Annotated in this window: 53 protein-coding genes and 2 pseudogenes (2 of these 55 cut by a window edge); 30 read left to right on the top strand and 25 right to left on the bottom strand. The window is 56.9% G+C overall.

Translation table 11 applies throughout. The annotated features are described in order from the left end of the window. Positions 1-442 carry the 5' portion of a tyrosine-type recombinase/integrase gene (locus tag QPJ95_RS04125; RefSeq protein WP_270920870.1) on the bottom strand. Its footprint begins 755 nt before the window's first position, so only the first 442 of its 1,197 coding nucleotides appear in the window; its start codon is at positions 440-442; the stop codon falls past the left edge of the window. 809 nt (positions 443-1,251) lie between these two features. Here QPJ95_RS04125 and QPJ95_RS04120 point away from each other — a divergent pair. From QPJ95_RS04120 to QPJ95_RS04105, 4 genes are all read left to right on the top strand, one after another. Then, the gene (locus QPJ95_RS04120) at positions 1,252-1,536 is read left to right on the top strand and encodes a hypothetical protein (RefSeq protein ID WP_270920871.1); all 285 of its coding nucleotides are present in this window, start codon (positions 1,252-1,254) and stop codon (positions 1,534-1,536) included. Positions 1,537-1,574: 38 nt separating this feature from the next. Continuing rightward, the gene (locus QPJ95_RS04115; protein WP_286018274.1) at positions 1,575-3,902 is read left to right on the top strand and encodes a caspase family protein; all 2,328 of its coding nucleotides are present in this window, start codon (positions 1,575-1,577) and stop codon (positions 3,900-3,902) included. Positions 3,903-3,951: 49 nt separating this feature from the next. Further along, positions 3,952-4,698, top strand: a complete 747-nt coding sequence (locus tag QPJ95_RS04110) for a hypothetical protein (protein WP_270920872.1) — start codon at positions 3,952-3,954, stop codon at positions 4,696-4,698. A 381-nt stretch (positions 4,699-5,079) separates the two neighbouring features. After that, a complete protein-coding gene (locus QPJ95_RS04105) occupies positions 5,080-5,220 on the top strand; it encodes a hypothetical protein (RefSeq protein WP_270920873.1) in 141 nt (46 codons plus the stop codon). A gap of 350 nt (positions 5,221-5,570) precedes the next feature. Here the strand turns inward: QPJ95_RS04105 and QPJ95_RS04100 are convergent. The 5 genes and pseudogenes from QPJ95_RS04100 to QPJ95_RS04085 all read right to left on the bottom strand — a co-directional run bounded on the left by QPJ95_RS04100 (position 5,571) and on the right by QPJ95_RS04085 (position 8,285). Then, positions 5,571-6,366 (bottom strand): annotated as a pseudogene (locus QPJ95_RS04100) (IS5 family transposase). A 136-nt stretch (positions 6,367-6,502) separates the two neighbouring features. Then, on the bottom strand, positions 6,503-6,754 hold the full coding sequence (locus tag QPJ95_RS04095; RefSeq protein WP_270921315.1) for a hypothetical protein: 252 nt from the start codon (positions 6,752-6,754) through the stop codon (positions 6,503-6,505). Positions 6,755-7,141: 387 nt separating this feature from the next. Continuing rightward, positions 7,142-7,279 (bottom strand): integrase core domain-containing protein, encoded by a 138-nt coding sequence (locus QPJ95_RS24150; protein ID WP_270921314.1) that lies wholly within the window; start codon positions 7,277-7,279, stop codon positions 7,142-7,144. 37 nt (positions 7,280-7,316) lie between these two features. Further along, positions 7,317-7,632, bottom strand: a pseudogene (locus QPJ95_RS04090) (IS3 family transposase); the annotation flags it as partial. 149 nt (positions 7,633-7,781) lie between these two features. After that, positions 7,782-8,285, bottom strand: coding sequence for a hypothetical protein (locus tag QPJ95_RS04085; RefSeq protein ID WP_270919034.1), 504 nt, complete (start codon positions 8,283-8,285; stop codon positions 7,782-7,784). A 170-nt stretch (positions 8,286-8,455) separates the two neighbouring features. On the opposite strand from QPJ95_RS04085, the gene QPJ95_RS04080 reads away from it, so the two are divergent. From QPJ95_RS04080 to QPJ95_RS04060, 5 genes are all read left to right on the top strand, one after another. Continuing rightward, on the top strand, positions 8,456-9,295 hold the full coding sequence (locus QPJ95_RS04080) for a cytochrome c oxidase subunit II (RefSeq protein WP_270919035.1): 840 nt from the start codon (positions 8,456-8,458) through the stop codon (positions 9,293-9,295). A gap of 74 nt (positions 9,296-9,369) precedes the next feature. Beyond that, positions 9,370-11,145, top strand: a complete 1,776-nt coding sequence (locus QPJ95_RS04075; protein WP_270919036.1) for a cbb3-type cytochrome c oxidase subunit I — start codon at positions 9,370-9,372, stop codon at positions 11,143-11,145. Continuing rightward, entirely contained in the window at positions 11,142-11,828 is a 687-nt protein-coding gene (locus tag QPJ95_RS04070; protein ID WP_270919037.1) for a cytochrome c oxidase subunit 3, read from the top strand. Before QPJ95_RS04075 ends, QPJ95_RS04070 begins: the two co-directional genes overlap by 4 nt. Positions 11,829-11,838: 10 nt before the next feature. Continuing rightward, entirely contained in the window at positions 11,839-12,555 is a 717-nt protein-coding gene (locus QPJ95_RS04065) for a heme-copper oxidase subunit III family protein (protein ID WP_270919038.1), read from the top strand. A gap of 9 nt (positions 12,556-12,564) precedes the next feature. Then, positions 12,565-12,894 carry a cytochrome C oxidase subunit IV family protein gene (locus QPJ95_RS04060; protein ID WP_270919039.1) on the top strand — a complete coding sequence of 110 codons (330 nt, stop codon included), beginning with the start codon at positions 12,565-12,567 and terminating at the stop codon, positions 12,892-12,894. 211 nt (positions 12,895-13,105) lie between these two features. Here the strand turns inward: QPJ95_RS04060 and QPJ95_RS04055 are convergent, their stop codons facing one another. Then, positions 13,106-15,151, bottom strand: coding sequence for an NADH:flavin oxidoreductase (locus QPJ95_RS04055; RefSeq protein WP_270919040.1), 2,046 nt, complete (start codon positions 15,149-15,151; stop codon positions 13,106-13,108). A 102-nt stretch (positions 15,152-15,253) separates the two neighbouring features. On the opposite strand from QPJ95_RS04055, the gene QPJ95_RS04050 reads away from it, so the two are divergent. Both QPJ95_RS04050 and QPJ95_RS04045 read left to right on the top strand, forming a co-directional pair. Further along, positions 15,254-15,883 carry a TetR/AcrR family transcriptional regulator gene (locus QPJ95_RS04050; protein WP_270919041.1) on the top strand — a complete coding sequence of 210 codons (630 nt, stop codon included), beginning with the start codon at positions 15,254-15,256 and terminating at the stop codon, positions 15,881-15,883. A 285-nt stretch (positions 15,884-16,168) separates the two neighbouring features. Continuing rightward, positions 16,169-17,188: an adenylate/guanylate cyclase domain-containing protein gene (locus QPJ95_RS04045; protein WP_270919042.1), complete on the top strand. Its 1,020-nt coding sequence runs from the start codon at positions 16,169-16,171 to the stop codon at positions 17,186-17,188. A gap of 216 nt (positions 17,189-17,404) precedes the next feature. Here the strand turns inward: QPJ95_RS04045 and QPJ95_RS04040 are convergent, their stop codons facing one another. The 4 genes from QPJ95_RS04040 to QPJ95_RS04025 all read right to left on the bottom strand — a co-directional run bounded on the left by QPJ95_RS04040 (position 17,405) and on the right by QPJ95_RS04025 (position 20,336). Beyond that, positions 17,405-18,358, bottom strand: a complete 954-nt coding sequence (locus QPJ95_RS04040) for an alpha/beta fold hydrolase (protein ID WP_270919043.1) — start codon at positions 18,356-18,358, stop codon at positions 17,405-17,407. Positions 18,359-18,397: 39 nt separating this feature from the next. Then, entirely contained in the window at positions 18,398-19,009 is a 612-nt protein-coding gene (locus QPJ95_RS04035; RefSeq protein ID WP_270919044.1) for a pyridoxamine 5'-phosphate oxidase family protein, read from the bottom strand. Between the two features lie 20 nt (positions 19,010-19,029). Next, complete coding sequence (locus tag QPJ95_RS04030; protein WP_270919045.1) at positions 19,030-19,494, bottom strand: nuclear transport factor 2 family protein; 465 nt, start codon at positions 19,492-19,494, stop codon at positions 19,030-19,032. 74 nt (positions 19,495-19,568) lie between these two features. Then, positions 19,569-20,336, bottom strand: a complete 768-nt coding sequence (locus QPJ95_RS04025; protein ID WP_270919046.1) for a cysteine hydrolase — start codon at positions 20,334-20,336, stop codon at positions 19,569-19,571. Positions 20,337-20,562: 226 nt separating this feature from the next. Between QPJ95_RS04025 and QPJ95_RS04020 the strand changes: the two genes are divergently transcribed. Further along, positions 20,563-21,126, top strand: a complete 564-nt coding sequence (locus tag QPJ95_RS04020) for a TetR/AcrR family transcriptional regulator (RefSeq protein WP_270919047.1) — start codon at positions 20,563-20,565, stop codon at positions 21,124-21,126. Positions 21,127-21,192: 66 nt separating this feature from the next. Here QPJ95_RS04020 and QPJ95_RS04015 read toward each other — a convergent pair whose 3' ends face one another. Both QPJ95_RS04015 and QPJ95_RS04010 read right to left on the bottom strand, forming a co-directional pair. Continuing rightward, on the bottom strand, positions 21,193-22,119 hold the full coding sequence (locus QPJ95_RS04015; RefSeq protein ID WP_270919048.1) for a PhzF family phenazine biosynthesis protein: 927 nt from the start codon (positions 22,117-22,119) through the stop codon (positions 21,193-21,195). Positions 22,120-22,143: 24 nt separating this feature from the next. Beyond that, the gene (locus QPJ95_RS04010) at positions 22,144-22,344 is read right to left on the bottom strand and encodes a carboxymuconolactone decarboxylase family protein (protein ID WP_286018241.1); all 201 of its coding nucleotides are present in this window, start codon (positions 22,342-22,344) and stop codon (positions 22,144-22,146) included. 141 nt (positions 22,345-22,485) lie between these two features. Between QPJ95_RS04010 and QPJ95_RS04005 the strand changes: the two genes are divergently transcribed. The 11 genes from QPJ95_RS04005 to QPJ95_RS03955 all read left to right on the top strand — a co-directional run bounded on the left by QPJ95_RS04005 (position 22,486) and on the right by QPJ95_RS03955 (position 36,543). Further along, on the top strand, positions 22,486-23,700 hold the full coding sequence (locus QPJ95_RS04005; protein WP_270919050.1) for an MFS transporter: 1,215 nt from the start codon (positions 22,486-22,488) through the stop codon (positions 23,698-23,700). Between the two features lie 422 nt (positions 23,701-24,122). Beyond that, positions 24,123-25,682 carry an arylsulfatase gene (locus QPJ95_RS04000; RefSeq protein WP_270919141.1) on the top strand — a complete coding sequence of 520 codons (1,560 nt, stop codon included), beginning with the start codon at positions 24,123-24,125 and terminating at the stop codon, positions 25,680-25,682. A 182-nt stretch (positions 25,683-25,864) separates the two neighbouring features. Then, positions 25,865-27,574 (top strand): alkaline phosphatase family protein, encoded by a 1,710-nt coding sequence (locus QPJ95_RS03995; protein WP_270919051.1) that lies wholly within the window; start codon positions 25,865-25,867, stop codon positions 27,572-27,574. Between the two features lie 5 nt (positions 27,575-27,579). After that, a complete protein-coding gene (locus QPJ95_RS03990; protein WP_270919052.1) occupies positions 27,580-28,575 on the top strand; it encodes an AAA family ATPase in 996 nt (331 codons plus the stop codon). 10 nt (positions 28,576-28,585) lie between these two features. Then, entirely contained in the window at positions 28,586-29,569 is a 984-nt protein-coding gene (locus tag QPJ95_RS03985; RefSeq protein ID WP_270919053.1) for a DUF58 domain-containing protein, read from the top strand. After that, entirely contained in the window at positions 29,566-30,048 is a 483-nt protein-coding gene (locus QPJ95_RS03980) for a DUF4381 domain-containing protein (protein WP_270919054.1), read from the top strand. The genes QPJ95_RS03985 and QPJ95_RS03980 overlap by 4 nt, the downstream gene beginning before the upstream one ends. Beyond that, the gene (locus tag QPJ95_RS03975) at positions 30,045-31,028 is read left to right on the top strand and encodes a vWA domain-containing protein (RefSeq protein WP_270919055.1); all 984 of its coding nucleotides are present in this window, start codon (positions 30,045-30,047) and stop codon (positions 31,026-31,028) included. The genes QPJ95_RS03980 and QPJ95_RS03975 overlap by 4 nt, the downstream gene beginning before the upstream one ends. Next, complete coding sequence (locus QPJ95_RS03970) at positions 31,025-32,569, top strand: VWA domain-containing protein (protein WP_270919056.1); 1,545 nt, start codon at positions 31,025-31,027, stop codon at positions 32,567-32,569. Before QPJ95_RS03975 ends, QPJ95_RS03970 begins: the two co-directional genes overlap by 4 nt. Next, complete coding sequence (locus tag QPJ95_RS03965) at positions 32,566-33,840, top strand: hypothetical protein (protein WP_270919057.1); 1,275 nt, start codon at positions 32,566-32,568, stop codon at positions 33,838-33,840. The genes QPJ95_RS03970 and QPJ95_RS03965 overlap by 4 nt, the downstream gene beginning before the upstream one ends. 31 nt (positions 33,841-33,871) lie before the next feature. Continuing rightward, a complete protein-coding gene (locus QPJ95_RS03960) occupies positions 33,872-35,815 on the top strand; it encodes a multiheme c-type cytochrome (protein ID WP_270919058.1) in 1,944 nt (647 codons plus the stop codon). A 308-nt stretch (positions 35,816-36,123) separates the two neighbouring features. After that, positions 36,124-36,543, top strand: a complete 420-nt coding sequence (locus QPJ95_RS03955) for a DUF3010 family protein (protein ID WP_270919142.1) — start codon at positions 36,124-36,126, stop codon at positions 36,541-36,543. A 359-nt stretch (positions 36,544-36,902) separates the two neighbouring features. On the opposite strand, the gene QPJ95_RS03950 is transcribed toward QPJ95_RS03955, so the two are convergent. Continuing rightward, on the bottom strand, positions 36,903-38,816 hold the full coding sequence (locus tag QPJ95_RS03950) for a hybrid sensor histidine kinase/response regulator (protein WP_270919059.1): 1,914 nt from the start codon (positions 38,814-38,816) through the stop codon (positions 36,903-36,905). Positions 38,817-39,417: 601 nt separating this feature from the next. Beyond that, positions 39,418-40,590 carry a 4-hydroxybenzoate 3-monooxygenase gene (pobA, locus tag QPJ95_RS03945; protein ID WP_270919143.1) on the bottom strand — a complete coding sequence of 391 codons (1,173 nt, stop codon included), beginning with the start codon at positions 40,588-40,590 and terminating at the stop codon, positions 39,418-39,420. Between the two features lie 96 nt (positions 40,591-40,686). Between pobA and QPJ95_RS03940 the strand changes: the two genes are divergently transcribed. Next, positions 40,687-41,529 (top strand): helix-turn-helix domain-containing protein, encoded by an 843-nt coding sequence (locus QPJ95_RS03940; RefSeq protein ID WP_270919060.1) that lies wholly within the window; start codon positions 40,687-40,689, stop codon positions 41,527-41,529. A 45-nt stretch (positions 41,530-41,574) separates the two neighbouring features. Here QPJ95_RS03940 and QPJ95_RS03935 read toward each other — a convergent pair whose 3' ends face one another. Together QPJ95_RS03935 and QPJ95_RS03930 are read right to left on the bottom strand one after the other, a co-directional pair. Next, positions 41,575-42,519 (bottom strand): Gfo/Idh/MocA family oxidoreductase, encoded by a 945-nt coding sequence (locus tag QPJ95_RS03935; protein WP_270919061.1) that lies wholly within the window; start codon positions 42,517-42,519, stop codon positions 41,575-41,577. Between the two features lie 156 nt (positions 42,520-42,675). Continuing rightward, positions 42,676-43,962, bottom strand: a complete 1,287-nt coding sequence (locus tag QPJ95_RS03930; protein WP_270919062.1) for a LysR family transcriptional regulator — start codon at positions 43,960-43,962, stop codon at positions 42,676-42,678. 58 nt (positions 43,963-44,020) lie between these two features. On the opposite strand from QPJ95_RS03930, the gene QPJ95_RS03925 reads away from it, so the two are divergent. From QPJ95_RS03925 to QPJ95_RS03900, 6 genes are read left to right on the top strand one after another with little or no spacing between them, the layout of a single operon-like run. Then, complete coding sequence (locus QPJ95_RS03925; RefSeq protein WP_270919063.1) at positions 44,021-44,758, top strand: PIG-L deacetylase family protein; 738 nt, start codon at positions 44,021-44,023, stop codon at positions 44,756-44,758. Next, complete coding sequence (gene ligK, locus QPJ95_RS03920) at positions 44,755-45,447, top strand: 4-carboxy-4-hydroxy-2-oxoadipate aldolase/oxaloacetate decarboxylase (RefSeq protein ID WP_270919064.1); 693 nt, start codon at positions 44,755-44,757, stop codon at positions 45,445-45,447. Before QPJ95_RS03925 ends, ligK begins: the two co-directional genes overlap by 4 nt. After that, positions 45,440-46,495 carry a 4-oxalomesaconate tautomerase gene (locus QPJ95_RS03915; RefSeq protein ID WP_270919065.1) on the top strand — a complete coding sequence of 352 codons (1,056 nt, stop codon included), beginning with the start codon at positions 45,440-45,442 and terminating at the stop codon, positions 46,493-46,495. Before ligK ends, QPJ95_RS03915 begins: the two co-directional genes overlap by 8 nt. Continuing rightward, positions 46,492-47,379, top strand: coding sequence for an amidohydrolase family protein (locus QPJ95_RS03910; RefSeq protein WP_270919066.1), 888 nt, complete (start codon positions 46,492-46,494; stop codon positions 47,377-47,379). The genes QPJ95_RS03915 and QPJ95_RS03910 overlap by 4 nt, the downstream gene beginning before the upstream one ends. Positions 47,380-47,430: 51 nt before the next feature. Beyond that, complete coding sequence (locus QPJ95_RS03905) at positions 47,431-47,787, top strand: protocatechuate 4,5-dioxygenase subunit alpha (RefSeq protein WP_270919067.1); 357 nt, start codon at positions 47,431-47,433, stop codon at positions 47,785-47,787. Between the two features lie 10 nt (positions 47,788-47,797). Beyond that, the gene (locus QPJ95_RS03900; RefSeq protein ID WP_270919068.1) at positions 47,798-48,643 is read left to right on the top strand and encodes a class III extradiol dioxygenase family protein; all 846 of its coding nucleotides are present in this window, start codon (positions 47,798-47,800) and stop codon (positions 48,641-48,643) included. Positions 48,644-48,686: 43 nt separating this feature from the next. Here QPJ95_RS03900 and QPJ95_RS03895 read toward each other — a convergent pair whose 3' ends face one another. The 8 genes in view from QPJ95_RS03895 to QPJ95_RS03860 are tightly spaced (at most 12 nt apart) and all read right to left on the bottom strand, a layout consistent with a single transcriptional unit that may run on beyond the window. After that, positions 48,687-49,592 carry an FAD:protein FMN transferase gene (locus QPJ95_RS03895; protein WP_270919069.1) on the bottom strand — a complete coding sequence of 302 codons (906 nt, stop codon included), beginning with the start codon at positions 49,590-49,592 and terminating at the stop codon, positions 48,687-48,689. Beyond that, positions 49,589-50,110: a nitrous oxide reductase accessory protein NosL gene (locus QPJ95_RS03890; protein ID WP_270919070.1), complete on the bottom strand. Its 522-nt coding sequence runs from the start codon at positions 50,108-50,110 to the stop codon at positions 49,589-49,591. Before QPJ95_RS03890 ends, QPJ95_RS03895 begins: the two co-directional genes overlap by 4 nt. Next, on the bottom strand, positions 50,107-50,928 hold the full coding sequence (locus QPJ95_RS03885; protein WP_270919144.1) for an ABC transporter permease: 822 nt from the start codon (positions 50,926-50,928) through the stop codon (positions 50,107-50,109). Before QPJ95_RS03885 ends, QPJ95_RS03890 begins: the two co-directional genes overlap by 4 nt. A gap of 2 nt (positions 50,929-50,930) precedes the next feature. Next, positions 50,931-51,824: an ABC transporter ATP-binding protein gene (locus QPJ95_RS03880; RefSeq protein ID WP_270919071.1), complete on the bottom strand. Its 894-nt coding sequence runs from the start codon at positions 51,822-51,824 to the stop codon at positions 50,931-50,933. Beyond that, positions 51,817-53,073: a nitrous oxide reductase family maturation protein NosD gene (locus QPJ95_RS03875; protein WP_270919072.1), complete on the bottom strand. Its 1,257-nt coding sequence runs from the start codon at positions 53,071-53,073 to the stop codon at positions 51,817-51,819. The genes QPJ95_RS03880 and QPJ95_RS03875 overlap by 8 nt, the downstream gene beginning before the upstream one ends. A 4-nt stretch (positions 53,074-53,077) precedes the next feature. Then, entirely contained in the window at positions 53,078-54,982 is a 1,905-nt protein-coding gene (gene nosZ, locus QPJ95_RS03870) for a TAT-dependent nitrous-oxide reductase (RefSeq protein WP_270919073.1), read from the bottom strand. A 12-nt stretch (positions 54,983-54,994) separates the two neighbouring features. Then, positions 54,995-57,190 (bottom strand): NosR/NirI family protein, encoded by a 2,196-nt coding sequence (locus tag QPJ95_RS03865; protein WP_270919074.1) that lies wholly within the window; start codon positions 57,188-57,190, stop codon positions 54,995-54,997. Beyond that, positions 57,181-57,483: the 3' portion of a DUF2946 family protein gene (locus tag QPJ95_RS03860; RefSeq protein ID WP_270919075.1), read on the bottom strand. Its footprint extends 168 nt past the window's final position; 303 of the gene's 471 nt are visible here — the last part of the coding sequence; its start codon lies beyond the right edge, outside the window; it ends in the stop codon at positions 57,181-57,183. Before QPJ95_RS03860 ends, QPJ95_RS03865 begins: the two co-directional genes overlap by 10 nt.

The raw sequence follows: 57,483 nt of genomic DNA, 5'->3' as shown, positions 1-57,483 counted from the left end.
GGATTTCGGCGCTCGTCACCTCTCCGACATCCATGAGACCGAAGTGTGGGAACACATGGGTCTTCAGGGAAGACATAAATGCCTTTGGTTCCTTCTGGCTTTTCCACCCGCTTGCTAACTCGTCACAAGCCAATTGGGCGGCTTCGGCGAAAGACTTCCGCTTGGCGACTTCGACCTTGGCGCGTCGCTTGTCCGACAACGGGTCTTCTCCGCGCAGGGCGGCGCGCTTGTTTTCTAATGCCCGGTTCCGTGCTTCGGCCAAGCTAACCACCGGAAATGACCCTAGCCCGATATCACGGCGACGCCCGCGAATTGTTAGGCGCTGGACCCAGAAGCGGCTCCCGGTGTCTTTCACTAGCAACATCAGACCGTGTCCGCCTCCGTCGCTGTAGCGCCCTGGCTCTGACGCCTCCACTGTCTTCACCGTCAATCTCTTTGCCATAGCAACCTCGTCAGTCGTTCCCACTATCGTTCCCACAGTTAACGTGGGAACTGGTTGGAACGCTTTGGACTTTGTTGAACGTAACTTGGTGATATTTTATATTTAAGGCAGGATCTTACCAAATGGCAATGGATATTCGAGAACTTTAAGATGGCTGCTACCACCCCAGCCAGTACTTCCTTACATAGAACAGCGACCGAGGTTCTGGCCCTGACTGGCTCAGAATGCCCCCAGTAATGCCCCAGTTGGGTCTCCCACATTACACTACTGCCTGAGCGCGCTGACGGGTCTCTAGCAGCTCCTATTGGATGATGTACCTGTACTGTCTCCCTCGGGGTTCTCTAACTCCCTTGCTTCTTGGGAGGGACAGGCAAAGGTGCTGGGAATAGGTATAAGTAATGAATAGAAGGCGGAGGGGAGAGACCCCTGGTTCTTCCTTCCCCCCCCAGAAAGGTGACCTATGGGAGACATTGAGAACCCCTGGCACTCCCGCCCCATCGACGTTCACCGCTGGTCGGACCATCCTCAGGAGGCTCAGCTATGTGATCGGATCTGGGACGGGTACCTGCCGAGTGACCAGATGTCGGGGGCCGAAGCCGAAGGCTGCCCCAATACAACCTCAACATGCGGGAGAAGGCATTCTACTTGTGGAATGGCGGCTTAGTTCACGACTGAACAGCCCTGACATTGTTCCCCGGTAATAGACTGGTTCACAAAATAAAGCTGAGATTTGCCAAAATCCCCCCAATCGTCTAAACTTTTAGTCCTAGTTTACATGGTAGTTGGTTTTAACCCGGAGGGAATCGCTCATGCGTGTTTCAAAGGTAATTTTTCTAATCTCTACAACAGCTTTACTTGGTGGATGCCCGCCGATTGAAAACTATGGGGTGAATTCAGACCCGTCACCGGCCCCTCCAGAAGTATCCAACAGCATTTCAAACAGTGGATCCACCGGCTCTGGCGAGGCTAGTGGCTATTCCTATGGTGACGGCGGTGGAGGCGACGGCGGTGGTGGAGGCGACGGCGGTGGTGGCGGCGGCGGTGGCGGTGGCGGCGGTGGTGACGGAGGCGGTGGTGGAGGCAGTTGGGGATGACTCGTCGGCCCAACCAATCCACATTCTTAGCACTCAAGCTGGCAGCAATAGTATTAGCAATATCGTTTCACGGTCTTGCAGCAACGGCCGACACCACAGCACCCGCTCTATCAACGACAGCATTTGAAAAGCCAAAATCAACTGGTGCAACGGGAATTGCCGTTGTTGTTGGAATCCAGAACTATAGCCATATATCCGACCTGACCAACACGCTAAAGGACGCGCAGGCAATTTCTGCCATGCTCAAATCCTTCGGCTACACAGTTTACGAAGGCTATGACTTGGACAAACGCGGTTTTGAAACACTGCTGCGTCAGGCCGCGCTAAACATCCGGGTTGGTGGACAGGTGTTCTTCTATTACGCTGGCCACGGCATTCAGCTGGGGCGGCGTAACTATCTGCTGACCAGCGATGCTGCGCTGACGGACCTTCACGACCTGCCGTTCCAGTCGGTCACTCTGGACCGAGTGTCAGCCATTCTGGGTGGCAAAGCCAACAGTCAGATCTTGATGCTAGATTCCTGCCGCGACAACCCGGTACCGGATATCAAGGTCACCGCGGAAATAGGGGCTGAGCTGTTTGAGGCCCGTGAAGGATTTGATGTCTTTCGCCCGCCGCTGAACACTTTAGTGGCCTTCTCAACCTCTCCCGGTGCCACCGCTCTGGACGGTGAACCGGGTTTCAACAGCCCCTACACGGCCTCAGTCATCCGGCAGTTTCCCGCGCGTCCTCAAGACGATGCAATCACAATCTTGTCGGCTGTACGCGGAGAGGTATACAGGCTAACCGACAACGAACAGGTCACTTGGGAAAGCTCAACCTTGACCGAGAAGCTGTTTGTGCGCCCCAGCACTCAAGCCGTTGAGGTTCAGCCAAATGAAGGCGGTCACCGTGGCCTGTCTTTGGCTAAAACTCCAGAATTTTTGAAAATTTCCGCACCTCTGGGACGGTCCTTGGAGCTGGCCCCGGAAATTCTGCCCTTCCTGTCGCCCGGAACGGAAGTTTCGATCACGACGCGCCCGCAATCCGGGGTCTCCTCAATAGAGCAATCCACCGGTGAGGCGCTCAGCCTAAGCTACACTCCGAAACTGGCCGAAATCTCATCACGGAACACCCAAGATGTGAACCGTGTGGACAGTATGGTCTTGCGATTGACGCAGGGCGAAATCGAAAGAAATATCACCCTAAATTTGGAAATGGTTGCGTCAGCTTGCGATCTGGAGGCCGGAGATCTGTTGGATTTGCAAGGCGTCGGGCTGTATCGGTTCCCAAATGAAGTCGATGTAGCGGCAGCAGAAACGGCCTGTCGCGAGGCCACTGTGCAAGCCCCCCAAATAGGCAGGTTTCATTATCAACTGGGCCGGGCTTTTCAGGGTCAGGGGCGGTTGGTCGCGGCCTTTGCCGCTTTTCAAACGGCCGCCGATCTGGGCCATGTACGTGCCTATAACGCCTTGGCCTACCTCATGATTGCACCCAACCTTGACCGCGACGTCATTGCTATTCCGTTTGACCAGAAATTGGCCAACGACTTGTGGGACAAGGGTATCACCGCGGGCGACCCCTTTTCGATGCACGCACGCGGAAAGCGGCTGCTAAACAGCTCCACCAGCCTCGATGACCGCAGACGCGGGTTCGAATTGCTCAGCCGCGCGGTTGAATTGGGTCATACCTATTCTCTGAACGAATTGGGTGTTTTCTATTTGTGGGGGCCGAAAGAACTGACCCAGCCAAAACGCGGATTATCCTACCTCAACGCCTCGGCCGAACGCGGCGACATCTACGGCATGGCAAATCTGGGCTATGTGCATCGTGATGGTATCGCCGGTCTGAGCAAAGATCCCGCTGCGGCCAAAAATCTCTTTGCTCAGGCCGCCGAACTGGGCCACCCTACTGCGCCTGCCGAGATTGCCAGAATGATCATGCAGGGCGATCTGCCCGACAGCGATGCGGTTGAGGCGCTGACCTGGAATGATATGGGATTGCAGCGGGGTGATGCTTGGGCCGGAGCCAATGGAGCATGGATTGCCCTCAATCAACTATCCTCACGTATTCCAACCAGCTCCGCGGTTGCCCGCGCAGGCAAGGTTCTTGCGCTCAACAATCCTGAGGCGGTCGCTGCGGCCCAACAATTGCTGGGCGAACTGACTGAAAGTGACATCAATGCCGGAACCCAGGCGATATTGCAGAGCCTAGGGATCAATGTCACCCGAGACGGGCAATTTGGACCCGCCTCACGCCGGGGTCTAAACAACGCGGCGATCAAAGCAGGATTGCCACCCAAGACACCGGAGAATGCCATTGACCGGCTTAGATTTGCGGCCCAGATTCATTGGGCACTGAACCCCATACGTCAGGATCTGTTCTGAACGCCCGTTGGCCGGATAACTCTATTGCATTCCAGTTTAGGAGCATTAGTTGACCCTGAGACCATACTGCTCAGCGTTGGCTTTCAGGATGGCATCTTCGGCGTATGAGGCTGTGACCGGCTCCCGGTCAGTAGCAACTCGGTATGCAGATGAAATAGTCAATCTCAGTATTGAACTGGCTGATGAACGCAGGCTGAAACGCGAGCGAACTGGAGAAGTATCTGATCTTTCAACTGGATTAGTGGGTGAGCGGCGTCTTAATCGCGAACTGCGTAGCGAAATTGTAGAGCTTGGAGCCCACGTTGCAGTGCAGAAGGCCGCTGTTAGAGCAACCGCCGCAGTAATATCGGATCGAGCCAAGACGATGGCAACTCGAGGAACCAGGGCCATGGTAGCTAAAGCCGTTCCCTATTTTGGGACTGCGGTCATCGTCGGTGTCACTGCCATGGAATTAAGTGATCTTTGTCAAACAATTAGGGACATGAATGCCTTGAAGCGAGTGTTTGAACCGGGTGCTGAGCCCGATGAACGTGAAGCAAGAGTCTGTGCAATGCGCGTACCGACGAGGCAGGAATTATGGGAGGCCGCCAAGATCTCACCAGCACAAGCTTGGGAGGCGGCAGCTGAGTTGACACCAACGCTGGAAGAGCTGCAATCTATAGAAATTCCGGACATTGATTGGGATGAATACTGGGCGTCGACAGCTAAAAGTGCTGAGGATTGGTGGGCATATTCAGCAAACGGAGCTACGCAATCGTGGGATGGGATGAATAGGTGGTGGAACTCCGAATATTAGGGTCACTGTTGTTTTCCGCTTCCCAGACACCCGCCCACTCGCAGCGAAGGTGAACTTTCTCTGAGATAAAAAAGTGGTCCCCCCGGCCAGCGAGAGCCAGCCGAGGTTCGGTTCATGGGACTTTCCGGGTCAACACATTTTCAGCCGGCCACCGCCAGTATTCTTCAGAGTTGGCAAACCCTTGCGCTCTTGCAGCCAGATCTTCAGCGGCCCTCTCTTCGAACGCGTCTATGTCCGGGACAGTCACGTCGGCAACCGGATCTGATCGACGATGCCGCGTTTCTGTACGTCATATATGCCGACCGGTTAAACCGGGTAGGCTAACCGGTTGCGAATTCCGGCAGGAGCATCCAAGTTGACGAAAACCGTATTGGAGAAACGATGAACTCGTGTGAACTGTTTGAATTGGCAGCCCAAATGGACGCCGAAGCATCTGGCTTCACTGGGTCCGGCGAAGACGCCAAGCTCAAGGCGCTGGGAAAGAATGCCTCTGAGGTAGGTAAGGCTTGGTCCGGCTCATAGTTGGGATACCAGGCCAATGTCTATTATTCCAACCATGAAGTACCTCCACCCGGCGCGCATTTTAGCGTGGAATTGGGGCCGGATGATATTTTTGGTGGCCAAGATAGTTGCGGCACGTGGAAAGAGGTCAATGCCGAAGATCTAGAATCCGTTATTTTGACACAGGCAGGTCAACCAGATCTTGAGGCGATAAGGGCTAGGGTCGACCAAATTTCAGAGCAATTCGACTACGCTAAGGCAAGCGCGAAATCTCTGCTCCAAACGAATGCTTCATCTTCTGAGGATGGGTTTCTTGAGGGATTAACACAGGAACTTAAAGAGCTGGAGGTCCTCAGTCCTAGGCTCAGGACTCATAACCAGAAGATCACGGTTGCTGCGAGAGCGATGGCGGACAGGAAGACCTTCGGGCATCGGTCATAACGGGTAGCCACGCGCCGCCAGTCTTTCAGGCGACCAAACATGATCTCAATCCGGTTACGTCTTTTGTAACGACGCTTGTCGTACTTGATGGTTTTGTCTCGCGACTTTCGTCCAGGGATGCAGGGCGATATTCCCATATCTACAAGGGCCTCTCGGAACCAATCCGCGTCATATCCGCGATCTCCCAATAGCCAGTCGGCCGCTGGCAGACTATTCACCAGAGCTCTTGCCCCAGTGTAATCGCTAACCTGACCGGCGGTCAGGAAGAACTGGATCGGCCGCCCAATCGCGTCCACTGCCCGGCAGTGGTTTGCCTGCAAACCATGAGAGGGGTCACGGCATGCAACTTCGTGTTCATACCGCCCTTGGTACGTCCGATCAGACGTCCACGCCCCCTTTTTTTACCCGCAGGCTGGAGGCCGTGCGATGTGCCTTGAGGTAAGTTGCGTCAATTGAGATCGTCTTGTTGTCAGGAACCTCGGCTGCCAGCCCCATCATAATCCGCGCGAACACCCCCATGTCGCTCCACCGTTTCCAGCGGTTGTAGAGCGTCTTGTGTGGACCATACTCCTTGGGCGCATCACACCAACGCAACCCATTGCGATTGATGAAAATAATACCACTTAACACTCGACAATCATCGACCCGTGGCACGCCATGACTCTTCGGAAAATAGGGCCGAAGCCGAGCCATCTGATCTTCGCTCAGCCAGAAAAGATTACTCATAAAACCCCCGTAATTTGGGGACTTGAATCATGCAGAACAGACAGCCTCAAGCAGATTAATGGGTCCTGAGCCTAGGCACTCTCACAGGGGCTTATGTGGGATGACATGAGAATTCAAATTTGTTACTCAATACCTATCAGCAATAAAGTGAATTGGCATCGATCATGGATTGCGTACAACCGCTTGACGCTTCACGGTTGTAATGCTCATGATTACATGCAAAATATTTCTCTGCCGTCATGTTGGTGCCATTGTAACCGCAATTGTTGAAGCAGGTGCTGGAGTAATCAATTGGCGGTACATGATCAATATCACTAGACGAATAGTCAATACCATCACAAGCCGTGAGGCTAAGTGCAGTTATTGAAATAATAATAAAAGGTTTCACAGTCAATCTTTGCATTTAATAGGAGAATTTCTTTGATGAATACCTCTTCGTGGCTTCTGGTTTAGTGGTTTCCAGTAACGAGCGCTGGATAAGCATTGTCATATCATAAACCAAAGGCATTTATGCCCCCGGTTCACATTCAACGTTTGCCATGCCAAAACATATACGACCCTCAAGGTTGTAGAAGTAATCAACACCCCATCTGTTACCCAATAGACACACCTGATGATATCGAACCTTGCGCAAGCGTAGGTGGTATTTTGGTCGCTCAGCAAAAACTTCAGACGTTATGTTTTCTCTGTCGGCCAACGGTTGTGACCAAGACTTGAAGTGGTCCTGCTTTTTAGGACAGTATCGCGGCTTAGCTAAGATGCATCGGGTTTGTGGTCATGCTGCTTTTCGTATCTCCGCTTGGTCGAAGTATGCGATGTTGGGCGTGCGCTTATCAAGGGCAGTGTGAGGGCGCTCGGAGTTGTAGAACCCGATCCAGTTATCAATGATCCGTTTTGCTTGGAAACCGTCCATTGCCCGGCAGGCGATTGCAACGCAATCTGCCGAGAGGGGGTAGATAGGTGATGTCGGCACACCAAACTTGATTGGGCCGACCCACCCGCAGGCCACGCAGCAAGTAGGGATAAATCTTATGGCTCTTTGCGGGTTTGCCCCCTCTCGCACATGCAAGCATGTGTTGCCGGGCAACGGCTGTTCGGCTTTTGGTAGATCGGCATGAGGCCCATCAGCCGCATCAAACGTCTGATCCGTTTCTCATTGACCAGGTTTTCTTCATTCCGCAGGTGCCCTGTCATCCACCGGCCGACAGGGCACCTGCGCAGCAATGTCCCGACAGGCTGGCGAACGCCATAAAACGGGGTCTCCAACAACGGCTTGTCGATCACCCGCATCAGATCGAGGTTCATCTCAGTCTCACCTTTTGGCTCAGAGCAGAACGACGAACGGGAGATCGACAGCAGGGCGCATTGTTTTTTCACCGACAGAGCTGGCAGGCGCGGCTCAATCATCTAGCGCCTCACTTGCCTGTCCAGGATTTGAGCTTTCTGGCCAAAAAATCGTTGGCGACAGCCATCACCCGCTTCAGCTCACTCACCCTAGTGCAATCGATCAAGTAGCTATCATGTACCGACAAGGCAGGAACACCCTGATCCGAGAAAAGGCGGTGAACCCACTCTGATATCCGACCGTCCAGGTTCATCAGCTTGGTGCCATGGTCCTTGAACAACAGTTCTCGCAGATGTGGGGACCGTTCAAGAAACGCCTCCAGAAGGCTCTCAAGCTGCACATTGATCAGGGTCCGCTGTAGCCGAGCTGAGGCACCGCCGCCCAGCAGGCGTTCAGAAACATCATAGGGATCATCGGTCAGTTGGACATCGATGGCGCGGGAGTACCAGGGCGCGACGGAGGCGGGCTGGATCCAAATTTCGGCATGGAAGAGTTGCAGGCCACCCAGCACTACCAATATGACGCCGACCGAGCGCATCTGTGCACTGGCTTGCAAAAAAAGCGGGTTGGCCACAGTGATCCATGGACCAAAACTGAGGGTGCTGCTCGATCAGATTTTATACGGTAATTTAACGGTCGGAAACTGGATTTCACCCCTCCGCCCCCTACCATTGTCCCCAATTGTCGATTGCTTAGGCGAACCAATCGCTATGGATCGGCGCGGACAGGCGGGATATTTAAGATATGATCATTGCGATTGTTCTGGTTCTTATAGTTGTGGGTTCGGTTGCGTTTCACATGCTCAGCCCGTGGTGGTGGACCCCGATTGCCTCAAACTGGGGTTATATCGACACCACATTGATCATCACCTTCTGGATCACCGGCATCGTCTTTGTGATGGTGATACTGTTCCTCGCCTATTGCGTCTTTGCCTTTCGCCATCGGGAAGGCCACAAGGCGATATTCGATCCCGAAAACAAGCGGCTTGAGATCATACTGACGGTGCTCACTACCATTGGCGTCGCAGCGCTGCTGGTGCCGGGGCTGTTTGTGTGGAAGCAATTTGTTACGGTGCCTGACGACGCCATCGAAGTAGAGGTCTTTGCCCAGCAATGGAGGTGGAGCTATCGGCTTCCCGGTGAAGACGGGCGGCTTGGCACCTCGGCGGCGGAGCTGATCAATGATGACAACCCGCTGGGCATCAACCCCTATGACCGTTTTGGCAAAGATGATGTCATCGTCGATGGCGGTGATCTGTACCTGGAGATGGGGCAGCCGGTAAAGATGGTGCTGCGCTCCATCGACGTGCTGCATAACTATTACGTGCCCGAGTTCCGCGCCAAGATGGATATGGTGCCGGGCATGGTCACCTACTACTGGTTCACCCCCACCCGGGTCGGCGATTTCGAGGTGCTCTGCGCCGAATATTGCGGCACCGCCCACGGCTATATGCGCGGCGATGTCTATGTGGTGAGCCCCGAGGACTATCAGGTCTGGTTGCAGGAGCAGGAGACCTTTGCCGATTACGCCGCGGCTGCCGAGGCAAAACACGACACGCAAATCGCACAGAACCGCCAGCCCTGAGGGGGGGTGGAATTGAGGACACAGGACCATCACCACCATCACTGCACCGGGTGAGGTGACACAGGAGGAACAGAATGGCCGAACTGCCCCATGACACGGACCCCAAACTGCCGCCCGCCGAGGTCGCGGATGTTATGCCGCCCCACGCCCACGGCTGGTGGTCACACTATGTGTTTTCGCAGGACGCCAAATATATCGCCATCCAATATGCCGGCACCGCCACCGCAATCGGGCTGGTGGCGCTGGTGCTGTCTTGGATGATGCGGCTGCAGCTGGGATTTCCTGGCCTTTTCGACTTCATCACCCCGGATGCCTATTACCAGTTCGTCACCATGCATGGCATGATCATGGTGGTCTATCTGCTGACGGCGCTATTCCTGGGCGGCTTCGGCAACTACCTGATCCCGCTGATGGTCGGGGCCCGCGACATGGTGTTCCCCTTCGTCAATATGCTCAGTTTCTGGATCTACCTGGCCGCAGTGCTGGTTCTGGTGATCAGCTTCTTTGTCCCCGGCGGCCCCACGGGAGCCGGCTGGACACTGTACCCGCCCCAAGCCATCCTGTCTGGCACGCCGGGGGGGCAGTCGGCTGGCATCGTGCTGATGTTGCTGTCGCTGATCCTGTTTATCATCGGCTTTACCATGGGGGGGCTGAACTATGTGGTCACCGTGCTACAGGCCCGCACCCGAGGCATGACAATGATGCGGTTGCCGCTGACGGTCTGGGGCATTTTCACTGCCACGGTGATGGCGCTGCTGGCCTTTCCGGCGCTGCTGGTTGCCTGCATCATGATGTTGTTTGACCGCCTGCTGGGCACCTCATTCTTTATGCCAACCCTGGTCGAGCTGGGTGAGCATCTCAGTTACGGTGGCGGCAGCCCAATTGCCTTTCAGCACCTGTTCTGGTTCTTTGGCCACCCCGAGGTCTATATCGTTGCCCTACCTGCCTTTGGCATCGTCTCCGATCTGCTGGCGGTGCACGCGCGCAAGAACGTCTTTGGCTACCGGATGATGGTCTGGGCCATTGTCGGCATCGGCGCTCTCAGCTTTATCGTCTGGGCCCACCATATGTATGTCAGCGGCATGCATCCCTATTTCGGCTTCTTCTTTGCCACCACCACGCTGATCATCGCGGTGCCAACCGCAATCAAGGTCTATAATTGGGTGCTCACCCTGTGGCGCGCCAACATCCACCTGACCCTGCCGATGCTGTTTGCGCTGGGGTTCATTGTCACCTTTGTTAACGGCGGCTTGACCGGGCTGTTCCTCGGCAATGTGGTTGTCGATGTGCCGCTGTCGGACACCATGTTTGTGGTGGCGCATTTCCATATGGTAATGGGGGTGGCGCCGATCATGGTGATCCTCGGCGCCATCTATCACTGGTACCCGCTGGCGACAGGGCGGATGCTGAACCAAACCATGGGGCATATCCATTTCTGGATCACCTTTCTGGGCGCCTATGCGATCTTTTTCCCGATGCATTATGTCGGCTTGGTTGGCGTCCCCCGGCGCTACTACGAGATTGGAGAGCCCGCCTTTATGACCGCACCGGTCGCGGGCTTGAACGCCTTTATCACAGTGGCCGCCCTGACCGTCGGAGCGGCGCAGATTGTGTTCCTGTTCAACCTATACTGGAGCAGGCGTCACGGTCACCTGGCAGGGTCCAACCCCTGGCGGGCCACCACGCTGGAATGGCTCACCCCGGTGGTGCCGCCTGAGCATGGCAACTGGGGCGAGGAGTTGCCGCTGGTTTACCGCTGGGCCTATGATTACAGCCTGCCCGGCGCACCCGAGGATTTTGTTGCCCAGACCGACCCCGGGCCAAAGACACCAGAAGTGGGGCCGTTATGAGCGTCATCCTCACCTTTCTGGCCGCTGTTGCGCTGACCGCGGGGTGGTGGTTGTCACGGCAAGGGTTGATGTCAAAACCCTGGCTTGAGAGTGGCGATGCGCTGTCTCTGGCCGAATTCCCCCAGCCACCGCCGTACCGGTTGGGCACGGCGGTGTTCCTGGTGGTGATCGGCGGGCTGTTTGCCATGCTTGGCAGCGCCTTTGTGATGCAGATCGAGGAGACACCCTGGCAGTTGGTGCCGCTGCCCGCACTGGTCTGGTTCAACACTGCTCTGCTGATGCTCAGCAGCCTAGCCTTGCACTTTGCATCCCGCGACGCGGCGCATCGCACCCATGTCTGGCTGGCTTTGGGCAGCGTGACAGCCGTGGGCTTCATGGCTGGGCAATTGCAGATCTGGACCACGCTTACTCACAATGGCTACGGATTGTCCGGTGCCCCTGCCGCCAGTTTCTTTTACCTGATCACCGGCCTGCATGGGCTGCATATCCTGGGCGGATTGGTGGCGCTGGGGCTGGTCTGGTTCAAGCTGGCACAAACCGGCATCCCCAAAACCAATCAGGCCCCCATCGCGCTGTGTGCGCTGTACTGGCACGGGTTGCTGGTGATCTGGCTGCTGCTACTGGCCCTGCTGTCGGGGCTGGGAAATGAATTTCTGGCGTTGTGCCGCAGCGCGCTGACATAAGGAGAACCCTATGCAGGACTCACCCCTGAAAATGCCGCAGAGCCCCCCCACGCCGGGCTTGCAAGGGTTTGTCGAGGACTGGAGCTCGGATCAGCGGGCGTTCAAGAAAGTGTCCTGGGGCAAGGCAATGATGTGGATCTTCCTGCTCAGCGATACTTTTGTATTTGGCTGTTTTCTGATCGCCTATATGATCGCCCGCAGCTCCACCGTATCCGAGTGGCCCAACACCAGCGAGGTGTTTGCCCTGCACATAGGCGGCACAGAATTTCCGCTGATCCTGATTGCCATCATGACCTTTGTGCTGATTTCATCCTCTGGCACCATGGCGATGGCAGTGAACTGCGCCTATAGCCGCGCCCGCAAGCCAACCGCGTTGCTGATGGTGGCCACTGCGGCGCTGGGGGCTGCCTTTGTCGGCATGCAGATCTTTGAATGGTCCAAGCTGATCCACGAAGGGGTGCGGCCCTGGGCCAATCCGTTTGGCGCTGAACAGTTTGGCGCCAGCTTTTTCATGATCACCGGCTTTCACGGCACCCATGTGTCGATTGGGGTGATTTTCCTGTTGATCGTGGCGCGCAAAGTCTGGAAAGGCGAATTTGATCGCGACGAACGCAGCTGGATGTGCAGCGGCAAAGGCGATTACGAGGCCGTCGAGATCATGGGCCTGTACTGGCACTTTGTTGATCTGGTCTGGGTGTTCATCTTTGCATTTTTCTATCTGTGGTAGGAGGCCGATATGACACAATCTGAAGTTCATGAAGACCACCAACAGCATCCCTTGCGGATCTATTTTGTGTGTTGGGGATTTTTGTTCGTGCTTAGCGCCGGGTCTTACATGATCGACTATATGCAGTTGCAGGGCCTGCTTCGCTGGAGCCTGATCCTGATTTTCATGGTGCTAAAGGCCGGGCTTATTGTCGCTGTGTTCATGCATATGGCCTGGGAACGTCTGGCGCTCAGCTATGCCATTCTGCTACCACCCCTGGCCATTTTGATGTTCATGGCGATCATGATGTTTGAATCCGATTACACAGTGCTGACCCGGATCGAGGAATTTGGCCCCTAAGGTTAAGCGCCTCGGTTCCTGTCGGTCTCGACCGTCATCCGATCTTCCCCTGTCATCGTTCGCAAGCAAACGACTTCCGGGCAGCGGGACGAATGGATCTTTCGTTTCATCATTTCGGATCACCTCTCTCACAAGGTGATCCACCTTAACCACGGGTCCGAATTCCGGCGACCACCTCTAAATCACATGGCTGGTTGTTGTGCTTCAAATGTCAGATATCCTTCATCAGACGCAACGCGTCATAAATCGCGGCATGTGTGTTGCGGGCCGAAACCGCATCGCCAATGCGGAACAGCTGGAACTGCCCGTTTGTGTTGCGCGTGAGCGTTTGCGGATTGCCAGCGATGAGAGCTTCGTGATCCACCGCGCCTTCGTTTGAAGACAGTGGCTTGAGATCAAAATAGAGATCGTCCAGTGGCAAGGTGCCGTAGTTGACCACAATCTGTTCAAACTCCGCCTCATATGTGTGGTCACTATAGTCTGTGCCCACCGTCGCAATCAGCCTGTTGCCATCGCGTTTCACGTCAAGCAGGCGACGGGCGAGGGTGAAGGTCACGTCCTTGTCTTGCAGAGACCGCATGTAGGGCACCAGGTTCATGGCCATCACATCGGGTGCAAAGGTGCGATCAGGTGTCATAATTTCGACCACAGCCTCGGCATTGGCTGCAACCTCTGCCGCTTGCAACGCCGGGTGATCGCCGCTTTCGTCATAAATCAGGACAGTCCCCGCAGGCTTCACATCGCCCGAAATGATATCCCAGGTTGTCACCACATTGGGCTGCTCGCCGGCCTGTTCAAACAGCGCGGTGTTGGGCATGCCTCCGGTCGCAACGATCACCACATCGGGGTCAAGCGCAGTGACGTCTTCAACCTCGGCCCAGGTGTTGAACTGAAACGCAACATCGCGGGCCGCGCATTGGGCCATGCGCCAGTCGATGATCGAGATCATCTCGCGTCGTCGCGGGTTCTGCGCAGTCAGACGAATTTGTCCTCCGGGCTCGGCTGCGGCCTCAAAAACCGTGACCTCATGGCCGCGCTCTGCCGCGACGCGCGCCGCCTCCAATCCGGCCGGGCCGGCGCCGATAATCACGATTTTCTTGCTGGCATCGGCCGGGGCAATCTCATGCGGCATGGATAGCTCGCGACCGGTGGCGGCGTTGTGAATGCAAAGCGCATCGCCAGCCTGATAGATGCGGTCGAGACAGTAAGTGGCCCCAACACAGGGGCGGATGTCCTCCTCACGCCCCTCTATTATTTTGCGCACGATATGAGGATCCGCCATATGCGCCCGGGTCATCCCGACCATATCCAGCAACCCGGCCTGCACCGCATGACGGGCGGTGGCAACATCGGGGATCTTGGCCGCATGAAACGTCGGCATGCCGGTTGCTTTTTTCACTTCGCCTGCAAAATCAAGATGCGGTGCGCCTTTCATGCCCTGAACCGGGATCACATCGGTCATGGCGGGATCGGTATGGATGCGGCCCCGGATCACGTTGAGAAAGTCGATTTTACCGGTTGCTGCGAGCCGTTTGGAAATCTCCAACCCTTCTTCAGGGGAGATGCCGCCCTTTTGCGCTTCATCAGCCGTGTAACGCAGGCCGACGATGAAATCGACCCCGACGCGCTTGCGAATAGCCTCCATGACATCCATCGGGAAGCGCATGCGGTTTTCCAGCGTGTCGGCCCCATACGGGCCGGTTAGATCATTGGTCAGCGGAGACCAGAACTGATCCAGCAGGTGGCCATAGACCTGCAATTCAATGCCGTCCATGCCGCCTGCCTGCATACGCTCTGCCGCGTCTGCGAAATCACTAATGATCCGCTCGATATCCCAGTCTTCGATCAATTTCGGAAAAGCGCGGTGTGCGGGTTCGCGATGTCTGGATGAGGACACTGATGGCAGCCAATGGCCTTTGTTCCAGGTGGTGCGCCGTCCGAGGTGGGTCAACTGTATCATCGCAGCACAGCCGTGCTCATGCACCGCATCTGTCAGGTTCTGAATCCAAGGCACCACGTCGTCACGATAGGCGAGGATATTGTTGAAGACCGGCGGGCTGTCTTTGCTGACCGCTGCTGACCCTGCCGTCATAACCAGGGCCACACCGGCTTTGGCGCGTTCCGCATGGTAGGCCGCGTAGCGCTCCTTTGGCATCCCGTCTTCAGGATAGGCGGGTTCATGGCTGGTTGTCATGATCCGGTTGCGCAGGGTTAGGTGCTTTAGTTGAAATGGCTGAAGCAAAGGGTCGTTTGACATAGGGCATCCTCGGGGGCGGTAACGGAAACACAGAACATGACACATGTGTCAGTTCATGTTTTCTGCAATTGACACATCTGTCAAGTTAAATAGAATCACGCCATGGAAACCACCCCACAACCCCGTGCACGTGCAACCCGAGACGTTTGGCTTGGCGCTGCCTATGATCTGTTGGTGCAGGAGGGCATCGAAGCCGTCAAAATCATGCCGCTTGCGAAGAAACTGAACCTAACCAGAACCGGGTTTTACTGGCACTTCAAAGATTTGGCAGAGTTGCACAACGCGCTTGTCGATATCTGGCAAGACCGCAATACCGGCATCATACTTGAACGCTGCGCTGGTCCTGCGGATAGTCTGTGTTCCGCGTTATTCCAGCTGACTGATTGTTGGATTGATCCTGAGCTTTTTGATGCGCCGCTTGACCTGGCAATCCACAACTGGGCCCGAAACGATGTAAAGCTGCAAAAATTGGTGGAGACCTCGGACGAGGCCCGATTGGACGCAGTTCGGGCAATATTTCTTCGTTTTGGTATGCCATCTGAAGCCGCGAACTATAGGGCACTGACGACTATCTTGACGCAAAGCGGGTACTACTCGAAACAAGTCGTCGAGACCCGGATGGATCGCGCACAAGCAGGGTGCCATTATGTTGAGGTTTTTGCAGGCGAACGTCCGACCCAACAGGAGATTGACGACTTTCTAAGTCGTCATCGTGAGGGCAAACCCCAATGATCTAAAAATTCACTGTTGCCGCAGCTGATAGCCTGCCCTTGCCGGATGCAGGCAATCAATCTGCCCGAACCAGCGGAAACTCTTCGCTCCATATCACCTTCTTCTTGGAGCTATGGGCAAGAGAGACAAACGTCATCCGCGGGCTCCTTGATCGCTGGATCAAGGCTTGCAAGTCACACCGACATGCCGAGGATTTTCTGGTGCTCCATAAGATGGTTGGGCTAAATTCGTTGCGATTTCGTCGTCGTGAAGTGGTCCTGCTTTTGCGCGTATTTCGACACCCAAATGCAAATTTCTGCTGATTTCCTTGCCCCTCGGTTGCTGGCCTTGCAAGCATGCCTTCTGGGGTCCATGTTGCACCTGAACCAAGAGAAGAGGCGCGTAATGTCTGTTAATGTCACGCGAAAACTCACCACAATTCTTGCGGCCGATGCTGCAGGTTTCAGCAGCTCGATGCAAGTTGATGAGGTGGGTACCTATGCCGACCTGCATGCTGCCCGCGATATTTTTGGCAAGCTGATCACACGTCACGGTGGTCGCATCGTCAATACCGCCGGCGACGGTTTCATTGCCGATTTTCCGTCTACAGTTGAAGCGACACAATGCGCTATCGAAGCACAACTTGAACTTGGCGCCAGTGATGGAAGCCTGAAGTTTAGGATCGGTGTCCATCTCGGGGATGTGATCGTCGACGGAGATGACCTGATTGGCGAAGGCGTGAACCTGGCCGCCCGCCTGCAAAGCATGGCTGAACCCGGCGGTGTGCTGATCTCGCAGCAGGTCTATGACCAGGTTCACAGCAAGCTTACCATCGGGTTTGAATACCTGGGGGAAAAGCGCCCACGCAACCTGTCGGCTGATATTCCGATTTATCGTATCGCGATGTCCAAGCCGGGCTTGATCAGCCGTTGGAAACAGAAACCAACAGTCGCCGCCCATAGGCCTGACACCGACAAAACCAAAGCCAAAACCTCCGCCCCTCGTCAGCAGCTTCCACTGTCACGCACTGCCATGCTCGCAGCCTTTCTTTGCGGCGCGTTTTTATTGATTAACTTGGTCACGGGCGGGTCAATCTGGGCACATTGGCCCATCTTGGCCGTCGCAACGATCGGCGGGTTAAAGCGGGCCCAGACGCTGATCCCAGCACGTTTCAGCGCAATCGTTCCAGCACAATTGCTGGTGATCATCACCGCTCTCACCCTGGTGAATTTATTCAGCTGGAACGGCTACCCTTGGGTGCTCTGGCCTGCCGGGGCCTTGCTCATTTACAGCCTGGGCCGCAAATTTCTGTCATCGTCAGAGTAGCCAGGTCACAAAAACAAAGATGTTCGTTCCATCATCCTGAAATGTCGCACCTATTATGGCCCAAGCCAGGCCGAAATAGACTATTTTGCTGCGGGCGGGCGGTTGGAAGGTTCTCTCATTTAGGCAAGCTGACGAATTTTGACCCAAGAGAGAACACTCCACTATACCCCAACCGGGGTCCCACCGCATTCTGAAGACGCGTGTGTCCTCAGTTGATTACTCGGCGACGCGGCCAAGGAACTCTTTCATTTCGGCTGCGATCTCATCGCCGTATTCTTCCAGCGCAAAGTGCCCAGTGTTGAGGATGTGGAATTCAAGATCGTTGAGGTCCTGTTTGTAGGGGTGGGCACCTTCCTCGGGGAAGATCACGTCATTGCCGCCCCACATCAGCAGAGCTGGGGGTTGGTGCTCGCGAAACAGCGCCTGCCATTTGGGGTATTCACCGACGTTGGTACCGTAGTCCAGGAACATCTCCAGCTGCACCTCTTGGTTGCCCGGGCGATCCAGCAGGTATTGCACATGCCAGAAATTGTCGGGGCTGATCGAGGTCGGATCTTGTACCCCGTGGGTGAACTGCCATTTGGTGGCGTCCAGCTTTAGAAAGCCCCGCAATGCATCGCCGTTTGCCACCGACGGGTCGGCCCAGTAAGCTTTGATCGGGTCCCAGAATTCGCGCAAACCTTCCTCGTAGGCGTTGCCGTTCTGGATGATGAAACCGCTGACGCGCTCGGGGTTTTGTGCAAACATGCGATAGCCAACCGGTGCGCCATAATCCATCAGGTAGACGGCGTATTTGTCGACGCCTTTGTGATCCAACAACCCGGTCATCAATGCGGCGGTATTGGCAAAAGAATACTCATACTCGGCGGCGTCGGGCATGTCCGAGGCGCCAAAGCCAGGGTAATCCGGCGCGATCACATGGTAGTTTTCGGCCAGTTCCGGGATCAGGTTGCGGAACATATGCGACGAGGTGGGAAAGCCGTGCAGCAGCAGAACGGTTGGCTTAGAGGGGTCACCCGCCTCGCGGTAGGCGATGTTCAACCCGTCGATTTCGGCTGACTTGAACTGAGTGCCTGTGGTCGCAGGGTTTGCCGCAATTGACGCGGTGGGCAGGGCGAGTGCTGCGGCGACAAGGGCCGGGGCTGCAAGTTTCAGTATTGAGGGTTTCATTGGGAATTCCTTTCTAACGGGATGTTTTGGCAGGTGTGTTCAGTGCTGGCGCTTCAGTTGGGCGTTTTCGGCTTCCAGCTCGGCCAGACGGTCGCGCAGGGTTGAGAGTTCGGGTTCCAGCTCTTCCAGGGTGAAGCGGCGCGGGATGTGGCGCGGGCAGTTCCAGTCAAAGGCCGAGACGGTGATCTTGACGATGCGTTCGACAATTTCCTTGCCGCTGTGCAACTGGGCCAGCAGGTCTGGGTCTTCCTCGGGGTCGATAAACTCGACCTCGCCCCACAGCTTCAATCGCCGCTGGTTGGGGTAGTCCATCGCGATGATCGAGATGCGGTTGGAATGGGCCAGATTGCCGGTGCTGATATACTGGCGATTGCCGCGGTAATCGGCATAGGCGATGGTTTTGTCGTCCAGAATTTTGACAAAACCCGGCGTGCCACCTCGAAACTGCACATAGGGCCAGCCGGTTTCCGATGTGCTGGCCTGAAAGAAGCCGTCACGATCGGTCAGGAACGCGGCCTCTTCTGGGCCGATCCGGTCGCCGCCCCAGCGTTCATCCGACAGGAATTTGCCATAGGTCTTGGCGGACCCGCGCCGGTCCTGTTCGGCCCGAACGGAGGGGGTAAATGCGATATCTGCAAAGGCGAGTGCCATCTGTCGTCTCCTTTTAAGGTTTAAAGTCCAAGATCACTGAGGCCGGGGTGGTCGTCGGGGCGGATCCCTTGTGGCCAGTGAAACAAGCGCTCATCTGCGGTGATTTTCAGATCATTGATGCTGGCAATGCGGCGGGACATGCGGCCATCAGCGGCAAACTCCCAATTTTCATTGCCGTAGGATCGGGTCCAATTTCCCTCGTGGTCGCAGCTTTCATAGGCAAAACGCACGGCGATGCGGTTTGCGGCCGTGGCCCAAAGCTCTTTGATCAGGCGATACTCGGCCTCAGACGCCCATTTGCGGGTCAGAAAGGCGTGGATTTCGGCATGGCCGGTCAGGAACTCACTCCGATTGCGCCATTGGCTGGTCTCGGTATAGGCCTGTGTCACCGTGTCAGGGTCGCGACTGTTCCAGGCGTTTTCGGCCATGCGCACTTTTTGGCGGGCAGAGGCGTCATCAAAGGGCGGCAGCGGTGGGCGGGTCATTGTTTTCTCCATTTGTAGGATCGCACCCCGGCAATCAGGCAAGCATAAGCCGGGGTACGAGGGGCCAGCTGGGGTCAGTTGACGGCGGCCAGCATGGCGGCGGTCACGGTTTCGGTGTCAGCCACATCACTGGCGATCATGCGGAAGTTGACCATTGCTGCGGCGTAGCCATCCAGGCCGGGCAGTTGAGCGGCAGCAGTGGCGTCGCTGACCACCATCACCTCAAACCCTTGCTCCTGCAGTTCCCGCATGTGGGATTCGGTACACAGATTTGCCGACATTCCGGCGATGATCACCTTGTCGATGCCCTGTTTGCGCATCTGCAGGACCAGATCGTTGGTTTCCGGGCCGAACACTTTGTGCGGGCTGGTGACAACAGTGTGGCCATCGTTGATGTAGGGTTTGTAGCGCGCCAGCCAGTCGGCACCCGAGCCTTCAAATTCTGCCGTATCCAGCGCGCCTTTGCGGTCAAACATGCCAATCGTATGCATCAGCTTTTCCAGCGTTCCCTCGAACTTCCAACCGTGGTCGTGGGGGTAATAGTAATGCGGCGAAACAAACACCGGCATGCCGGTTTGCTGGGCGGTGGCGAACAGTTCTTCAATGTGCTCGACGGTGCCGTTTTCGATGACGTTTTTACCAACAACGCCCCAGGCAACGCCGTCGGGATGCAGGAAATCATTCTGCGGGTCGGTGACCAGCAGTGCGGTATTTCCGGCGGTGATCTCAAAGCCCGGATGCGGCAGGCCGTCGTCGGCCTTGGCCAGTCCACCCAGACCGATGGCTGCGGCAAGAACAAGGGGGGAGAGGGTGGAGTGAAGCGACGGAAGCAGACGTGTCATGGTAAATACCTTTTCTGAGAACGAGTCGGTGAGGGTACTGATCGGTAGCGTTTGTAGGGCCATAAGTGTACCGAACGGTTACATTTGTCAATTGATCACGTTGAGAGTTTTCAGAGGAGCTGCGTGATATTGCGGTAAGGCGCTGTAATCAAAAGTGAAAAATTTGCCATTTGAAGCTGCCTGCAATGCGCATTAAGTACTGATCTGTAACAATAAGGATCGAATCATGCGCCCTAACAAACGGGACGAGATCGTACGCAAAGCGTTAGATGTGTTTTACCACCACGGATTTCACGCCACTGGTATGGACCTGCTGGTCAAAGAAACCGGCATTTCCAAGACCTCGATGTATAGGCATTTCCGCACCAAGGAAGACATCATCCTGGCCACTCTGCGACTGCGCGACGAGAATTTCCGAAACTGGCTCTACCGCCGGGTCGCAGCCATGGCCGATACTCCCAAGGAGCAGCTTCTGGCGGTGTTTGATGCGCTGGAGGAGTGGTTTGCCAAGCCCGAGTTTCGGGGCTGCATGTTCATCAAGGCCAGCGCCGAGTTCCAGGAATCCGACCATCCGATCCACACTCAGTCAGCCGAGCACAAACGCCTGCTGGGCGATCATTTTCTGAAAATCGCCCGATCTGTCATCGCGCGCGACCCCGAGGAACTGACCCGGCAACTGATGATCCTGAAAGAAGGCGCCATCATCATGGCGGTCATGGGCCACAGCGATCATCCAGCCCGGGATGCCAAGTCTGCGGCTGAGACGTTGATTGCAGCCCACTCCGGTTAGTCCAGTGCCTTGGAGCACTGGACCGCCTATCCAGACATCAAGCTTTCTCTTTTGGCCGGATCGTTTTCAATATCGGATCATGAGACGTTTCATCGCAACGCCTCGGCCACCGGCCATCAGGCTGGTGATCTTGCCGTTTTTGGTGATCAGATCAACGGTGATGAGGCTCGGTGATGCCGGTTCCATGAAATGGCCTTGTTCAATGGTGATCTGCGGATTCCGTACGCCAAGCACATCATGCAAATAACAAGCCAGCGGTCCAGCCGCCGTGCCGGTGGCCGATTCTTCGTCAATGCCATAGCGCGGCGCGAACATGCGGGTTGTTGCAGCCTTGCGGGTGAACTTTGGATCCGTGGTGAACACATAATAACCGATTAGATCCAGGCTCTCGCTGATCCGGCTTATCGCCGCGAAATCGGGCCGGATCTGGCGCAGCGTCTTGGCATTTGCAACACCGATAATGACAAAACTATTGCCAGTATTGACCAGGGTCGGCGGGCTCCCTGTGGCGAGGTCTGACAGTGTCAGGCCCAGTGAGTTGAGCACATCGTCCTGGGAAACAGCTTCAGCGGCCCAAGCCTCAGGGTTGCGATAGCTGGGGGCCAGTTGCTCCATATATGCGGCACCGTCCTTGATGATGATTTTCCTGGGGCCATCCACGGTTTCCTTCGATGTCTCGCCCTCGGCCACCCGACCCAGCGCCGAGAGATAAGAGAAACTGGCAATTGTGGCGTGGCCGCAATGGGCAATTCGGCGGTTTGGCGTGAAGAAATCCAACTTAAAGCCTTCGGTCTCGGACTGCGAAACAAAGACCGTTTCGGAGAGCCCGATTTTTCCGGCAATCGCCAGCATATCTTTTTCGCTGAGGTCGTCGGCGTCCAGAACAACACCGGCGGGGTTACCGCCGATGCTTGTAGTTGCCTCGCCTTTTGCATCGGGTGCTACAAACCCATTCACAATCTGCGCGGAGACTTCATGAATTTCATGCGGCATGTTCAACTCCGATACCAAGGGCCCTTATTCGTTGGCGAGCGCGACGACTGGTGCCAATTTAACTGCGACCCGGTAAGGCGCAACCGCCTCGTCCAGGTCATTGTGGAAGATGTGGTTCGAGATATTTCTCAGGGTCTTTACTGCGACCGCCAAGACCACATCCAGGATCTGCTTCTCGCTGAAACCAGCCGCGACAAAGGCGGCGGCCTCGGCTTTGGTGATCATTCCACGCGAGGTAAAGACCCGAGCGGTAAAGGTCGCGAGTGCGGCGAAAGCCCAGGGCGTTGCATTCTTCCGATTTGGATCACGCCGTGTGCCTGATAATAAATTGCTTCCTATTGGGTTTAATACACGCAACAGAGGAGCATGACTATTCTTGCCTTTCTTCGTGACAACGCGCGCTGGCTCAGCGCCGGGATGCTGCTGACCTTTCTCAGCAGCTTCGGGCAGACGTATTTCATTTCGATCTTCGCTGGAGAAATTCGCGAAGTGTTTCAGATCTCACATGGTCAGTGGGGCGGCATCTATGCTGTTGGCACCACCGCATCAGCCGCTGTCATGGTTTGGGCAGGGGGGCTGACCGATCATTTTCGCGTGCGCTCTCTTGGGGCAGTCATCCTCGTGATGCTGGCGGGCGCATGCCTTTTCATGGCACTCAATCCGGTGTGGTGGCTCTTGCCTCTGGTCATCTTCTGCCTGCGGTTCACCGGTCAAGGCATGGCCAGTCTTATTGCCCTGGTCGCTATGTCGCGGTGGTTCACTGCGACGCGTGGCAAGGCCTTGTCTGTCGCTACGCTTGGCTTCGCTGCGGGCCAAGCTGTGCTGCCACTGGTTTTTGTCGCTCTCATGGCGATCTATGATTGGCGTCTGCTTTGGGGCGGTGCTGCGATCCTCGCGGTGTGCGGAGTCCCCATTTTGCTGATGCTTTTGCGCAAAGAACGAACGCCACAATCTATGACGCAGTCTGATCAGTCGCTGGGCATGCAAGCCTTGCACTGGACCCGCAACCAGACGTTTCGCCACCCTCTTTTTTGGTTCATGGTGCCCGCCCTGTTGGGGCCGTCGGCATTCGGAACCGCATTTTTCTTCCACCAGGTACATTTCGCGGCCATCAAACAGATGACCCATGTTGAATTGGTGGCAATGTTCCCCTTCTACATCATGGTCGGCATCATTGCGATGGTTCTGTCAGGCTGGGCATTAGACAGGATCGGCACGCACCGGCTGATCCCTTGGTATCAACTGCCCATGGTGGCGGCCTTCATCACCTTTGCATATGCTGATAGCTACTCGACCATGCTGCTTGGTTTTTTCTTTCTGGCGCTGACCTCTGGGGCCAACTCTACCCTGCCCAATGCCTTTTGGGCTGAGTTCTTCGGCACACGGCATCTTGGCTCGATTAAGGCGATGGCGGCGGCGGTCATGGTGCTGGGCTCAGCCATCGGGCCCGGTATCACGGGGCTGGGCATTGACCTTGGGGTAGGGATTGAAACCCAGTATCTCTGGGTCGCGATCTATTTCGTATTTGCCACAATCATGATGATGGTCGGTGTCGCGCAGTATCGTTTGGTTTTAAAATAAGAGAACGCCGTGCGGGGATGCCCAGAACCCACTGCACCTGCCGTTAAAATCCGTTTTCCTCTTCTTCGCTTTGCGCCAAGTCTCCATGTTTCCAACTTTGTGCGTCATGACGACTGTTGTCATCTGAATGCGCCTCTAAACCGACATTCCCTAAGTGGAGCGCCAGTTGGCCCCTAAGTGGAGCGCCAGTCGGCCTGACTGCGTAATCGAGTTAGAAATAGCACCGGGATGAGGTCTTCGTGAAGATCAATTGCCATTTTGTCTCCGGTGATCACAGGCCGTGACACCTGATTATGCTGCCAGCTTGTGGGCTTTCTTGAAGGCCGGAGTTGACAGCTATTGGCCAATGGTGAGAATGGCTGATGTAGATATATTGAGTAATTCTAGCAGGCAATTTGCGGAATATTTTTCAGGAGACGGTTATGAAGACACGATTCAGGATCCCTTTAGGTCTTTTTCCCCGACTATGCGCATTGGCATGTGCGACGGTGATCGCAACCCAGGTTACGGCTGAGACTGAGAAACCCAACTTTCTAATCATCTGGGGCGACGATATCGGCTGGATGAATACCAGCGCCTATAACCGGGGCATGATGGGCTATCGCACGCCCAATATCGACCGGATCGCCAGCGAGGGCGCGCTGTTCACCGACTGGTATGGACAGCAAAGCTGTACCGCTGGTCGAGCAGCCTTCGTTACCGGCCAGAGCCCGTTTCGAACCGGTCTGTTGAAAGTTGGTCTTCCAGGCGCCCAGGAAGGGCTGTCTGAGCAAGATCCAACCGTAGCAGGTCTGTTGAAGAACCACGGATACATGACCGCGCAGTATGGTAAAAACCATCTTGGCGACCTGGATAAGCACCTGCCCACCAACCACGGTTTTGACGAATTTTTTGGCAACCTTTATCACCTCAATGCCGAAGAAGAGCCCGAGCATGAGGATTATCCGAAGGATCCTGCTTTCCGCGAGAAATTCGGCCCTCGCGGCGTAATCAAGTCGTCTGCTGACGGTCAGATCGAGGATACCGGGCCGCTGACCCGTAAGCGGATGGAAACTGTCGATGACGAGGTGACCGCCAGCGCCATCGACTTCATGGAGCGCGCCGTAGCGGCGAATAAGCCGTTCTTCTTGTGGTACAATACCACCCGAATGCATGTTATTACCCGGCTGAAAGAAGAGTCTCAGGGCGTGACCGGACTTGGCATATATGCCGACGGAATGGCCGAGCATGATCTGCATGTTGGCCAGCTGCTCGACAAGGTCGACGAGCTGGGGGTCTCTGACAACACGATTATCATGTATTCCTCGGACAACGGTGCCGAAGTCTTCACTTGGCCAGATGGTGGCATGACCCCGTTCCGAAACGAGAAGAACTCGAACTGGGAAGGCGGCTATCGCGTCCCCACCATGATCAAGTGGCCTGGCGTGATCGAGCCCGGTTCGGTCTATAACGATATTTTCTCTCACGAAGACATGCTGCCGACGATTTTGGCGGCTGTTGGCGAAGACGATATCAAGGAAAAACTCCTGAACGGACACTCGGCCATTGGACGCGACTACAAGGTCCATCTCGATGGGTACAACATGCTGCCCTATTTCAAGGGTGAGGTTGAGGAAGGTCCGCGCAAGGAGTTCTTCTATTGGACCGACGATGGTGATCTGGCAAACCTACGCTACGATCGCTGGAAAATGGTCTTCCTTGAGCAGCGCGGGCATGGATTTGACGTGTGGCAGGAACCCTTTGTGGAACTTCGTGTGCCCAAGCTGTTTGACCTATTGGGCGACCCGTTCGAGCGTGCGGATCACGAGGCCGCGAATTACGACATGTGGCGTTTTGAGCGTGTGTTCCTGATCTTGCCGGCCGTGGCCTATGTCTCGCAGCATCTTGCCACATATGTCGACTTCCCGCCGCGTCAGAAACCCGGAAGCTTCAATCTTGGTGCCGTGCTCGAAAAACTGAGCAGCAATACTACATCGAACTAAATGAAGTCTGAGACTGGCGGGCATATTGCCTGCCGGTCTCACCTATTGGATTTTCTGTCGCCTGTTTTGAAAATGTGCCTGACAATTTGGCAAAGTGGATCGAGCAGTAGAAGGCTTAGATGGATCTGTTGGCTCGGTTCCCAATTTCAAATGCTCAGCGAGTTATGAAGGACTATCCGGTCATGTTGCCATCAACCATTTCCCGCGCCTTGGTCGGTGCTTCGCTGATGTTTTGTACCCCCGGATGGATCTGGGCAGAACCGCGCAACGAACCGCCCCGACTTGTCCTGCAGATCACCGTGGATCAATTGCGCGGGGATTTGATTAGCCGCTATGGCAAGGGTTTTGGAGAAGGTGGGTTTAACTATTTGCTGGAAAATGGCGTGGTCTTCACCAATGCCCATCATCGCCATGCCAATACCGAAACAATTGTTGGACATACGACTCTGGCAACCGGAACTGATCCTGCCATTCACGGCATGGTCGCCAACCTTTGGTTCGACAGGAAAACCGGAACAGAGTTTTACAATGTGCAAGACGCTGATTTTCCATTGGTCGGGGCTGAGGGTGTTGACCAATCCGCTGAGGTCGACCCGACGCAACGTGCGGCGACGACGGATGGTCGTTCGCCCCGCAACATCCTGACCTCAACCATAGGGGACGAGATCGCGTTGCATTTCGGTCCAAAGGCCAAGATCTTTGGTGTTTCGGTCAAGGATCGGGGGGCCATTTCAATGGCCGGCCACGCGGGCGACGCCTACTGGTTCTCAAAGTCCGAAGGTCGTTTTGTAACCAGCACTTTCTACCGGCAGGAGTACCCGGCCTGGATGGCTGACTGGGAGACCAAGGGCTTGGTCGCGTCTTATGCCGATACCGACTGGACCCTGCTTTTGGATCCCAAAGACTATACTTTTATTGATCGCGATGCCCAGGATTGGGAAACAGATTTCCCCGGCTGGGGTCAGATATTTCCGCACAGTTACGGATCCGCAGGCAGCAAATATTACACGACGTTGTTGACCCTTAGCCCGGCCGGAGATGAGATTACTGTCGATTTTGCCAAGACCCTTCTTGACGCCGAGAGCCTTGGACAAGATAGCGTGCCAGACTATCTTTCGGTAAGCCTGTCTTCGACGGATTATATCGGCCATATTTTCGGCCCGTCGAGCCTTGAGGCAGAAGATAACCTCAAACGATTGGATCGTACCATTGCCGATCTTCTGGCCCATGTGGACGCCAAGGTTGGGCTCGACAATACGCTGGTCGTGCTCTCGGCTGATCACGGCGCGCCAGAAGCGGCTGGGTATCTCAAGACACTGGGAATCGAAGCCCAGAATTTCAATTTCAAGACCGTCAATGTCCAGCCGGGGCTGGCCCGGCTCAAGGAACAATTTGGTCTGGGTGAGGCGCTCATTGATAGTTTTACCAACCCCTATGTGTACTTGAACCAAGACGCGATCCTCGAGATGGGTTTGGACCTGGCCAAAGTGGAGGCTGCTGTGGCCGAAGAACTGCAAAAACTGCCGGGTATCGCATATGCGGTTGGCAGCCAGGCGCTGCGAACCGGCGCAGTGCCGGACACGCAGATCACCAGTGCAGTGCTGGCAAATTTCCACCCGGATCGGTCTGGTGACATCTATGTGGTTTTTGAGCCGCATTGGTTTGTCGCTGACTTTGATGGGTTGAGCGTCGCCTCTGCGCACGGCTCACCATGGGCCTATGACACCTTTGTTCCGATTGTTTTTGTCGGCCCCGATATCAAACCGGATCAGATTGCACGAAAAGTTCATACCGTCGACGTGGCACCGACGATTGCTGCTTTTCTTGGAACCAAATCGCCCAGTGGTGCCGTCGGCTCGCTGCTTGTAGAAGTTTTTGATAAGGGACGCTAACACCCATGACGACCACTCAGGCACGTGCAGACATCGAAGAATTGATCGCCCGGATGGGCCAGTCAATCATCGGGCAGAGCGAAGTCGTCGAGCGACTGGTGATAGGACTTCTTGCCAATGGCAATCTCTTGATCGAAGGCCTGCCCGGGCTGGCCAAGACGCGCGCGGTCAAGGCACTGGCCAAAAACCTTGAATGTGATTTCAGCCGGATCCAGTTCACACCAGATCTTTTGCCGTCCGATGTCACTGGTAGCGAAATCTACTATCAGACCGAAAAAGGCTCGGAATTCCGGTTTAAACAGGGCCCGATCTTTGCAAATATCGTATTGGCGGACGAGATCAACCGCGCCCCAGCCAAGGTTCAGGCGGCGCTTCTTGAGGCGATGGAAGAGCGGCAGGTCACAGTGGCCGGAACCACTCATAAGATGCCGCCTTTGTTCATGGTCATGGCCACTCAGAATCCGATCGAGCAGGAAGGCACCTATCCACTGCCCGAGGCACAAATGGACCGTTTCCTGATGCATGTGGTAATTACCTATCCGCCGGTCGAAGACGAGGTAAAGGTTATCCACCTTGTCCGCAGAGAAGAGGCCGCCACCAACGCGCCCAAGGATAAAGCGCCCAAGGAGGCGATCCCGGCTATTCCGCAAGCTTCGGTGTTTCAGGCCCGCCGGGAAATCGTAGACATTCATGCCTCTGACACAATCGAGCGCTACATGGTAGATCTCGTACATGCGACCCGCGTGCCGCAGCAGTTCGGCCCTGACCTTGGCCGCTGGATCGAGATCGGGGCCAGCCCGCGTGCATCTCTGGCACTGGATAAATGCAGCCGCACCCATGCCTGGCTGAATGGCCGGGACTATGTAGATCCAATCGATGTGCGCGCCATTGCCGCCAATGTACTCCGCCACCGGCTACGGCTTAGCTATGAGGCGCAGGGCGAAGGAGTGACGCCAGACAGGGTGATTGAGGAAATAATCGCGCAGGTCGCGCTGACCTGAGGACCAGCTGATGTTTGACAAAGCCGCCCGAATACGCACCGGCACGCTGCCACCCGCCCGCGAGGCGCCTGACGCGGCGGATCCACGCGTGTCCGTTGACTTGGCTCATTTACGGAAACTGGAAGGCCGCGCCAAATCCCTTAATTTCCTGCCCCGTCAACCGAGCCGCAGTGCACTCAATGGTCGTTTTGCCTCGCGGATGCGCGGACGCGGATTGAACTTCGAAGAACTGCGCGATTATTTACCGTCTGATGATGTCCGGTCGATCGACTGGAAAGTCACGGCGCGGACCGGAAAGCCCTATGTGCGTGTCTTCACCGAGGAACGTGACCGCCCGACCCTGATCGTGGTCGATCAACGTATGTCCATGTTCTTTGGCTCGGTTCTGAACATGAAATCAGTAACCGCCGCGGAATGCGCCGCTTTGGCTGCATTTCGCATCCTGGATCAAGGAGACCGGGTTGGTGGCATCGTGTTTGGCGACGAAACCATCGCTGAAATTCGCCCACAGCGCAGCCGGGCCGCGCTCAATCGCTTTTTAACCGCGATTGCCGATGCCAACAGTCAGTTGCGGGCCGACGCGCCCAATGTCGCGCCAATGGGGCTGGATCGCGTGTTGAAATCCGTATCCCGCATCGCGCCACGCAACCACCTGATCCTTGTGTTTTCTGATTTTGACGTGATCACCGACCTAACTCGGAAACTGGTCAGCGGTCTGTCACGTCACAATGATCTGGTGCTGGGGTTAGTGTCCGACCCGATGGCTGATGACCTGCCCGAAGATCTGCATTTGGTCATTTCCGATGGCCAGTTTCAGGCCGAGATCCACACCGGCAACAAGACGGTGCACCGCGACCTGCGCGAGATGTCCCAGGGGCGGCTGGCCGAAGTTCTGGATTGGCAGCGCACTCTGGGCGTGCCAGTTCTGCCGCTCTCCTCTGCCGAAGACAGTCTGACCCAGATGCGGCGTCTGATGGGGCTTGGTCCGAGATGACAGAGGGCGCCACGACAGAGCCGGTCAACCTTGTAGATCTGATCGAACAACTGGTGTCGCCTAGCGAACCGCCAGCCATTTCGATGGTGCCGCAGACCGCAGGCTGGATCGTGCTTGCTGTGGGTTTGGCTTCAATCGCGGGGCTGTCCCTTTGGCGTTGGCACCGTCACCATAAAGCGAATGCATATCGTCGCGCGGCGCTGGCCGAGCTGGACCGGGTTGGCTCTGACCCGGTCGCGATTGCTGAAATCCTCCGCAGGACAGCGCTGACGGCCTATCCCCGAACAGAGGTAGCCGCTCTTTGCGGTGCGGACTGGCTTGGGTTTCTCGATGCAACGGTGGGCGGGACAGCATTTCGCGAAGGGCAGGGGCGGATCGTTGCCGAAGCCCCCTATCACCCCGGATTGGTCGGCTCGGTTGCTCTGCGCGATCTGGCCACCCAATGGATCCGCCACCATCGCCGCGAGGCCGCGTCATGATCTCGCTGGCATTTCCTTGGGCATTGATTGCACTGCCATTGCCATGGGTAATATGGCGCTTACTGCCGCCACACCGGCAACAGGTGCCGGCGGTGCGCTTTCCGTTCTTTCGCCGCATAGTTTCCGTAGCCGAAGCCAAATCAGGCCCCGGAGCAGTCATTCTGCGCCGGAACCGGGTCCAGATTATCACCGCCATCGCGATCTGGATCCTGCTGGTCCTCGCACTCGCCCGCCCAGAACGGCTGGGCCCGCCCATTGAGATCACGCGCTCGGCACGCGATGTTGTGCTGGCCATCGACATTTCGGGTTCGATGGACATCGTCGATTTTGCCACCCCCGACGGCGGTCGCATCCAGAGACTGGCCGCGGTGCGTCAAGTGGTACGCGATTTTGTCGCCGAGCGGGACGGCGACCGCATTGCCCTGATCGTCTTTGGCACCCAGGCCTATCTGCAGGCGCCGCTGACCGAGGATCTGGCCACCATCATCGACCTCGTGGATCAGACAGAAGTCGGCATGGCCGGTCCGCACACGGCAATTGGCGATGCCATCGGCCTTGCCATCCGCACCTTTGAGGCGAGCGACGTCGAACAGCGCCTGATGATCCTGCTGTCGGACGGCGCCGACACAGGCAGCCGGATGAGCCCGGTGAACGCTGCAGAAATTGCCCGGTCGCGCGGTGTCGAAATCCACACGATTGCGGTTGGTGATCCAGAAGCTGGCGGGGACAATCGCGTTGATACGCGTGCTCTGGCGGAGATATCCAGCCGCACGGGTGGGATAAGCTTTTTTGCTTCGGACGTTTTGGGGCTTAGCGAAACCTATGCAAGGATAGATGAAATGGTGCCGCGTCTGGTCGAAGAACTGTCCTATCGCCCGCGCACCCCCTTTGCGCAGTATTGCCTTGGTCTGGCTGCGCTTTTAGGCATCTTTTCGCTGTCGCTTCTGAGTGGCCGCAAGGCATGGAGAGCGCGGCAATGAGCGATCTATTCCTCACCGATCTAATGCTAAGCATTGAAGCCTTCCACCTGCTGCGACCCCTATGGCTATTGCTGCTGGTGCCGGTGGCTGGGCTGTGGTGGCTCAATCGGCGTGCCGCGACACGGATAAGTTTGCCGGTCGACGGATTGGCACCGCATCTGCGGGCGGCGTTGACACTGGGCGGGCAGTCCCGAAACCGTATCCTGCCGATCGACACCGTCGCGCTGGTATTGATGTTGGTCACAATCGGCGCCTCTGGGCCAGTTTGGACGCGGCAGGTCGATCCCTTTCTGGCCCAGACCGGGCCGCTGGTCGTGGTTCTGAAGGTCACGCCCTCAATGACCGGCACCGACATTGCCCCCACCCGACTGGAACGGGCGCAATACAAGATCCGCGACCTGCTTGACCTGCGGGCTGGTGCCCGCACCGCGTTGGTGGCCTATGCCGGGTCTGCCCATCGGGTTCTGCCTTTCACAGAGGACGCACAGGTGATGGTGCCCTATCTTGACGGGCTCGCCCCCGAGGTCATGCCCCAAGCCGGCGCCAATGCCACAAAGGCACTGCAAATAGCCTCTGATCTCTTGGCGGCCGAGGAGACGCCCGGCGGCATTCTGTTTGTCCTCGACAGTCTTGATCTACAGGACGCCAGGGCCCTGAATGCGGCGGCGGGCAATGCGATTACCGTGATGGCCATGCTGCCCGAAGGGCAGGCGGATCGCGGGCTGGATCAGTTGCGCAATGTACCGGTTGTAAGGGTCAGTGCAGACAATGCCGATGTTGCGCGCATCGACCGGATTCTGAATGTGGATTACCGGCGGGCGCTGTTGGAGAACGACAATCAGCCGTGGGAGGATCGCGGTTGGTGGCTGGCGGTGCCCGCCGCGCTGCTCTGTCTGATCTGGTATCGTCAGGGCTGGACAATGCGTTGGGCCGCGATCCTGTTGGGGCTGGGACTGACGTTAGCACCGCCCGGAGTGGCGCGTGCCGACGGGATCGCCGACTGGTTCCTGACGCCGGATCAACAGGGCTGGCGCGCCTACCAGAACAACGATTTCTTCCGGGCCGCCGAGTTGTTCCAGGATCCGATGTGGCAGGGGCATGCGCTCTATCGCTCGGGGCAGTATGTGGAGGCGATTGAGCTGCTGCTCCGGCAGGAAACGCCCGAAGCGTCGTTCACCCAGGGCCTCGCCCATATCAAAAATCGGCAGTATCGTGACGGGGTGCGGGCCTTTGAGACCACCTTGCAACGCGACCCCGACTTTCCGGGTGCGGCGCAGAACCTGAAGGTGGCGCAAGAGATCGTGGAGTATATCGAAGCAGCCCGCGAAGCCTCTGATACCGGGGAAGAAACCGGAATTGGCGCCGATGACGTGGTCTATGATAACGAGGCCAATCGCGGCGCCGACACCGAGACGGACCGCCAACCGCGGGGCGATGAAGCCATCCTGACCACCGAGCAATGGATGAATACCGTCGATACCCGCACCAGTGACTTTCTGCGCCTGCGGTTTCAGATCGAAGCGGCGAGGTCATCGCCATGACATTTATCCGACGTTCCCTTGTTTTCGTGGTGCTCTGCCTTCTGGCTGGTGCGGCGGCGGCGCAAGAATCCCTCGGCCCCAGGCTCACAGTCACCTTCGATGAGACCGAGACCATTCCGGGGCAACCGCTCAGCCTTCGGATCACCGTTCTGGTGCCTACCTGGATGACCAAACCCGTCGTATTTCCCAGTCTCGAAGGCCCGGACCTCATTGTGCGCCTGCCTGAGCGCGCCACCACACCGGTCAGCGAAGGCATTGGCGGCGACAGCTGGTCAGGCGTGTCGCGTCACTTCCGCATCACGCCGATGGTGCCGGGCCGTTTTTACATTCCGCCGCAAGAGTTGATTGTGACCTGGGTCGACCCGGAAACCAATCAGCCCCGCCGGGATGTCATTTCGATGGATGGGGTTTCCCTGACCGGCGTCCTGCCAGACGGTGCCAAGGGGCTTGATCCCTTCATCGCCGCCGAGCAGATCACCCTCAGCCAGACGCTCAGCGGCACCGAGGCTCCGCTGCGCCCTGGTGACAGTATCACGCGCACAGTCACTGCCAGCGTCAAAGGCACAGCGCCGATGTTTCTGCCACACTTACTTGACCTTGAACCACTCGAGGGCATCGCCCAGTATCCTGCGGAACCGATCCTGAGCGAAGAAACGCAACGCGGCAAAATCACCGGCAGCCGCATCGAATCCGTCACCTACCTTGCCCAAAGCGGTGGCGACGGCGCTGCCGGTTCCGTTACTCTCGACTGGTTCAACGTGAAAACCGGCAAGGTTGAAACCGCTTCAGTGGACGGGTTTTTGCTGACAGTTGATGCCCCCCTGGCACATAGGCCTTCGGAGGTGTCGTTGAGGGAATTGGGACTAGCAGGCGCGGCGATGCTGGCGCTGGTGCTGATCGCCGTATTTGTCGGTCGCCCGCTCTGGGCGCGATGGTCCCAAGCCCGGGCCGCGCGGCACCGACGTTATCTTGACTCAGCAACATGGGCGCGCAAACAGGTCCACCAGGCGGTGCGCCAACGTGATCTTGATGGCGCCCTGCGCGCCCTGGACATCTGGGCGAAACGGCTGCCACAAGACGATCCGCGAAACGATCCCTCGCTCCATGCGGCATTGACCGCACTTGGTGCTGCCCGCTACGGTCACGGTTCCGCGTCAGAGGTAGACGGGTGGCACAAAATGGAGTCAGCGCTTCGCGCGCTCTCCAAAACCGGTTCCGAAAAGCAGCGAAAACAAACACTCCCCCCTCTCAACCCGGCAGTCACCCGGTAACGCAACCGCCGACGCCCATCAGGAGCAATTGATGATCCGCCTGCTTACAATCCTCTTCGCCTTCTCGACGTATTTTTCCTTGCCTGCCTTGGCCCAACAATCCGCAACAGATGATGCGGCTTATGTTGGCTCGCAGGTCTGTGCTGGCTGCCACGATGGGATGAGCGCCAAATGGTCTGGATCGCATCATGCCTTGGCTTGGACTGCGCCTTCGGAAGAGACCATTGTCGCGGATTTCAACAACAGCTCGTTCTTGCATGACGGCGTTTTGACAGATTTTTCACGTGACGGAGACAGCTATAACATCGACGTGACTGAGGCCGATGGAACCAAGAAGGCCTTCGTCGTGCATTCCGTCGCCGGGATCGAACCGCTGCAACAATACATCATTGAGACCGAGCCGGGCCAGTTGCAAAGCTTCGATATTGTCTGGGACACGGTCGAAAAGCGCTGGTTCCACCTCTACCCTGACCAGAAACTGCCGCCCGATGACGGATTGCACTGGACCGGCCCGTACAAAAACTGGAATGGACGTTGCGCTGAATGCCACGCTACCGGATTTGAGAAGAACTTTGACGCCGCTGCGCAGACATACGCGTCCACTCAGGCCGAAATTGGTGTCGGTTGCGAGGCCTGCCACGGACCGGGATCGCGCCATGTAAGCTGGGCCGATAGCAATGCTTCGACCCCCAGTGCGCCACCCACCGGATATGGCTTTTCGATGGATTTTGCCACTGCCGGAACCGAGGCTACTATCCAGCAATGCGCCAGTTGCCATGCTCGGCGCGAACCGTTGAGTGATGGCAACCCTGTGCCGGGCACGGCATTCGGTGACGCCTATACGCTGGCGCTGCTGCGCCCCGGCCTCTATCACGCTGACGGCCAAATCCAGGACGAGGTCTATGTCTATGGTTCGTTCCTGCAATCAAAGATGTATGCCAAGGGTGTCGGCTGCCTGAACTGTCACGACGCGCATACGGCCAATCTAAAGGCAGAAGGCAACGCGCTCTGCAGCCAGTGCCATTCTCCCGCTGGCAACCCGGATTTCCCGAGCCTTCCCCTTAAGGTTTACGACGCCCCCTCGCACCATTTCCATGACCCCGAAAGCAAAGGGGCTCAGTGCACAAATTGCCATATGGTCGAACGCGTCTATATGGGGGTTGATGGTCGGCGCGATCACAGTTTCCGCATCCCAAGGCCAGATCTCGCTGATCAAACTGGCAGCCCTTACGCTTGCGCAGACTGCCATGGTGATCAAGATGCATCTTGGGCATCTGCCGAGATTGCCAAACGCCACCCCGAGGCTGCCAATCGCGAACCTCATTATGGCGCAATACTGGCGCAGGGCCGCGCCGATCCAGTTGGGGCACAGATAGATTTGGCCGGACTTGCCCAAAGCCCAGACCATGCGGGGCTGGTACGCGCGACGGCACTTTGGCTGCTGTCGCAGGGCGCGGACGAAGAGATGACCGAGCGGGTTGCGCCGCTGCTCGAGGACCAAGACCCCTTGGTCAGGGCCGCCGCGATCGGGGTGCAGGCGCGCGCCAATCCGCAGGCCAAGGTCCAGCGTGTCGTGGGGTTGCTGGAGGACCCCGTCAGGATGGTTCGCATCGCGGCAGCCAAGTCCATGCTCAACGCGCCAATTGCACGTCTGCCATCGCGCATAGCGGAACAGATGCGCAGCGCGATGGGCGAATGGCAGTTGTCGCTGGCGTCCCGCATCGACTTTCCGGAAACACATATGGTGCTTGGCGGTATGGCCTTGACCATGCGCAACATTCCCGCAGCCGAAGGTGCGTTCCGCGAGGTGGTCCGGCTTGATCCGCAACACGTGGAAGCCTGGGTCATGCTGACAAGGATTGCCGCCGCAATGGACGGAGAAGAGGCCACCCGTGCGGTGTTGGCCGAGGCGCTGAAAAGCCTTCCAGGCAATGATACGCTGCTTTCACTAAGGAGCAGCATCTCCGACGATTGAAACTGTTTATGTCTGGACCGCACTGGGTTTGCCGGACGCTGATTGAACTCCGGTACACGCCTTTGCAATCCCGGAAGGCGGCATCCCTCTCGAGGTAATATAGCCCCTTGGCATTCGAAAGAAGGGCCGCCTAAATGGGAGAGGATACCTGAACCCAAACAGGAATTTTCCATCTGGGTGGCTTGATAGTCGCTATCGAGTGCCAAGCAGACAAGCTGAAAGAATGATCTGGAGGATATTAAGATGACATGTGACCGACCAACCTTGCAGATGCCGCGGGGCTTCCTGTTGGAAAAGAAAAGTTGCAAATGAGAGTTTGCGGATGTGAGATTTCAGCTCAAGAAGTGAGGCTGGCTGTCGTCTACTTTGACGACGAAGGCAAAATTTTGAAACTGCCACTAAAAATCACACGAATTGAACTCAAGGACGACACATCTGAAGCGGATCTGAGATCTTTTCTGGCTTCACTTCATGAGTTTGCTCGTGACAATGACGTAGAGACGTTTGCAATCAAATCGCGAGCAAGAAAGGGCAAGATGGCTGGTGGGGCCGTGTCCTTCAAAATTGAGACCTTGATCCAACTCGTAGAGGGATGTGACACCAAGTTCGTCAATCCAGTCGCGCTCTCTCACTTTGCCAAAAAAGAAGTCAAGGAGTACCCTGAGAAACTGCTGGTCTATTTGAAGAACGCCTTCCTTGCCGGGGCCTATGCTTTAACCAAGGGGTAGTTCGGACATCCGGGCTTCTGATCCCGGCGTATTGTCATACTGGTTGTTGCCCTGTTTGCCTCTCTGGGCCTGTTGCTCTTTGCCGGTGCGGCGCGTGGGCCCTAAGCCGGTGCCTCAAGCCCGGTCTTCAAATCCTTGCGAATTGTCTGTCTGTCGGCCCCCAGCTTGCGCGCAATCGCGCTGAGGCTCAGGCTCTGTCTTTTTAAATCAGGGCTCCCCGGCGCTCAAAACGGGTGGGTTTTAACGGGGCACTTTTGGGGCGTATTCATCTGGTACTGACACTGGGCCCGTTCTCGCCGCCCCATTTTCGTTGTCGCTGTCGTTGTCGTTGTCGCTGTCGCGAGGCTCTGGGGCGGGCCTCAACAGTCAGAGATTCTGGCGGCAGCCAAAGCCTGCTCGATCGCTGCCAGCAAAATCTTTCGACTGACCGGTTTCATCAAGCGGATGTCTTGCGGCTGGGAACCATTGCTCTGAACCCTGGCGTCTCTGGCGTAGCCGGACATGAAAATCGCAGGGATTGACGGGGCAAGTTCACGTATTGCCTGGACCAGCGCGGGCCCCGGTAGCGAGCCGGGCATAACGATATCAGTCAGCACCAAGTCAATTTTTTCGGCAGCTTGAAACCGGGCAAGCGCGTCATCGCCGTTGGGCGTTGCGATCACCTCATAGCCTGCATCTTTCAGCGTCTGCCGCAAGACGGCCCTCACCGCGTCCTCATCCTCGGCGAGAAGAATAACGGGCCTGCCCGGGGCGGCTGAAACCAGGGTGTTCTCTTCGCTGTCCGCCCTGTGGTCTGAGTGCGGGGTCACGGCAGGGAATAATAGTTTGAACGTCGTTCCACGGCCCAGTTCCGAGTGCACGCGGATGGTGCCTTCGGATTGCGTCATGAACCCCTGGATCATCGACAGGCCAAGCCCTGTTCCTTTGCCAGGCTCTTTGGTGGTGAAAAACGGGTCAAATATCTGATCAAGGACGTCCGGCGCAATCCCTGTGCCGGTATCCCTGACGGCCAGCATCACATAACACCCCGGTGCAAGATCATCGAGCCTACTGTCGGTCGAGCTGTCGTCGATCCGCAGGTTTTCGGTCACCAGGGTAATGTGACCCTTGGTACCTATTGCATCCCGCGCATTCAATATCAGGTTCAGCAGGGCGCTTTCGGTGGAGGACCGGTCGGCCTTGATGGTCCGAAGCCCAGCCAATAACGATGCCTCCACTTCAACTGTCGATGGCAACGCGCGCCTGGCCATGTTCATGGTGTCACGGACAAGCTGGTTCAGGTTCAAATCCGTTGGTTCCAGCGGCGCGCGGCGCGCAAAGCTCAGCATGCTTTTTGTCAAATCGGCCCCCCTGTTGGTTGCGGCCAACGCCTGCTCCAGCAGGTCGTCCAAGTTGTCCGGGTGTTCAGTCGCCAGTTCAAGGCTCCCCATGATAATTGCCAGTAGATTATTGAAATCATGGGCGAAACCACCGGTCAAATTGCCAATCGCTTCCATTTTGACACTTTGCCGTGCCACCATTTCATGCTTGCGTTGCTCAGTGACGTCCTGCGACGTTCCGACCTCCCGGATGACGTCACCATTGGGCCCAATCACTGGCGTAGTGACTTTATATACACGCTTTTCACCGGAGGGTGTGAGCACCCGATATTCCATCTCAGTGACTTTGCCAGCACGAACGTCATTGAATTTTTCGACCATCATCTGCTGATCATCGGGATGAATTGGCAGCGTACTGGCGCCGAGCCCGAAGCAACGCCCCTGATAGTCTTCAAGCGACATGCCATGCGACAGGGCATGTTGTTCGGTGCAATAAAGCAGATTTTCGGCCTTTGGATCGTAAATATAAAACCCCAGCTTTGCCAGTTTGACCGCATCCTTCAGGCGGTCCTCTCGCAGAGTGGCTTCGTTTAACAGGTCAGATTGCTTTTCGTAAAAAGAGATAACCCTTTGGATGAACACCAATGTCCCTGCGGCCAACAGAACTGTGGCAAACATGTCCACGGTGAAGACCTGCCAGCTTTCGTCATTTTCGCGGCCGAAATTTGCTGGCGTGTCAGGGCCGATGGAGGACAGGAACTCGGAAACCCACTCAAACCGAAGAGCGCCATTGATCAGGATTGCCGTGACAAAAAGCACCACACCTGGCGCCGCACCAGAGCGCTGAATACGGCGCCAGCGGGTGGCAGCAAAAATGCCCACCAGCACCCCCATTACTATCAGATCATTGTCCAACGGAAGAAAGGAAACAATCGAGGAAATGAAATTTTGCATTGCCGGTGACTTTTCAATGGGACGATTTGGGGTGTGAACGGGGTTAGACGTGAGAGACGCACTAAGCGCAATCTAATGATATTGTCGACTTACTTTAGGGCAGTTACCCCCCCCTCGGTCATATGAAAAGGTCACGGAGCGCCCGAATGTCTACGCTGGGGGGCCGCCGGGCAGCGCGATGCAGGATTTGCGCGGTGGGCTTGGCTGGCTGTTGAGCGCGGCACATGCGGCGGGTGATCCGGTTGCCATAGCAGGCACAGGCAGATTTTGGCGTGACCGGTGGTCGGCGGAGCTTTGCGGCGGTTTTCACTGATAGATACATGGCAGATCAAGCCCCTCAGCCGGTGATGAAACCGCACGGCGCTGGTCGCATCTGCGCCACGGCAATAGCGTTTCGAGTGCGCCTGAATTTCCGAAGAGCTCAGAGGCGCATAGCCAAGTATCAGGGCAATATCGCTAATTTTTAGTTCACATGCGCTCTGCACGGCGGCTTCATGTTTCTCAGGCCGCTCACTTTTCAGGATGCCGAGGCTGCTTAGGTGTTCTTTAAGGGGGCTGAATGGGATGGCTTCGTTGGCGCCATCCCATCCAATTTTGGAGATCAGAATGGCAAGCCGACATAATTTTCTGCCAGCGAGGTCAGGGCCGCCTCGGATGAGAACAGATAGTCCATTTCGGTTTGCTGCAACCTGTCATCATAGGGGATATTGTCAGGAAACTTGTGAAGCAGTGTGGTCATCCACCAGCTGAAACGCTGTGCTTTCCAAATCCTGGCCAGGGCTTTTTCACTGTAGTTTTCCAGGCCGGTATCGTCGCCATCTTTGTAGTGATCCAGCAGCGCGTGATACAGGTAATAGATGTCACTTGCCGCCGAGTTCAGCCCGCGTGCGCCGGTTGGAGGCACGATGTGAGCGGCATCGCCAGCCAGGAACAGATTGCCATAGCGCATCGGCTCGGCCACAAAACTGCGCAGGGGGGCAATACTCTTTTCTATCGATTGACCTGTTTCCAGTTCCGCAGCAACCTCTTTGGGTAGGCGTGCCTTTAGTTCCGCCCAGAATGCATCATCTGACCAGTCTTCGACTTTGTCGGACATGGGCACCTGAATGTAGTAGCGGCTCAGAACCTGACTGCGCATCGAGCACAGTGCAAATCCACGGTCGCTTTTGGCGTAGATCAATTCAGGGGACACCGGTTTGGTGCGGCTCAGAACGCCAAGCCAGCCAAATGGGTACAGTTTCTCATATTCTTTCAAGACGTCTTTGGGGATCGATTTTCGGCTGACACCGTGAAACCCGTCGGCCCCAATGACATAGTCACAATCAATGCGAATGATGTCGTCGCCGTCGCGGTAGGTGATATGGGGGGCGTCGCTTTTCAGGTCATGCAGCGTCACATCCTCGACATTGTGGATGACCTTGCCGCCCATTTTTGAGCGCGCGTCATACAGGTCGCGGGTCAGTTCGGTCTGACCGTAGACCATAACCGAATTGCCGCCCGTATGCCCGGCCAGATCAACGCGCCGTTTCTTGTCACCTTCGGCGATGTAGAACCCGTCGTGAATTTCGCCCTCAGCATCCATGCGCTCGCCGCACTGGGCCTCGCGCATCAACGCGGCAAATCCGTGTTCCAGAACGCCAGCGCGGATGCGGCCAAGCACGTATTCCCGGCTGTGTTTCTCCAGCACGATATTGTCGATCCCTTTGAGATCGAGCAGCTGGCTTAACAACAGGCCTGACGGTCCGCCGCCGATGATTCCGACCTTGGTTTTCATGTTCATGTCCTGGATCTCCAAAAATTTTGTCAATAATGAGCAAAAACCACCGCCAAGTGAATGGATGCATCCGGTAAAAACTGGTACGAATCGAACATGGCCGTCATTGAAAACTTCAACTTGTTTGGCGAGCGTCAGGATTTACCTGACGTCGTTCACTGTGAAACCATCGAGGCGCGCTCGCTGGTGCACGACTGGGAATTTTCGCCGCATCGCCACAATCATCTGCATCAGTTTGTTTTGCTGGATGCCGGGGCAGGGGAGGTGCTGATCGAGGAAAATCGCCACCAGATTACCTCTGGCGACCTGGTCAATATACCGATGGGAACGGTACATGGGTTCACTTTTGAGCCCGGCACTCAGGGCTGGGTGGTGACTGTGGCTTCCGAATTATTGGAGGAGAACCTGCACGATCCGGAAGGTTTGCGCCCGTTTTTGAAGACGCCTGAAATAGTCCAGTTTCCCATAGAAATAAAAAGAATTGTCAATTCAATTTTTGCTGAATACCCCGGTCGCGGGTTTGCCCGAGCCCATGTTCTGCGGGCGCTGTCCAGTGTTCTGGCCGGGCTGGTTGCACGCGCCATCGCGGCCAAGGATCCGGTGGTGTCTCAGTCCGATCATCGGCTTCAAAAGCGGTTTGAGGCGCTGGTGGAGGAGCACCATTTGAACCACCTTGGGGTTGCAGGCTACGCCGATCTTCTGGCCGTTACGCCAACCCATCTTAGCCGGGTGATGCGCCAGTCAACCGGGCAGCCCGCCTCAGCCGCCATCGAAGCACGATTGATACGAGAGGCTAGGCGAAATTTGGCTTTTTCCAACCTCGGCATTTCGGAAATTGCCTATCAATTGGGGTTTGGCGACCCGGCCTATTTCAGCCGGGTGTTCAAGCGGGCTACCGGCCTGTCCCCGCGTGCTTTTCGCCAAAATCTAGAAGGCTGAGACGCAATCGCATCAGCAAAGCCCGCCTTGCAGCGGGCCTTCTGATTACGTCATCGTCTGCTCAATCCGATCAAGCGTTTCCATCGCCGCCAGAACGTCTGTCACACAGCCATTGGGGGCGCGACCTTCCTGGATCGCCGAGATAAATTCGCGGTCGATGAGTTCAATTCCGTTGCTGGAGACGGCAACGCCAGTCAGGTCGATCTTGTTGTCGTTACCGTCATAAAGATCATCATAGCGGGCAAGATAAGTGCCTTTGTCGCAAATATAACGGAAGAAGGTGCCAAATGGTCCGTCGTTGTTGAAAGACAGCGACAGGCTGCAAATCGCGCCGTCTTCGGATTTCAACCCAATCGCCATGTCCATGGCAATTCCCAGATCGGGATGCGCCGGACCCTGAAGGCCAAAGGCAGCAACCGCTTTGCCGCCAGTCTGATACTGGAACAGGTCAACCGTATGGCAGGCGTGGTGCCACAGCAGGTGATCGGTCCAGGAGCGTGGATCGCCCTTGGCATTGGTATTGGTGCGGCGGAAGAAATAGGTCTGCACATCCATCTGCTGGATTTTCAGCTCGCCGGCGTCGATCTTGTTCTTGATCCACTGGTGGCTTGGATTAAAGCGGCGCACCTGACCGGCCATGGCAACCAGACCGGTCTCTTTCTGCTTGGCAACCACAGCCAGGCTGTCTTCGAGGCTGTCGGCCATTGGGATTTCGACCAGAACGTGTTTGCCGGCCTCCATGCAGGCAATGGCTTGGGCGGCATGCATCTGGGTCGGCGTTGACAGGATCACCGCATCAACATCATCGCGTGCAAGACAGTCCTCAAGGGTGGTGCTGGCGTGACCAATGCCGCGCGCGGCTGCCAGCGCCTCGATCTTGGCTTTGGTCGGCCCCATGACCGAGGTCACTTCGACACCTTCGATATTGGCCAAGGCGTCCAGATGTTTCAATCCAAACGCGCCGTAGGCGCCTGCTACGCAAATTCTCATATCTGGTTTCCCCATGTTGATATTGAGCCTCTTGGGGCGACAGCGCGGCAGCAAGAGTCATATGACAGTTGGCCCAACCTATATCACCTTGGCCACCAGTTATGGAATTTGAATGCAATCAACGACATTTGATTTTGTTAGTCTCGGCGCCAAAATTCACCCGGATGCGGCCTTCTGGCGAATGATTTCAAGAAAGCGTTGCTGAACCGGCGTTGGGGTCCATCCGGATCTGAATGTCAGTCCAATCGGCCGCTCAGATTCGGGCAGCTCTATCGGCAACTGGACCAGGGTCCCGTATTGCTCTTCGGCTTCGATCTGGCGTCTGGAGGCAATGGAGATGTAGTCGCCGCGTGACAGCAACCCGCGCAGCAATACCATCGAGCTGGACACGATGCGCACCGGGGTTTGCGCCATATCCTGGATGCGCAGACGCTCGGCCAGATAGGCCCCTGAAGGCGTCTCGCGCGGCGGGGCGATCCAGGGAAAGGCCAGCGTATCCTGCAGGGTAACACTCGTCTTTCTGGTCAGCGGGTGGTCGGGGGCCACCACCACTGCAAGACGATCGACAAATAACTCTTCCTGCACAACATCGTTGGCGGGCTGCGGATGACGCAGCGCCCCCAGCAGGAAGTCCAATTCGCCAAACCGCAGATCCCTGAGCAAGGCATGATATCGTGCATCCACACAATTGATCTGAACGCGCACCCCAACTTCCTTTAGCAAATCATCAATTGCAGCAGGAAGAATCGCGGTGCGTGACAATGGCAAGGATCCCAGGTTGATGCGGGTGACATCGCGGCCAAGATGTTCATTGATTTCAAATGCCGCCTGTTGGAATTCGCTCATGGCCAACCTGACCTGATGGGTGAAAACCTCGGCCGCGGCGGTCAATTCAACGCCACCGCGGGCTTGATCAAACAATGTCAGCCCCGACAACGAGGCCAGCTCGCGCAAGGCGCGGTGAATCCCTGGCTGGCTGACGCCCAGCTCATAGGCCGCTTGACTGAAGCTGCCTGTCTTTGCGATGGCGATCAAGGCCCGTAGCTGCACCGGCGAGCAGAACCTGTGGAACGCTTGTCGTGGGGCCGCGCCGTCGTTTCGGGCCGCCTTCTTTCTAGCCTGGCTGTCACCCCGGCGAAGATGTTCAAGAATACGGTTCAATCGCCCTTCAAATATCTTGCCGATCTCGGTGGGAAACATGCCCTTTGGCTGGCGCTTGAACAATTGCGCTCCCAATTGCTCCTCGACCCTGGCCAAAGACTGAGTGGCGGCCGGCTGTGATATGTGAACGATATCGGCGGCGGCGCTGATGCGGTGATGGCGGTACACTTCTCTGACAACGTAGAGATACCGGATATGGGGGAAGACAGGCATCGGTTCAATCGACCTCTTTTTCACTTTGTAACAAAAACAAATGTGCTTGTCAGGATTCAAAGTGGCCATGATGGGGTGTCCTTATTACATTTTGGGCAACCTGCAGAAACCGTGGAAGACGTAGACAATGGCTGACAAAAAAACCGCTTTGGTAATTTCCGCACATGCGGCTGACTTCGTTTGGCGCTGTGGCGGTGCGATCGCGCTGCATCAGGAACTGGGCTATGACGTGACCGTCGCCTGCCTGTCTTACGGCGAGCGCGGCGAAAGCGCCAAGCTGTGGAAGCAGGACGGTATGACGCTGGATAGGGTCAAGAAGGTCCGTCAAGAAGAAGCGCAGGCGGCCGCCGATGCGCTGGGGGTCAATGACATCCGGTTTCTGGATCTGGGAGACTATCCGCTGCGTCTGGACCGGGATGCGCAGGACCAGATGGTTGATATCATCCGCGAAGTTCAGCCCAAATGGATGATGAGCCACTCCAGGTGGGACCCCTACAACACCGACCACATGAACACGACGCAGTTTGCGCTGGAATGCCGGATGATTGCCCAAGCCTGGGGTCACAACCCGGGCGAAAAAGTGCTCGGCGCACCGCAGCTCTACCTGTTTGAGCCGCACCAGACCGAACAGATGGGCTGGAAGCCGAATGTCTTTCTCGACATCACCCCGGTCTGGGACAAGAAACGCGCGGCGATTGAATGCATGCAGGGCCAGGAACACCTGTGGGATTTCTATACCAACGTGGCCGAAAACCGTGGCAACCACTTCCGCCGGAATTCGGGCGGGATGGCCGGGGGGCGCAAGTCGGAATACGCTGAAGGTTTCGAGATGATCTTTCCGCAGACCGTGGATGAATTGGCATGAGCTATCCAGTCGGAACCCAAGGCATCGTTGTTCAAAATATCGAACGCGCCGATCAATCCGTCATCGACGGGCTCGCGAGCTGTGGTGTGGCGACGGTGCATGAGGTCCAGGGGCGCAAGGGGCTGTTGGCGGCCTATATGCGGCCGATTTATACCGGAGCGCGGGTTGCTGGCAGCGCGGTGACCATCTCGGCGCCGCCTTGTGATAACTGGATGCTGCACGTGGCCATCGAACAGTTGCAGGCGGGCGATATCATGGTGCTTGCACCGACCTCACCCAGCATTGCCGGCTACTTTGGCGACCTGTTGGCATCCTCGGCCAAGGCACATGGCTGCAAGGGTCTGATCATTGACGCCGGAGTGCGCGATCTGCGCGATTTGGCTGAGATGGATTTCCCGGTCTGGTCCAAGGCGGTTTTTGCCCAGGGCACCATCAAAGAGACCCTTGGCTCGGTCAATGTGCCGGTGGTCTGTGCGGATGCGCTGATAAATCCGGGCGATGTCATCGTTGCGGATGATGACGGCGTCTGTGTGGTGCGCCGCGAAGAGGCCGCCGAGGTGCTGGAGAAGGCCCGGGCCCGTGAAGCCAATGAGACGGCCAAGCGCGCCCGCTTTGAGGCCGGAGAGCTGGGGCTTGATATCTACGATATGCGCGGGCGTCTGGCTGAAAAGGGGCTGAAATATGTCTGACGGCATCCGGGCAATGTGGATGCGGGGCGGCACCTCCAAGGGTGGGTTTTTCCTGGGCCAGGACCTTCCTGACAGTGCCAAGGCACGCGATGCGCTCTTGCTCGGGATCATGGGATCGCCTGACAGCCGCCAAATCAACGGAATGGGAGGCGCTGATCCATTGACCTCAAAGGTTGCAGTGGTGCGCAAGTCCCATCGCGCGGGCGTCGATGTCGATTACCTGTTTTTGCAGGTTTTTGTCGATCGGCCCCTCGTCTCGGATGCGCAAAACTGCGGTAACATGCTGGCTGGTGTCGCGCCTTTCGCCGTTGAGCGCGGGTTGGTGGCGGCGCAAGACGGGGAAACCCCGGTCACCATCTATATGGAAAACACCGGCCAGATTGCTGTGGCGCAGGTCCAGACACCCGGCGGCAAAGTCAGCTATATGGGCGACGCGCAGATTGACGGCGTGCCCGGCACCTCGGCCCCCGTACCGATCGAATTCAAGGACACTGCGGGGTCCAGTTGTGGGGCCCTGTTGCCAACCGGACATGTGGTTGACGTGGTCGACGGCGTTGAGTTGACGATGATCGACAATGGCATGCCCTGCGTGGTGATGCGGGCATCGGACATGGGGATAACTGGTCTCGAAAGCCCGGAAGAGCTAGAGTCTAACGTGGCCTTGCGTGCAAAGCTGGAAGCGATCCGCCTGACCTGCGGCCCCTTGATGAACCTGGGCGATGTCACCACAAAAACGGTGCCAAAAATGACCATGATCAGCGCCCCGCGCAATGGTGGGGCCATTTCCACGCGCACCTTTATTCCGCACCGCTGTCACAAGACAATCGGCGTATTGGGGGCGGTCAGTGTCGCCACCGCCTGCCTGATCGAGGGAACACCGGCGCAAAAGCTGGCTAATACCGGCCAGAGCCTAACCCGAACATTGCCGGTTGAACATCCCGCTGGTGAGATGACTGTTGTGGCCAAATTGGACCAAGCAGGCGGCGTCACCTCTACCGCGATCCTCAGGACCGCCCGCAAACTGATGGACGGAGAAGTCTACCCATGACCGAGCTACAAAAAATGGATCCGGATTGGCTGGTGTTCCACCCCGCTCCAAAGCTGCCGGATTTCCAGCTGCCCAAAGGGGCGGTGGACGCGCATTGCCATGTTTTTGGCCCGGCTGCCGAGTTTCCTTTTGCGCCGGAACGCAAATACACCCCCTGCGATGCGGGCAAGGTTGAACTATACGCTCTGCGCGACCATCTAGGCTTTACCCGCAATGTCATTGTGCAGGCCACCTGTCACGGCAACGACAATCGCGCCATGATGGATGCCTGCCGCTCGGGTGGTGATCTGGCACGGGGGATTGCCTCGGTTCGGGGTGACATTACCGAGGCTGAAATCCGGGAAATGCACGCGGCCGGGGTGCGCGGAGTGCGCTTTAACTTTGTCAAACGTCTGGTGGATGACACCCCCAAAGAGGTGTTCCTGGCCATCGCCAACAAGATCAAGCATTTTGGCTGGCACATCGTTGTCTACTTTGAGGCTCAGGATCTGGAAGAGATTGAACCGTTCCTGAAGCAGCTGCCCACCACTGTTGTGGTGGATCATATGGGCCGCCCGGATGTCTCCAAGGGGGTCGATCATCCCGACTTTCAGCGTTTCATCCAGCTGATGGAAGACAACACGAACATCTGGTCAAAAGTGACCTGCCCCGAACGCCTGTCAAAGCAAGGGCCGCCCTACGACGATGTGGTGGCCTATTGCGCCGAAATCGTCGCGCGGTTCCCGGATCGCGTGTTGTGGGGCACGGATTGGCCACATCCGAATATGAAATCGCACATGCCTGACGACGGGGCTCTGGTTGATTTCATCCCGAAAATTGCACCATCCAAGGCGCTGCAGCAGCAGTTGCTGGTAGACAATCCCATGCGCCTTTACTGGGCGTGAACATTGCATCCGCCTGACCAACAGGCGCGTTACAAAAACGGAGTACCCCCGATGGATCAACCGGGCTTCGACTATCACATCGACATTCCAGGGACGACACTTTTTGACGGCAAACAGGCCATGAAGGGCTATGCGCTGAACAAGATGTGCTACGCCTTCAACAAGGAAGTAAACCGCGACGCATTTGCGGCCGACGAAGAGGCCTTTATGGAAAGTTATGGCCTCAACGAGGCTCATAAACAGGCGATCCGCGATCGCGATATTCTGGCGATGATCGCGGCAGGCGGCAACATCTACTACCTGGCCAAATTGACCGGAATTTTCAAACTGTCTGTTCAGGACGTGGGCGGCATGCAAACCGGCATGACCACCGAAGAATTCAAGCAATATTTGCTAGATCAGGCGTAAGGAGAAGAAAATGGCGAAAATTCTCGGTGGTATCTCGACCTCGCACATTCCGGCCGTGGGCCACGCAGTCAAGAATGAGCTGCATGATGATCCGTACTGGAAACCGTTTTTTGACGGCTACATAAAGATACATAGCTGGATCAAAGAGAACAAACCGGATGTTGTCATCAACATCTACAACGATCATGGCTTGGGTTTCTTTCTCGATCAAATGCCGACCTTCGCAATTGGCGCTGCGCATGAATATCGCAACGAGGACGAGGGCTGGGGCTTGCCGTCGCTGGATCCGTTCCCGGGCCACCCAGAGATGAGCTGGCACATCATTGAAAGCATGGTGGCGGATGAATTCGACATCACATCCTGTCAGGAACTGGCGGTCGATCACGGCTTTGTTGTGCCGATGCAGCTGTTCTGGCCAGGTGCGCCGCATAATCCTGACATGCCACGGGCCATCCCGATCTCGGCCAACACCGTGCAGCACCCGATCCCGACGCTGAAACGGGCGCTGGATTTCGGTCGGGCGCTACGTAAAGGCATTGAAAGTTTTCCCGAAGATCTGAAGGTCGTGGTGCTGGGAACCGGCGGGCTTAGCCACCAGTTGGAAGGCGAACGTGCGGGCTTTATCAATAAGGAATTCGACCAATACTGCCTTGAAAATATCGCCCATAATCCAGACCTGTTGACCAAAATCACCCGTCAGGAACTGGTGGAGAAAGCGGGCGCTCAGGGCACCGAATTTCTGATGTGGATGATGATGCGTGGGGCGCTGGGCGACAACGTCACCGAGATCACCCGCAACTACCACATTCCGATCTCGAACACCGCTTCGGGCACGCTTTTGCTTGAATGTGAGTGACCGGTAAATATGGCTGCGACCCCTTCATAGGGGTCGCAAACCATCAAATGAGCGGTTGCAGGGCTTCCAGCCGAGTGCCGGGGATCTGCTCCAGCGCAACTTGAATTTGATGCACCGACAGCAGGCAGCAAGCTGTTGAAAGACCATCCGCAATGGCTGCGGTCGGTGCCGATACCGACACCAGTCCCTGGCGCAGCTGGTGACGAGCGCTCGGCGGGAAAATATGTGGGTTTGACCGGGCACCGTCAAAGGTAGCCATGATCGGGGCCGAGGTGGCAAGGGCGCGGTCTGTGAGGGTCATCTGCTTGACCCGTTGACCGTCGGGGGTCTCAATGCCAACGCGCCAGTCTTGGCCGGTGCTGCGCTGGCCGCTGGCCATGACTTCGCCAAAGTCTACCAGCACGTTTATCAGGCCCTTTTGGCGCAGGAGGTCGGCAATCTTGTCAGTGATATAGCCCTGCGCAATTCCGTTCAGGGTAAGCCCCATTTTTGCAGCGTCGGGGTGGGTGAATTCAACCCGTTGGCTGTTGTATTGCAAATGCGTCCATCCTGTTGCAGCACCGGCACTGTCTGCCCCCACTGCGGTCTGCCAGAGGGTTTGAACCGTTGGATCGAAGGCGCCGTCGGTGGCACTGTTCAGCATGTTTGAAATGCTGAGAACTTCGAGCAGTTCATGCGACGGGGCAGACAGATGTCCGGCGCCATTCAACCGCCTGATTTCAGAGGTCTCTCGGTACAGGCTGAAAATATTCTCCAGGCGCGACAGTTCATTCTCAACCGCCGTGAAAATGGGATCAGCCTGGGTCTGGGTTAAACCTGCAAGCTGCAGCGTCGCCTGCGCGCCCAGGGCAATGCCGCGCCAGCGGGCCGGGGCGGCGGCGGCCTGCATTGGCAGGCTACAGGCGGCGGCTGAAATGGTCAGAAACCGGCGGCGATTCAAATGTTTCATGACGGGGTTTCCAAAGGTTGTGACAGATCGACAGGGGCCAGAGCGGCGTCATCTGGAATTTCGGTGAACGGCAGCAGCTGTCCGCCGTATTTGGTGAGAAACGGCGCGGCCGAGGCCGCGTCGCCAAACGGGACAATTTCAGGCGCGCCCATACCACCTGCCACATCGGCGCCGACGATGAACTGGGCATCTTTGGCCAAAATCCAATTGCTCTGGCCCAGATCATCCCAGCTGGTGGCCTTGCCCATGTCACTGACATAGACTGCGGTGATCCGTGCGTCACGCTCGGGGCTTTTCAGATAGGCGACAAGGTCGCGAACCTGGGCGAAAAACAACGGGGCAGGGTAGCCCTCCAGATGGACTTGTCCTTTTGGCCCGCCGTGTTCAAGAACATTCATCTGACAGAAAAAGCTCAGCGCCTCGGTGTTCAGCTCCATAGGCGGAGGCGGCGCCTTGGCGACCTCCTCTTTGCAAGCGGCCAGCGCAAGGATGGCGAAAATAAGGGCTGCTGTCTTCATGGTTCTACCCGTCCAAATGCAATGCGGGCCAGGGTCAATCCGATGATTGGCCAAAGCAACAGGGAACCAGGGGCCGCCCAGCCAGGAAGCGCGCTCGCCGCGCCGGTCATGCCACTGGAAAGGGCCACAGCATCCGAGCTCGCGATGTTCCACACCCGGAACGCATCAGCCGGATTGGCGACCATCAGCCAGGGGAATATCGTCTGGGTGAAATAGCCACTTTGATCCATCACAACAGCGCCCAGCAATCCAAGATCAAACAGCACCACAAAGATCAGCCAAAGTGCCGCTGACATGCCTGCGGCCGCTGTGGAGCTCCCCGCTAGGGCGGAGACCATGTATCCCAAAGACAGGAACACCGCCCCAAGCAGGATCGAGGTGGCGATGAGACGGGCCAGGGCCAGCAGGCTTTCCGGGCCAGAGCCCCCGGACCAGGTCGCCAGCGCCCCTGCGGTGCCAAAGCCGACGATCATCGCAAAGCTCAGCGCTGCTAGCTGCGCCAGGAATTTGCCAACAAGGATTTCACCGCGGCTGGGCGGATAAGACAGCAGCAGCGACAGGCTGCCGCGATCAAGGTCTCCGGAAATGGCATCAAACGACATCATCAGCGCCAGCAGCGGCGCCAGATAGACCGACAGGGTTGTCATCGACGCGACCGAGATGGTCAGCATGTCAACGCCCAGACTGCCGGTTGGCGCACTGCCGGCAAAGGTCAGGGCCAGCGCAAACAGCACCATGATCAGCGTCGCCATGAACAGCCAGCGATTGCGGCGCAGGATCAGCAGTTCGGATTGAGCAATAGCAAGGGCGCGCGGGATCATCATCGGCTGTCTTCCTTGGAGAAGTGGCGGTACAGGTCTTCCAGTCGCGGCGGTGTCATGGAAATATCGACGATGGCGTCGCCCATGGCCGCGATGCGGCGCAGTTCATCCATTTTCTGGTCGGCGCTACAGCTGATTTCCAGCGCCGCCCCGTTGATACGTCTGCCGCCGATCTGGGCCGCCAGCTGTTCGATCTGGTCGCTTTGGGCGGTGATGCGCAGATGGGTTGGCAAATCGGCTGCTCGCGACAGGGCTGCCAGCGTATTATCGGCCACTTTTACACCTTTGCGCAGGATGGCAATACGGTCGGTGCGGGCTTCGACCTCGGTCAAGGCATGGCTGGCAATCAGAATGGCAGTGCCCTGGGCCGCCAGCTCGTCAATGATCGCATAGAGATCCTGCCGGGAAATCGGGTCCAGCCCGCTGGTCGGCTCGTCCAGCAGTGCCAGTTTGGGTCTCCCCAGCAAGACCTGCGCCAGCCCCAGCCGCTGCCGCATCCCCTTGGAATAGGTTCCGATCCGGCGATCCAGCGCGTCGCTCAGGCCGACGCGGTCCAGCAGGCCCGCCACATCGCCGCCTGCGCCGGACAGGCGGGCAAACAAGGCCAGTTGCTCGCGGCCGGTCAGCGCCGGGTGAAAGCTGACGGATTCCGGAAGAAACGCGGTGGTTCGGCGTGCCTCAGCCGAGCCAGGTGTTGCGCCGCAAATCTGGATGCTGCCCTGATGCACCGGCGTCAGGCCCAGAATTGTCTTGATCAAGGTCGATTTACCGGCGCCATTGTGGCCCAGCAATGCCAGCCGCTCGCCCGGGGCGATCACCAGATCTACATCCTGCAGAATCTGGATTTTGCCACGGAATTTGCTGACCGACTTGATTGTCAGGGTGTTACCCATCCTGAAGTACCTTCTTGCTTGCCGCCGGTCGAACCGGGGCCATCAGTGCATTGCTGTCCAACACGCCGCCCGGCAACAGGGCCGGGAAGGCGGACTGCGACCAGCGCACCAGTTGCACAGCGGGAGAGCCCAGCAATAGCTTGGCAGCGGGTTGAGTCCACAACACGTGATCCATGCTGTCATTAGGGCGATAGGGCGCGTCGGCAATGCCATTGCCATCGACGTCAAAGGCTGCAAAGTCGCTCCAATAGTTGCCGCGACCCTGTTCGGACCATTCGACCCATTTGGAGGATACGTATTTCACCTGGGTACGGTTGCCGACAAAGCTGTTGCCAACTATGCGGTTGTCGTCGGACCCGGCGGTGAAATGGATGCCGATGTCGCAGCCTTCAAACCAGTTGCCGCTGAAATCATTCTTGTGAGAGTTGTAGAGGAAGGTGCATTTGCCCGAGGCGTTCTTGACGTAATTGCCGGTGATCACGCTTTTGTTGGCGTAGTTCATCATCACGCCGTGGTCGCGATCATTCAATGACACGTTGTCAGTGATCCGAACCCGGGTAGAGAACATCATCGCATAGCCAAGGTGGTTTCCGATCGACACATTGCCGGACACCTCGGAATTGTCGGCATACATATAATGCACCGCAAACCGCAGGTCGCGGAAGCTGTTGTTGCGGAAAATGTTATTCTTGGAGCTGTTTACAAAGACACCGTCGCGGCCCCAGCGGACGCTGTTGTCTTCGACAATGGTGCCGGGCGCGTTCCAGACATAAATGCCGTTGCCGCGGGCGTTCATATGATGGTCTTGGCGACCCTCTATGTGATTGCCGGCAATCAGGGCATCTTTGGCACCGTGGACGTCAACTCCGTACAGGTTGCCCAGCAAGGTATTGTCGATAATTCGCGGCGCCTTAGCCGTTTTGGTGAGGGTGATGCCACTGTCGATGGTTTCGTGTTCCGAGCCTGACCCGATGATCGTCAATCCGGTGACAGTGATATTATGCCCGGTCACCGTGATGACCGATCCCGTGCCATTGCCCTTGAGCGTTGCGACACCGCCGCCATCCAGCACGACAGGGCGGTCCAGCAGCACAGTCTCGGCATAGGTACCAGAGGCGAGGCGGAGGGTGTCACCATCCGCCGCCTGCGCCAATGTTTCAGCAATGGCCCCCGCCCGGTTGGGCACCGCCCATTCAGCGGCCAGAGCCGGAGAGCAGACAAATGCCATTAAAGGTAGGAGCCAGCGCATGTTCTTAAGCCTCGCGGGGTTCAACCAGCATCCGGCCGCGCATCTCCATGTGGAGCGCGTGGCAGAACCACTGACAGTAGAACCAGTGTACACCCGGACGATCGGCAGTGAAAGTAACCGATGCGGTGGCCATTGGGCCAATTTCCATGGCGACGCCATAGTTGGAAATGGTCAGGCCGTGGGTCACGTCGTCCACGTCATCCAGGTTGGTGACGTAGATGGTGACTTCATCGCCTTCCTTGACGGTGAATTTCTCCATCGAAAAAGTCGGCGCCTGGCTGGTCATGTAGACCCGCACCTTGTTGCCGTCACGGATGGGCTCTTCTGGAGTATCTTCCAGATCAACACCGTCAGCGGCAGCCTGAACGCGGGCGTCTTCCCACATTGGGTCGTTACGATCCCAGATATTGACCGGGTTCACGATGTCACGACGTACAATGATAACGTCATGTGGTTCGGCAAATGTTGGGCCGTCGTGTACCACAGGGAATTTCGGATCGGTGATGTCCAGAAGCTGCTCATTCTCCGGCTTCAGGGGACCAACGTTAATGAAACGGTCCTTGGAGAATTTGTTGAGCGACACCAGCCACTGACCATCGGCCTCTTTGGTTTCACCCATCGAAGTGTGGTTGTGACCTGGCTGATACTGCACGTCGGTTTTGTGCATGATCGGATCGACATCTTCGCCCGCATAGGCGCGGATGGCTTTGTCGATATCCCACTTCACCACCTGGCTGTCCAGGAACAGGGTTGTAAACGCATGACCCTTGCCGTCGAAGGCAGTGTGGAGCGGGCCAAGACCCAGTTCTGGTTCAGCAACAATACAGGAGCGCGCATCGGCACCGTCAAACAGCGCGTCCACTTTGGTCACGTCGATCACCGAAACGGTCGGCGACAGCTTGCCGTTGATCATGATGTGCTTCTGGTCCGGCGCGGTGTTAACGCCGTGCGGGCTGTTGGGGATCGGAACGTAGCGAGTGTATTTCTTGTTCTGGCCTTTACGTCCGTCGATCACCTTGACGCCGTTCAGTTCCTGATAGTCGCCCGCTGCGATACCGGCTTCGATTTCCTTGAGGTTAAAAATAACCACGTGGTCCATTTCGGATTCGGTCATCTCGGGCAGGTTCATGCCCATTTCCGAGTTGTAGCTGGTCGAGAAGGCGTATTTGCCCTGGTAGTCACAATCGGTGTTGTCGAGGTTACCCGAAACCATCACCTGCCAGGAGATCTCCATGCTGTCGCCGTCGATCGCAGTGAAGATGTTCACATACTTGTCGGGCTCATCCAAGATAGATCCGTCGTTGATCAGCGGAATTTCGTGCTCGCCATTGGCAAAGACATAGCCAGTGCGCGGGAATTTCTGCGGACGCAGGCCGTGGATGTCGCCAGCGTTGGGGATTTCGATGATTTTGTCAGTTTTCATGACATCACAACGAACCCGCGCAACACGGGTGTTGGCTTTGTCGTTCATGAACAGATAGCGGCCATCATAGGTGCCATCGGTGAACGACATATGCGGGTGGTGCAAATCGCCGTTGGTATAGGTTTTCTCGTGGCGCTTGGCGAGAAACTCTTTGGTTTCCGGCAACAGGCCTTCGGTCAGAACCTTCAGCGATTCATTGGTCTGGCCCCAGCCAGTGGCCGAGCAACGGTTGAAAACCGGCACCCGCATCAGTTCGCGCATGGAGGGGAAGCCCAGGATGCGCAACTCGCCGGTCTGGCCCGAAGACCAAAAGCCGTAGTAATCGTCCAGCTCACCAGGGGCGAGCGAGATTTTGGAGGCTGCGCTGGCCTCTTTCGCGCCCATCAAGGTTGCGCCAACACCGGCGGTGGCCAGTACGGCCCCGGTGGCGGTCGCGCTCATTAGGCCGCGGCGGGTGACATTCAGTGTATTGTCTTGTTCCGACATAGTGTTCCTCCTTCAGGAAATAGGTGATTCTTTGGCGTTAGGATGGTTCGCCGGGGGTTGTCCAAGTGGCATCTTCAGGTCGGCTGAGCCAGTTTTGGCACGGCGCTTGAGCTGTTTGATAACCACGGGGCATTTGGTTTCCGATTGATAGAGAACCTGACAGTGCATGCAGTCGACACACTCGTTCGGGTTGATCTCACCGGTGGGATGGATGGCCTGTACCGGGCATTCGTTGGCACAGGTCTGACAGGGGCTGCCGCATTCCTTGTAGCGACGCAGCCAGTCGAACATGCGGATCCGGGCCGGGATCGCCAGGGCTCCGCCCAGCGGGCACAGGTAGCGGCAGTAGAAGCGCTCGATGAACAGGCCCGCAACCAGCAAAAGCACGGCAAAGATAACAAAGGGCCACTCGCGCACGAACTTCAGGATGATCGCGGTTTTGAACGGTTCCACCTCGGCGTAGGTTTCGGCCAGCGGCATCGAGACCATGGACAGGCCGAACAACCCGAGGAAAATCATGTATTTCAGCGGCCACAGGCGTTCATGCAGCCCCCATGGAACGGTCCATTGCGGCACCTTCAGCGCGCGGGCCGCCTTGTTCAGCAACTCTTGCAGCGCCCCAAACGGGCACAGCCAGCCACAATAGGCGCCGCGGCCCCAGAACAGCAGTGCGGCGGCGATGGCAAACCACTGGATAAAGACCAGAGGGTCCATCAGGAACGCGTCCCAAGTGAAACCGCTGCGCAAGGATCCGGCCAAGGCCATCAGGTTTACAACTGACAGCTGTGCATTGGCATACCAACCCAGAAACACCAGGGTGAAACTTAGATAGCCGATACGGAACCAGTAAAAGACACGCGCATTTACGGTTGCCTGGAACTGGAAGAAAAAGACACTCGTCAGCACCAACAGCATGACAGCCAAGACGCCAATCTCAACGGTTTTATCTTTCCAGATGCGTTGCCACAGGGCGGTCTTGGCAGCGGCCTCGTCGGAATCGCTGTTGACCAGGACGGGGGCCGCAACTGGCAGCAGATAGTGCCCAGGCAACTTGTACCCCAGGTCAAAGGTCAGGAAGGTCTTTTCGATGGCTCCAACGGCACGCTGGGCCAACAACTGCAGGCGAAAGGGTTCAGCTGGGTCAAATTCGGCATCAGCTGGGATTTTGAAGATATCAAGTTCCGTAAAACTGGGGCTGTCATCGGTCGCCAGATCGCCAAGACGGCGTTGTTGTTTGTCAAAGAACCGGACTGAGTTGTCGCCCTGGATCAGCTGAATGCGGTCAAAAATGCCGCCCCGCACATAGCCGGACCCCTTGAAGCTATAGGCACCCCGGCCCAAGACGAGAATGGCTTGCTCGCCCTCTTTTAGCCAAGTGGTCAGGTTTTTGTACTCGGCCTCGCCCAGCAGGCTTTTGCCAATCGACGGCACCGAAACCAGCGCCATGTGCATGTCGATGAAGGTATCATCCGGCTCACCGGACTCGGGCCGTTTTGCGGCGCGCGCATCGCCGGTGGCTTCAAAGGCGGAATTGATCTGACCGATGTCCAGTGTCAGGCGGCGAACCGAGCCGTCCCCAGCCAATGTGCCCCAGTCCGAGATCTCTTCATGGGCCATATCGATTTCACGTTTCGGTCCGCGATCAAGCCGCGGTGCCAGACCGCCAAGACCCAATGCCCGCGCCACCTTGATGCCGCCCCGCACTAGGCTGTCGTCGATGATCATAATGGTTACGGTAGCGCCGGAAATGATGTCGAGATCATGGGCCTCGCCGCCTGTGGCCGCCTCAGCCTTCAGATCCAGGCCCTTGTAGCCTTCGGTCAGGGCGATCATTTTTGAGTTTGGAATGCCGATCAGGATAATCGGCTCAGAGTGTTTGACCAGTTTGACGCCGGTCAGAATCGCATCCTTGTCAATGGCGGCGACAACATGAATGGGCTTGCCCGAGTATCCGGTCGTGCCGACAAAGTCAGAGGTCAGAAAGGCCCAGGCAACGGTGTCGCGGCCCTTGAGAACCGGGGCCACCTTGGTCTCGCGCGAGATTGGGCCATAGCCATCGGCACCGGGGGCCAGCTCAGAAGGTGGAATGTCGGAAAGGAAAGATGCCAGGTCGTCTGCTAGGGCCGCATGGGCGATCAGGAACAGGCATGTCGTGAAGAAATAAGCAGTGGCTTTTACCAGGCTTTGGATTGCGCGTCTTACGTCCATGGCGCACCTCCTTGGCTAAGGGTTACGGCATGAAACAGTCGCCAGGCGCTGTCGCTAAGGATTGTGTGCACTAGGGGAGGTCCACGATTTTCGTGCCAGAATTGTGCTGGGTTGGGCGCAACACTCCCTCCGTGCATTCCATGCACAACCTCGATCGCAGGAAAATCGCGTGAGCGTAGTGTCGGCGTCAAAATGCCGCCCGCAGACACCCCCAACTGGCAGGCCTTGCAGTCTCCACATATTGGGCAGGCGGCGGGCTCATCATCAGAAAGCTGCACCTGCATCAGTACGGC

It is taken from the genome of Parasedimentitalea psychrophila, assembly GCF_030285785.1.
Lineage (GTDB): Bacteria > Pseudomonadota > Alphaproteobacteria > Rhodobacterales > Rhodobacteraceae > Parasedimentitalea > Parasedimentitalea psychrophila.
The sequence above is the reverse complement of the archived record's forward strand: the minus strand, read 5'-3'. Positions and strand labels throughout refer to the sequence as shown.

Coding starts and splice junctions, on each gene's coding strand:
- QPJ95_RS04120 (WP_270920871.1), top strand. CDS start 1,252: ATGCGTGTTTCAAAGGTAATTTTTCTAATCTCTACAACAGCTTTACTT.
- QPJ95_RS04105 (WP_270920873.1), top strand. CDS start 5,080: ATGAACTCGTGTGAACTGTTTGAATTGGCAGCCCAAATGGACGCCGAA.
- QPJ95_RS24150 (WP_270921314.1), bottom strand. CDS start 7,279: ATGGACGGTTTCCAAGCAAAACGGATCATTGATAACTGGATCGGGTTC.
- QPJ95_RS04080 (WP_270919035.1), top strand. CDS start 8,456: ATGATCATTGCGATTGTTCTGGTTCTTATAGTTGTGGGTTCGGTTGCG.
- QPJ95_RS04075 (WP_270919036.1), top strand. CDS start 9,370: ATGGCCGAACTGCCCCATGACACGGACCCCAAACTGCCGCCCGCCGAG.
- QPJ95_RS04070 (WP_270919037.1), top strand. CDS start 11,142: ATGAGCGTCATCCTCACCTTTCTGGCCGCTGTTGCGCTGACCGCGGGG.
- QPJ95_RS04065 (WP_270919038.1), top strand. CDS start 11,839: ATGCAGGACTCACCCCTGAAAATGCCGCAGAGCCCCCCCACGCCGGGC.
- QPJ95_RS04060 (WP_270919039.1), top strand. CDS start 12,565: ATGACACAATCTGAAGTTCATGAAGACCACCAACAGCATCCCTTGCGG.
- QPJ95_RS04055 (WP_270919040.1), bottom strand. CDS start 15,151: ATGTCAAACGACCCTTTGCTTCAGCCATTTCAACTAAAGCACCTAACC.
- QPJ95_RS04050 (WP_270919041.1), top strand. CDS start 15,254: ATGGAAACCACCCCACAACCCCGTGCACGTGCAACCCGAGACGTTTGG.
- QPJ95_RS04045 (WP_270919042.1), top strand. CDS start 16,169: ATGCAAATTTCTGCTGATTTCCTTGCCCCTCGGTTGCTGGCCTTGCAA.
- QPJ95_RS04040 (WP_270919043.1), bottom strand. CDS start 18,358: ATGAAACCCTCAATACTGAAACTTGCAGCCCCGGCCCTTGTCGCCGCA.
- QPJ95_RS04035 (WP_270919044.1), bottom strand. CDS start 19,009: ATGGCACTCGCCTTTGCAGATATCGCATTTACCCCCTCCGTTCGGGCC.
- QPJ95_RS04030 (WP_270919045.1), bottom strand. CDS start 19,494: ATGACCCGCCCACCGCTGCCGCCCTTTGATGACGCCTCTGCCCGCCAA.
- QPJ95_RS04025 (WP_270919046.1), bottom strand. CDS start 20,336: ATGACACGTCTGCTTCCGTCGCTTCACTCCACCCTCTCCCCCCTTGTT.
- QPJ95_RS04020 (WP_270919047.1), top strand. CDS start 20,563: ATGCGCCCTAACAAACGGGACGAGATCGTACGCAAAGCGTTAGATGTG.
- QPJ95_RS04015 (WP_270919048.1), bottom strand. CDS start 22,119: ATGCCGCATGAAATTCATGAAGTCTCCGCGCAGATTGTGAATGGGTTT.
- QPJ95_RS04010 (WP_286018241.1), bottom strand. CDS start 22,344: ATGATCACCAAAGCCGAGGCCGCCGCCTTTGTCGCGGCTGGTTTCAGC.
- QPJ95_RS04005 (WP_270919050.1), top strand. CDS start 22,486: ATGACTATTCTTGCCTTTCTTCGTGACAACGCGCGCTGGCTCAGCGCC.
- QPJ95_RS04000 (WP_270919141.1), top strand. CDS start 24,123: ATGAAGACACGATTCAGGATCCCTTTAGGTCTTTTTCCCCGACTATGC.
- QPJ95_RS03995 (WP_270919051.1), top strand. CDS start 25,865: ATGTTGCCATCAACCATTTCCCGCGCCTTGGTCGGTGCTTCGCTGATG.
- QPJ95_RS03990 (WP_270919052.1), top strand. CDS start 27,580: ATGACGACCACTCAGGCACGTGCAGACATCGAAGAATTGATCGCCCGG.
- QPJ95_RS03985 (WP_270919053.1), top strand. CDS start 28,586: ATGTTTGACAAAGCCGCCCGAATACGCACCGGCACGCTGCCACCCGCC.
- QPJ95_RS03980 (WP_270919054.1), top strand. CDS start 29,566: ATGACAGAGGGCGCCACGACAGAGCCGGTCAACCTTGTAGATCTGATC.
- QPJ95_RS03975 (WP_270919055.1), top strand. CDS start 30,045: ATGATCTCGCTGGCATTTCCTTGGGCATTGATTGCACTGCCATTGCCA.
- QPJ95_RS03970 (WP_270919056.1), top strand. CDS start 31,025: ATGAGCGATCTATTCCTCACCGATCTAATGCTAAGCATTGAAGCCTTC.
- QPJ95_RS03965 (WP_270919057.1), top strand. CDS start 32,566: ATGACATTTATCCGACGTTCCCTTGTTTTCGTGGTGCTCTGCCTTCTG.
- QPJ95_RS03960 (WP_270919058.1), top strand. CDS start 33,872: ATGATCCGCCTGCTTACAATCCTCTTCGCCTTCTCGACGTATTTTTCC.
- QPJ95_RS03955 (WP_270919142.1), top strand. CDS start 36,124: ATGAGAGTTTGCGGATGTGAGATTTCAGCTCAAGAAGTGAGGCTGGCT.
- QPJ95_RS03950 (WP_270919059.1), bottom strand. CDS start 38,816: ATGCAAAATTTCATTTCCTCGATTGTTTCCTTTCTTCCGTTGGACAAT.
- pobA (WP_270919143.1), bottom strand. CDS start 40,590: ATGAAAACCAAGGTCGGAATCATCGGCGGCGGACCGTCAGGCCTGTTG.
- QPJ95_RS03940 (WP_270919060.1), top strand. CDS start 40,687: ATGGCCGTCATTGAAAACTTCAACTTGTTTGGCGAGCGTCAGGATTTA.
- QPJ95_RS03935 (WP_270919061.1), bottom strand. CDS start 42,519: ATGAGAATTTGCGTAGCAGGCGCCTACGGCGCGTTTGGATTGAAACAT.
- QPJ95_RS03930 (WP_270919062.1), bottom strand. CDS start 43,962: ATGGCCACTTTGAATCCTGACAAGCACATTTGTTTTTGTTACAAAGTG.
- QPJ95_RS03925 (WP_270919063.1), top strand. CDS start 44,021: ATGGCTGACAAAAAAACCGCTTTGGTAATTTCCGCACATGCGGCTGAC.
- ligK (WP_270919064.1), top strand. CDS start 44,755: ATGAGCTATCCAGTCGGAACCCAAGGCATCGTTGTTCAAAATATCGAA.
- QPJ95_RS03915 (WP_270919065.1), top strand. CDS start 45,440: ATGTCTGACGGCATCCGGGCAATGTGGATGCGGGGCGGCACCTCCAAG.
- QPJ95_RS03910 (WP_270919066.1), top strand. CDS start 46,492: ATGACCGAGCTACAAAAAATGGATCCGGATTGGCTGGTGTTCCACCCC.
- QPJ95_RS03905 (WP_270919067.1), top strand. CDS start 47,431: ATGGATCAACCGGGCTTCGACTATCACATCGACATTCCAGGGACGACA.
- QPJ95_RS03900 (WP_270919068.1), top strand. CDS start 47,798: ATGGCGAAAATTCTCGGTGGTATCTCGACCTCGCACATTCCGGCCGTG.
- QPJ95_RS03895 (WP_270919069.1), bottom strand. CDS start 49,592: ATGAAACATTTGAATCGCCGCCGGTTTCTGACCATTTCAGCCGCCGCC.
- QPJ95_RS03890 (WP_270919070.1), bottom strand. CDS start 50,110: ATGAAGACAGCAGCCCTTATTTTCGCCATCCTTGCGCTGGCCGCTTGC.
- QPJ95_RS03880 (WP_270919071.1), bottom strand. CDS start 51,824: ATGGGTAACACCCTGACAATCAAGTCGGTCAGCAAATTCCGTGGCAAA.
- QPJ95_RS03875 (WP_270919072.1), bottom strand. CDS start 53,073: ATGCGCTGGCTCCTACCTTTAATGGCATTTGTCTGCTCTCCGGCTCTG.
- nosZ (WP_270919073.1), bottom strand. CDS start 54,982: ATGTCGGAACAAGACAATACACTGAATGTCACCCGCCGCGGCCTAATG.
- QPJ95_RS03865 (WP_270919074.1), bottom strand. CDS start 57,190: ATGGACGTAAGACGCGCAATCCAAAGCCTGGTAAAAGCCACTGCTTAT.